Annotated in this window: 53 protein-coding genes and 2 pseudogenes (2 of these 55 cut by a window edge); 15 read left to right on the top strand and 40 right to left on the bottom strand. The window is 69.3% G+C overall.

The features are described from left to right. The 8 genes from OG413_RS14220 to OG413_RS14185 form a co-directional block, all read right to left on the bottom strand. Nucleotides 1-859 carry the 5' portion of an LLM class flavin-dependent oxidoreductase gene (locus OG413_RS14220; RefSeq protein WP_266805651.1) on the bottom strand. 266 nt of this gene lie to the left of the window's left edge, so 859 of the gene's 1,125 nt are visible here — the first part of the coding sequence; the start codon lies at nt 857-859; its stop codon lies beyond the left edge, outside the window. Between the two features lie 98 nt (nt 860-957). Continuing rightward, nucleotides 958-1,743, bottom strand: a complete 786-nt coding sequence (locus tag OG413_RS14215) for an SDR family NAD(P)-dependent oxidoreductase (protein WP_266805649.1) — start codon at nt 1,741-1,743, stop codon at nt 958-960. 11 nt (nt 1,744-1,754) lie between these two features. Further along, nucleotides 1,755-2,699, bottom strand: coding sequence for an LLM class F420-dependent oxidoreductase (locus OG413_RS14210; protein WP_266805647.1), 945 nt, complete (start codon nt 2,697-2,699; stop codon nt 1,755-1,757). A 293-nt stretch (nt 2,700-2,992) separates the two neighbouring features. Continuing rightward, entirely contained in the window at nt 2,993-4,231 is a 1,239-nt protein-coding gene (locus OG413_RS14205) for a GDSL-type esterase/lipase family protein (protein WP_266805645.1), read from the bottom strand. A 129-nt stretch (nt 4,232-4,360) separates the two neighbouring features. Continuing rightward, on the bottom strand, nt 4,361-4,933 hold the full coding sequence (locus tag OG413_RS14200; RefSeq protein WP_266805644.1) for a TetR/AcrR family transcriptional regulator: 573 nt from the start codon (nt 4,931-4,933) through the stop codon (nt 4,361-4,363). A gap of 444 nt (nt 4,934-5,377) precedes the next feature. Continuing rightward, entirely contained in the window at nt 5,378-6,820 is a 1,443-nt protein-coding gene (locus OG413_RS14195) for an FG-GAP and VCBS repeat-containing protein (RefSeq protein WP_266805643.1), read from the bottom strand. 352 nt (nt 6,821-7,172) lie between these two features. Then, nucleotides 7,173-7,592, bottom strand: coding sequence for a hypothetical protein (locus OG413_RS14190; RefSeq protein WP_266805641.1), 420 nt, complete (start codon nt 7,590-7,592; stop codon nt 7,173-7,175). A 126-nt stretch (nt 7,593-7,718) separates the two neighbouring features. Beyond that, complete coding sequence (locus OG413_RS14185) at nt 7,719-8,174, bottom strand: NADAR family protein (RefSeq protein ID WP_266805639.1); 456 nt, start codon at nt 8,172-8,174, stop codon at nt 7,719-7,721. Nucleotides 8,175-8,327: 153 nt separating this feature from the next. On the opposite strand from OG413_RS14185, the gene OG413_RS14180 reads away from it, so the two are divergent. Next, entirely contained in the window at nt 8,328-8,945 is a 618-nt protein-coding gene (locus OG413_RS14180) for an N-acetyltransferase (protein ID WP_266805637.1), read from the top strand. 123 nt (nt 8,946-9,068) lie between these two features. On the opposite strand, the gene OG413_RS14175 is transcribed toward OG413_RS14180, so the two are convergent. After that, a complete protein-coding gene (locus tag OG413_RS14175) occupies nt 9,069-9,914 on the bottom strand; it encodes a hypothetical protein (protein WP_266805635.1) in 846 nt (281 codons plus the stop codon). A gap of 382 nt (nt 9,915-10,296) precedes the next feature. Between OG413_RS14175 and OG413_RS14170 the strand changes: the two are divergent. Continuing rightward, nucleotides 10,297-10,761, top strand: a pseudogene (locus tag OG413_RS14170) (VOC family protein). Nucleotides 10,762-11,634: 873 nt separating this feature from the next. Here OG413_RS14170 and OG413_RS14165 read toward each other — a convergent pair. Then, a complete protein-coding gene (locus OG413_RS14165; protein WP_266805633.1) occupies nt 11,635-12,147 on the bottom strand; it encodes a MarR family winged helix-turn-helix transcriptional regulator in 513 nt (170 codons plus the stop codon). A 63-nt stretch (nt 12,148-12,210) separates the two neighbouring features. Here OG413_RS14165 and OG413_RS14160 point away from each other — a divergent pair, with 63 nt between their 5' ends. Further along, entirely contained in the window at nt 12,211-12,579 is a 369-nt protein-coding gene (locus OG413_RS14160; protein ID WP_266805631.1) for a VOC family protein, read from the top strand. A gap of 220 nt (nt 12,580-12,799) precedes the next feature. Here OG413_RS14160 and OG413_RS14155 read toward each other — a convergent pair whose 3' ends face one another. Then, the gene (locus OG413_RS14155) at nt 12,800-13,834 is read right to left on the bottom strand and encodes a hypothetical protein (protein ID WP_266805629.1); all 1,035 of its coding nucleotides are present in this window, start codon (nt 13,832-13,834) and stop codon (nt 12,800-12,802) included. Between the two features lie 235 nt (nt 13,835-14,069). Between OG413_RS14155 and OG413_RS14150 the strand changes: the two genes are divergently transcribed. Then, nucleotides 14,070-15,515 (top strand): NAD(P)/FAD-dependent oxidoreductase, encoded by a 1,446-nt coding sequence (locus OG413_RS14150; protein ID WP_266805628.1) that lies wholly within the window; start codon nt 14,070-14,072, stop codon nt 15,513-15,515. Between the two features lie 19 nt (nt 15,516-15,534). Here the strand turns inward: OG413_RS14150 and OG413_RS14145 are convergent. Further along, nucleotides 15,535-16,026: pseudogene (locus OG413_RS14145) on the bottom strand (DUF1062 domain-containing protein); the annotation flags it as partial. A 26-nt stretch (nt 16,027-16,052) separates the two neighbouring features. Between OG413_RS14145 and OG413_RS14140 the strand changes: the two are divergent. Next, nucleotides 16,053-17,237: an MFS transporter gene (locus tag OG413_RS14140; RefSeq protein WP_266805626.1), complete on the top strand. Its 1,185-nt coding sequence runs from the start codon at nt 16,053-16,055 to the stop codon at nt 17,235-17,237. 141 nt (nt 17,238-17,378) lie between these two features. On the opposite strand, the gene OG413_RS14135 is transcribed toward OG413_RS14140, so the two are convergent. From OG413_RS14135 to OG413_RS14125, 3 genes are all read right to left on the bottom strand, one after another. Next, the gene (locus tag OG413_RS14135) at nt 17,379-19,151 is read right to left on the bottom strand and encodes an ABC transporter ATP-binding protein (protein ID WP_266805624.1); all 1,773 of its coding nucleotides are present in this window, start codon (nt 19,149-19,151) and stop codon (nt 17,379-17,381) included. Next, nucleotides 19,144-20,754 carry an ABC transporter ATP-binding protein gene (locus OG413_RS14130; protein ID WP_266805622.1) on the bottom strand — a complete coding sequence of 537 codons (1,611 nt, stop codon included), beginning with the start codon at nt 20,752-20,754 and terminating at the stop codon, nt 19,144-19,146. Before OG413_RS14130 ends, OG413_RS14135 begins: the two co-directional genes overlap by 8 nt. A 274-nt stretch (nt 20,755-21,028) precedes the next feature. Continuing rightward, nucleotides 21,029-21,448, bottom strand: a complete 420-nt coding sequence (locus tag OG413_RS14125; protein WP_266805620.1) for a hypothetical protein — start codon at nt 21,446-21,448, stop codon at nt 21,029-21,031. A 319-nt stretch (nt 21,449-21,767) separates the two neighbouring features. Here OG413_RS14125 and OG413_RS14120 point away from each other — a divergent pair, with 319 nt between their 5' ends. After that, complete coding sequence (locus OG413_RS14120) at nt 21,768-22,439, top strand: DUF4232 domain-containing protein (RefSeq protein ID WP_266805618.1); 672 nt, start codon at nt 21,768-21,770, stop codon at nt 22,437-22,439. 29 nt (nt 22,440-22,468) lie between these two features. Here OG413_RS14120 and OG413_RS14115 read toward each other — a convergent pair whose 3' ends face one another. The 3 genes from OG413_RS14115 to OG413_RS14105 form a co-directional block, all read right to left on the bottom strand. Next, nucleotides 22,469-22,906, bottom strand: a complete 438-nt coding sequence (locus OG413_RS14115) for a hypothetical protein (protein WP_266805616.1) — start codon at nt 22,904-22,906, stop codon at nt 22,469-22,471. A gap of 197 nt (nt 22,907-23,103) precedes the next feature. After that, a complete protein-coding gene (locus tag OG413_RS14110; protein WP_266805614.1) occupies nt 23,104-23,415 on the bottom strand; it encodes a hypothetical protein in 312 nt (103 codons plus the stop codon). Continuing rightward, nucleotides 23,412-23,624, bottom strand: a complete 213-nt coding sequence (locus OG413_RS14105) for a DUF397 domain-containing protein (RefSeq protein WP_323137855.1) — start codon at nt 23,622-23,624, stop codon at nt 23,412-23,414. Before OG413_RS14105 ends, OG413_RS14110 begins: the two co-directional genes overlap by 4 nt. Nucleotides 23,625-24,071: 447 nt before the next feature. Here OG413_RS14105 and OG413_RS14100 point away from each other — a divergent pair, with 447 nt between their 5' ends. Both OG413_RS14100 and OG413_RS14095 read left to right on the top strand, forming a co-directional pair. Then, nucleotides 24,072-24,224, top strand: coding sequence for a hypothetical protein (locus OG413_RS14100; RefSeq protein WP_266805613.1), 153 nt, complete (start codon nt 24,072-24,074; stop codon nt 24,222-24,224). Between the two features lie 117 nt (nt 24,225-24,341). After that, nucleotides 24,342-24,617 carry a hypothetical protein gene (locus OG413_RS14095; protein ID WP_266805612.1) on the top strand — a complete coding sequence of 92 codons (276 nt, stop codon included), beginning with the start codon at nt 24,342-24,344 and terminating at the stop codon, nt 24,615-24,617. A 54-nt stretch (nt 24,618-24,671) separates the two neighbouring features. On the opposite strand, the gene OG413_RS14090 is transcribed toward OG413_RS14095, so the two are convergent. The 5 genes from OG413_RS14090 to OG413_RS14070 all read right to left on the bottom strand — a co-directional run bounded on the left by OG413_RS14090 (nt 24,672) and on the right by OG413_RS14070 (nt 31,854). Continuing rightward, the gene (locus OG413_RS14090) at nt 24,672-25,223 is read right to left on the bottom strand and encodes a hypothetical protein (protein WP_266805610.1); all 552 of its coding nucleotides are present in this window, start codon (nt 25,221-25,223) and stop codon (nt 24,672-24,674) included. 336 nt (nt 25,224-25,559) lie between these two features. After that, nucleotides 25,560-26,789, bottom strand: a complete 1,230-nt coding sequence (locus OG413_RS14085; RefSeq protein ID WP_266805609.1) for a cytochrome P450 — start codon at nt 26,787-26,789, stop codon at nt 25,560-25,562. Nucleotides 26,790-26,987: 198 nt separating this feature from the next. Further along, on the bottom strand, nt 26,988-27,821 hold the full coding sequence (locus OG413_RS14080) for a M23 family metallopeptidase (protein ID WP_266805608.1): 834 nt from the start codon (nt 27,819-27,821) through the stop codon (nt 26,988-26,990). A 625-nt stretch (nt 27,822-28,446) separates the two neighbouring features. Next, nucleotides 28,447-30,351 (bottom strand): long-chain fatty acid--CoA ligase, encoded by a 1,905-nt coding sequence (locus OG413_RS14075; protein WP_266805606.1) that lies wholly within the window; start codon nt 30,349-30,351, stop codon nt 28,447-28,449. A 204-nt stretch (nt 30,352-30,555) separates the two neighbouring features. Further along, the gene (locus tag OG413_RS14070) at nt 30,556-31,854 is read right to left on the bottom strand and encodes an acetyl-CoA C-acetyltransferase (protein ID WP_266805604.1); all 1,299 of its coding nucleotides are present in this window, start codon (nt 31,852-31,854) and stop codon (nt 30,556-30,558) included. A 71-nt stretch (nt 31,855-31,925) separates the two neighbouring features. Between OG413_RS14070 and OG413_RS14065 the strand changes: the two genes are divergently transcribed. Together OG413_RS14065 and OG413_RS14060 are read left to right on the top strand one after the other, a co-directional pair. Continuing rightward, nucleotides 31,926-33,245, top strand: a complete 1,320-nt coding sequence (locus OG413_RS14065; protein ID WP_266805603.1) for a 3-oxoacyl-ACP reductase — start codon at nt 31,926-31,928, stop codon at nt 33,243-33,245. A gap of 5 nt (nt 33,246-33,250) precedes the next feature. Continuing rightward, the gene (locus OG413_RS14060) at nt 33,251-34,135 is read left to right on the top strand and encodes a MaoC/PaaZ C-terminal domain-containing protein (RefSeq protein ID WP_266805602.1); all 885 of its coding nucleotides are present in this window, start codon (nt 33,251-33,253) and stop codon (nt 34,133-34,135) included. 107 nt (nt 34,136-34,242) lie between these two features. On the opposite strand, the gene OG413_RS14055 is transcribed toward OG413_RS14060, so the two are convergent. Continuing rightward, entirely contained in the window at nt 34,243-34,860 is a 618-nt protein-coding gene (locus OG413_RS14055) for a TetR/AcrR family transcriptional regulator (protein ID WP_266805600.1), read from the bottom strand. Between the two features lie 273 nt (nt 34,861-35,133). Between OG413_RS14055 and OG413_RS14050 the strand changes: the two genes are divergently transcribed. After that, complete coding sequence (locus OG413_RS14050; RefSeq protein WP_266805599.1) at nt 35,134-36,417, top strand: alpha/beta hydrolase; 1,284 nt, start codon at nt 35,134-35,136, stop codon at nt 36,415-36,417. Between the two features lie 95 nt (nt 36,418-36,512). Here OG413_RS14050 and OG413_RS14045 read toward each other — a convergent pair whose 3' ends face one another. From OG413_RS14045 to OG413_RS14025, 5 genes are all read right to left on the bottom strand, one after another. Further along, complete coding sequence (locus OG413_RS14045; protein ID WP_266805598.1) at nt 36,513-37,877, bottom strand: dicarboxylate/amino acid:cation symporter; 1,365 nt, start codon at nt 37,875-37,877, stop codon at nt 36,513-36,515. Between the two features lie 483 nt (nt 37,878-38,360). Further along, nucleotides 38,361-38,654, bottom strand: coding sequence for a DUF4229 domain-containing protein (locus OG413_RS14040; protein ID WP_266805596.1), 294 nt, complete (start codon nt 38,652-38,654; stop codon nt 38,361-38,363). Nucleotides 38,655-38,820: 166 nt separating this feature from the next. Beyond that, complete coding sequence (locus OG413_RS14035; protein ID WP_266805594.1) at nt 38,821-39,378, bottom strand: GNAT family N-acetyltransferase; 558 nt, start codon at nt 39,376-39,378, stop codon at nt 38,821-38,823. Nucleotides 39,379-39,525: 147 nt separating this feature from the next. Beyond that, complete coding sequence (mqnE, locus tag OG413_RS14030) at nt 39,526-40,689, bottom strand: aminofutalosine synthase MqnE (RefSeq protein ID WP_266810137.1); 1,164 nt, start codon at nt 40,687-40,689, stop codon at nt 39,526-39,528. A 48-nt stretch (nt 40,690-40,737) separates the two neighbouring features. Next, nucleotides 40,738-41,193 (bottom strand): Lrp/AsnC family transcriptional regulator, encoded by a 456-nt coding sequence (locus OG413_RS14025; RefSeq protein WP_266805593.1) that lies wholly within the window; start codon nt 41,191-41,193, stop codon nt 40,738-40,740. Between the two features lie 132 nt (nt 41,194-41,325). Here OG413_RS14025 and OG413_RS14020 point away from each other — a divergent pair, with 132 nt between their 5' ends. Continuing rightward, nucleotides 41,326-41,460 (top strand): hypothetical protein, encoded by a 135-nt coding sequence (locus tag OG413_RS14020; protein ID WP_266805591.1) that lies wholly within the window; start codon nt 41,326-41,328, stop codon nt 41,458-41,460. Between the two features lie 27 nt (nt 41,461-41,487). Here OG413_RS14020 and OG413_RS14015 read toward each other — a convergent pair whose 3' ends face one another. Further along, complete coding sequence (locus tag OG413_RS14015) at nt 41,488-42,171, bottom strand: UbiX family flavin prenyltransferase (RefSeq protein WP_266805589.1); 684 nt, start codon at nt 42,169-42,171, stop codon at nt 41,488-41,490. A 172-nt stretch (nt 42,172-42,343) separates the two neighbouring features. Between OG413_RS14015 and OG413_RS14010 the strand changes: the two genes are divergently transcribed. Then, the gene (locus tag OG413_RS14010; protein WP_266805587.1) at nt 42,344-42,958 is read left to right on the top strand and encodes a rhomboid family intramembrane serine protease; all 615 of its coding nucleotides are present in this window, start codon (nt 42,344-42,346) and stop codon (nt 42,956-42,958) included. A 51-nt stretch (nt 42,959-43,009) separates the two neighbouring features. Here OG413_RS14010 and mqnP read toward each other — a convergent pair whose 3' ends face one another. Then, nucleotides 43,010-43,927, bottom strand: a complete 918-nt coding sequence (gene mqnP, locus OG413_RS14005) for a menaquinone biosynthesis prenyltransferase MqnP (RefSeq protein WP_266805586.1) — start codon at nt 43,925-43,927, stop codon at nt 43,010-43,012. Further along, entirely contained in the window at nt 43,924-45,381 is a 1,458-nt protein-coding gene (locus OG413_RS14000) for a menaquinone biosynthesis decarboxylase (RefSeq protein WP_266805585.1), read from the bottom strand. Before OG413_RS14000 ends, mqnP begins: the two co-directional genes overlap by 4 nt. 142 nt (nt 45,382-45,523) lie before the next feature. Between OG413_RS14000 and OG413_RS13995 the strand changes: the two genes are divergently transcribed. After that, nucleotides 45,524-45,946: a PLD nuclease N-terminal domain-containing protein gene (locus tag OG413_RS13995; RefSeq protein ID WP_266805584.1), complete on the top strand. Its 423-nt coding sequence runs from the start codon at nt 45,524-45,526 to the stop codon at nt 45,944-45,946. A 61-nt stretch (nt 45,947-46,007) separates the two neighbouring features. Here the strand turns inward: OG413_RS13995 and OG413_RS13990 are convergent, their stop codons facing one another. Beyond that, a complete protein-coding gene (locus OG413_RS13990) occupies nt 46,008-46,448 on the bottom strand; it encodes a MarR family winged helix-turn-helix transcriptional regulator (protein ID WP_266805583.1) in 441 nt (146 codons plus the stop codon). Nucleotides 46,449-46,605: 157 nt separating this feature from the next. Between OG413_RS13990 and OG413_RS13985 the strand changes: the two genes are divergently transcribed. After that, the gene (locus tag OG413_RS13985) at nt 46,606-47,952 is read left to right on the top strand and encodes an aldehyde dehydrogenase family protein (protein WP_266805581.1); all 1,347 of its coding nucleotides are present in this window, start codon (nt 46,606-46,608) and stop codon (nt 47,950-47,952) included. 108 nt (nt 47,953-48,060) lie between these two features. Here the strand turns inward: OG413_RS13985 and ccsB are convergent, their stop codons facing one another. The 7 genes from ccsB to hemL all read right to left on the bottom strand — a co-directional run. Then, nucleotides 48,061-49,149, bottom strand: coding sequence for a c-type cytochrome biogenesis protein CcsB (gene ccsB / locus OG413_RS13980; RefSeq protein ID WP_266805580.1), 1,089 nt, complete (start codon nt 49,147-49,149; stop codon nt 48,061-48,063). Further along, nucleotides 49,146-51,002 (bottom strand): cytochrome c biogenesis protein ResB, encoded by a 1,857-nt coding sequence (locus OG413_RS13975; protein ID WP_266805578.1) that lies wholly within the window; start codon nt 51,000-51,002, stop codon nt 49,146-49,148. Before OG413_RS13975 ends, ccsB begins: the two co-directional genes overlap by 4 nt. A 4-nt stretch (nt 51,003-51,006) precedes the next feature. Then, nucleotides 51,007-51,762 carry a cytochrome c biogenesis CcdA family protein gene (locus tag OG413_RS13970; RefSeq protein WP_266805576.1) on the bottom strand — a complete coding sequence of 252 codons (756 nt, stop codon included), beginning with the start codon at nt 51,760-51,762 and terminating at the stop codon, nt 51,007-51,009. A 4-nt stretch (nt 51,763-51,766) separates the two neighbouring features. Then, nucleotides 51,767-52,369, bottom strand: a complete 603-nt coding sequence (locus tag OG413_RS13965; RefSeq protein ID WP_266805574.1) for a TlpA disulfide reductase family protein — start codon at nt 52,367-52,369, stop codon at nt 51,767-51,769. A 67-nt stretch (nt 52,370-52,436) separates the two neighbouring features. Further along, nucleotides 52,437-53,690, bottom strand: coding sequence for a hypothetical protein (locus tag OG413_RS13960; protein ID WP_266805573.1), 1,254 nt, complete (start codon nt 53,688-53,690; stop codon nt 52,437-52,439). Nucleotides 53,691-54,188: 498 nt separating this feature from the next. Beyond that, entirely contained in the window at nt 54,189-54,836 is a 648-nt protein-coding gene (locus tag OG413_RS13955) for a histidine phosphatase family protein (protein ID WP_266810135.1), read from the bottom strand. Nucleotides 54,837-54,925: 89 nt separating this feature from the next. Next, nucleotides 54,926-56,014 carry the 3' portion of a glutamate-1-semialdehyde 2,1-aminomutase gene (gene hemL / locus OG413_RS13950; protein WP_266805571.1) on the bottom strand. 219 nt of this gene lie beyond the right edge of the window, so 1,089 of the gene's 1,308 nt are visible here — the last part of the coding sequence; its start codon lies off the right edge, out of view — the gene reads right to left on this strand; it ends in the stop codon at nt 54,926-54,928.

Below are 56,014 nucleotides of genomic sequence, written 5' to 3'. Positions count from 1 at the left end.
GCCACTCGGGAATCCCCTCCGGCCGCGGGAACGTGTCGTGGTAGCGGAACAGCAGCGACTGGAGGTAGTTCAGCCCGCCGCCCACCGCGATCTCGACCGCCTTGGCGTGCGTCTCGGCGCAGATCGCGGTCGAGGTGACCATCACGTTGTCGTTGACGAAGTCGCCGATCGGCTCCGCCTCCTTGACCGCGTTCTTGTAGGACTCGACGACCCACTCCATGTCGGAGACCTTCTGCACGCTGAAGCCCAGCACCCCGAGCCCCTTCTTGCCCGCCATCGCGTACGAGGACGGCGACCCGGCGGCGTACCACATGGCCGGGTGCGACTTCCCGTACGGCTTGGGCAGGATCTTGCGGGGCGGCAGCGACCAGTGCTTGCCCTGGAAGCCGACGTACTCGTCCTGGAGCCACATCTTGGGGAACTCGGCGATGGTCTCTTCCCAGAGTTCCTTGGTGTGGTTCATGTCGGTGATGCCCGGCATGAACCCGAGGATCTCGTGGCTCCCGGCCCCGCGTCCGGTGCCGAACTCGAAGCGCCCCTCCGAGAGGTGGTCGAGCATGGCGACCTTCTCGGCCACCTTCACCGGGTGGTTGACCGGGGCGAGCGGGTTGAAGATGCCGGACCCCAGGTGGATCCGGTCGGTGGCGTGCGCGAGGTAGCCGAGGTAGACGTCGTTGGCGGAGAGGTGCGAGTACTCCTCCAGGAAGTGGTGCTCGGAGGCCCAGGCGTACTTGAAGCCGGACTTGTCCGCCTGGATGACGTACTCGGTCTCCTCGATCAGTGCCTTGTGCTCTGCCTGGGGGTCCGCCTTGGCGCGCGCTGCGGGCACGTACCCCTGCACGAAGAGCCCGAATTCCACGGAGGTTCACCGTCCTCAAATATTTCTGACGCATCGTCAGATTGTGATGCGACCGACTGTTCCACCGACGTTCCTGCCCGTCAATACCTGACGCTCCGTCAGAAAAGGCTGACGCCGGCCAGCCATCCCCCGTCGATGACGAACGGCTGTCCGGTGATGTACGAGGAGTCCTCCGAGGTCAGGAACAGAGCGAGCGCCGCCACCTCCTCCGGCCGCCCGATCCGCCCGAGCGGCACGAGCTTCTTGTACAGCTCGGCCACGGCCGCCTTCGACTCCTCCGGGTCGGCGGACGGGTCCAGCGCCGCCGGATTGGTCATCGCGGTGTCCACGGCACCCGGACAGACCGCGTTGACCCGTATCCCCTGCGCCGCCAGCTCCATCGCCGCCACCCTGGTCAGCCCGAGCACCGCGTGCTTGGTGGCCGCGTACGCGCCCACGAACGCCATACCGGTGAGCCCGGTGTACGAGGCCGTGTTGACGATGGTCCCGCCGCCCGCCGCTCCGATCTCGGGCGCGACGGTCTTGATCCCCAGGAACGCGCCGACCTGATTGACCTGGACGACCTGCTGGAACTCCTCCAGCGGCGTGGACACCAGCTCGTTGAAGCGCAGGATTCCGGCGTTGTTGACCAGCCCGTCTATCTTCCCGAACGTTTCCTTCGCAACGGCGACGGCGGACTGCCACTCCTCCTCGCGGCTCACGTCCAGATGAACGAACCGGGCGGCCTCCGCGCCCAGCTCCTTCGCCAGGGCCTCCCCCTGCTCATCCAGCACATCGGCGATGACCACCCGCGCGCCCTCGGCGGCGAAGAGCCGCGCCTCGTGCTCGCCCTGCCCGCGCGCCGCACCGCTGATGATGACGACGCGCCCGTCCAGCTTGCCCATGCCCGGTCTCCCTAGGTGTCGAGTAGCGGTGCGACGTCGGCGCCGAACGCCGTCATCTGGTCGATGAGTTCACGTGGTTCCCGGCTCCGGAACCGCACCTGGATCTGGTGCACCCCCATGTCCGCGTACGCCCGCAGCGAATCGGCGAGGACTTCCGGCTTCCCGCTCAGGGTCCGCCGCCCCACCCGCCACCCGGGCTCACCGACGTAGAGCGGTTCGGTGATCGCCCCGATGACGAGCGGCTTCTCGATCCCCGCCGCCGCCCGGAGCTCGCGCAACCGGGTTATCCGGAGCGGCAGTTCGTCCCGCGATCCCCCTTGCGGCAGCCACCCGTCCCCCCGCACGGCGGCCCGGCGCACGGCGGCGGGCGAGGAGCCGCCCACCCAGATCGGTACGCGCTCCTGGGCCGGACGCGGCAGCTGCCCCAGCCCGCCGAAGGAGAACCGCTCCCCCGAGAACTCCGGGAACTCCTCCGGCCCGAGCGCCGCCCGCAGCGCGTCGATGGTCTCGTCGAGCACGCCGCCGCGCCCGGCGAAGTCCGCGCCGAGCGCCTCGAACTCCTCCTGTACGTGCCCGGCGCCGACCCCGAGGATCAGCCGGCCGCCACTGAGGTGGTCGAGGGTGGCGTACTGCTTGGCGGTGAGGAGCGGATGACGCAGTCCGACGACGGCCACATGGCTCATCAGCAGGACGCGATCGGTGACCCCGGCGAGAAAGGCGAGGGTGGCGACGGGGTCGTACCAGATGGTGCTCATGGCCCCGGCGAGCCGCCGGGGAATGCCGACGTGTTCGCAGCTCGCGAGGTAGGCGAAACCACTGCGGTCGGCGGTGTGGGCGATCCGGGCGAGGTCGGCGGGGGTCGCCCCGGCCTCCCAGGGCTCCGCGTAGAGGGTGCTCTGCGACTGGATCGGGAGCTGCATCCCGTACGACAGCGGCCCGGTGGGCAGTATCGGCACCGAACGGCCTCCTTCCCCTGAACTGATCTGATGGACAGTCACTTTGCAGGCGGGGCCATAGTCATACCTGACGCTCCATCAGACAAGGGTGTACGCCAACAGGGCTGCCGGGGGCGACTGCTGGGGGCGACTGCTGGGGGCGACTGCCGGGGCAGGCTCCCGGCGGCCTGACGACGCCGGAGAGGAGAGAGACGACGGCAGCCCCGGAACCACCGACCCGATGGGGGCCTGGATGATTCCGGGGCTGCCGCGGAAGGGCGGGCGCTTCCGGTGCACGAACTGCCCGCGAAAGGTCAGGCGCTGCGGTCCGCGGAGGAGCCGTTGGCCGTGAAGGCGCCGTTTGCCTGGAAGGAGTCGTTTGCCTTGAAGGGGCCGTCGGCCGCGAAGGCGCGTTCGGCGAAGCGCTCGCCGATACGGCGGTGCGCGGCGGCGTCCGGGTGGAGCTGGTCGGGCAGGGGCAGTTCGACGGAGTCGGCCTCGCCGTAGAGGTCACGGCCGTCGAGGTGGTACAGGTTCGGGTCCTCGGCCGCCCGCTGCTTCACGATCCGGTCGAGTTCGGCCCTGATGACGTTCAGGGTGAGCTTCCCGGCGGCCGTCTCCGCAGGGTCGCCCGTCGCGCGGAAGCTCAGCTTTCCGGCGCTCAGCGCGGCGAGGTCCGGGGCGCTGGGGCCGGGGGTGTCCTCGTGGATCGGGCACAGGATGGGCGAGACCACCAGCAGCGGTGCGGTGGGGTGGCCCTCACGGATGGTGTCGAGGAAGCCGTGGACGGCCGGGGTGAAGGCACGCAGGCGCATCAGGTCGGCGTTGACCAGGTTGATGCCGATCTTGACGCTGATCAGATCGGCGGGCGTGTCACGCATGGCGCGCGCGGTGAACGGGTCGAGCATGGCGCTGCCGCCCAGGCCCAGGTTGATCAGCTCCACGCCGCCGAGCGAGGCGGCCAGTGCGGGCCAGGTGGTGGTGGGGCTCGCCGCGTCGGAACCGTGGCTGATCGAACTGCCGTGGTGCAGCCACACCTTGCGCCCCCGGTCCGGCGCGGGCTCGACGGCGGCATCGGTGCGCAGGGCGACGAGTTCGGTGGCCTCGTTGTGCGGCAGCCATATCTCGACGTCCTTGTCGCCGCCGGGCAGCCCGGCGAAGCGGAGGGTGCCGACCGGTCCGGGCCGCTGCTCGGCGGTACCGGTGGTCATGTCGATGGTCAGGGTGTTGCCGCCGGTGACACTGCCCCGGCCGGCCGGGCGTCCGTCGACGAGCAGGTCGTACACACCGTCCGGCCGGGGCGGGGCCCCCACGTAGACCCGCTTGGTGGGCAGCGCGTCCAACTCGATGGCGGTGGCGCGGGTACGGAAGGCCAGCCGGACCCCGGAGGGCTGCGCCTCGGCCATGGCGAGCTGACCGTCGGTGTACTGGGCGCGGGCCCGGGCGGGCAGCCGGTGCGGCAGGACGCCCTGCGCGGTGCGCTCCAGGTCGAGGGCGCCGCGCAGGAGGTCGGCGGTGACGGGCGTGGTGATCCAGCGGTCTTCGGTATTCATGATCTCAGCCTTGATCAGGGGTGTTCGAAACGATCAGATACGCGGATGCGCGGATGCGCGGATGCGCGGAACACGGAGGCACGGAGGCACGTATACGCGGATGCACAGCCGCGCGGATGCGCGCACGCGTCAGGGCGCGGGCCAGGTCCGCAACAGGGCGTCGAGCCGGTCCAGGGCCCATGACCAGGATTCCTGCGAGTCGGGAGCGCTGTGGCTGAAGCCTCCGGCCAGCTCCAGGCTGACGTAGCCGTGGAAGACACTGCCCAGAAGCCGTACGGCGTGTGTCTGGTCCGGCTCCGTCAGGTGGTACCCGCGCAGGATCGCCCGCGTCATCTGCGCGTGCCGCCCTCCGGCGCTGGCCGCCGCGGCCTCCGGGTCGAGCCGGAACTGTGCCGCGGCGTAGCGGCCGGGGTGCTCGCGGGCGTAGTCGCGGTAGACGTTCGCGAAGGCGGCCAGGGCATCCTTGCCCGCCCGCCCGGCCAGGGCGGTGGCGCCCCGGTCCGCGAGCTCCTCCAGCGAGAGCAGCGCGATCCTGGTCTTGAGGTCCTGGGAGCTCTTCAGATGCGAGTACAGACTCGCGACCTTGACATCGAACTGCCTGGCCAGCGCCGAGAGGGTCACCTGCTCGAACCCGGCCTCGTCGGCCATTTCCGCGCCCGCCCGGACGAGGCGTTCCGTGGTCAGTCCCGCACGTGGTGCCATACCGGAAGCCCTCCTTCCATCAACCTGAACTCATTATGCATATACCTAAAGCTTATAGGCAAGCGGGAAGAGGTAAGCGGGGCGGAGGCGCGAGCGGACCCGTACCGAAACAGCGGCGGGTGTCCATGGTGGTGACGGCTTGTTCGGTGGCCCGGGTGGCGGGGTCGCCGAAGACGAACTCGCTGGTTGAGCCCGCCGTGCAGGGCTCCGCGACCACGGCGGCGCTCCGTCGCGAGCGCCAGGTCGACCACGACCACGGCCTTCGGCTGATCCTCTGCCTCCGTGACGGAGCAAAGGATCAGCCGAAGGCCGCTTCCACGCCGGGTGAACTGCGAAAACGCTCACCGAGTTTCGAGCCGCGTTCAACGGCGGACTATGAACAACAAGCTTGACCAACCGCGTCCAGGCGGGTTCGGCCCCTGTGACGGGTGTTCCGCTGGGCGGCTAGCCGGCGAGGACGTCGCCGAAGTACGACAGACCGGAGGGCCCGCCGACCGAGGCGGCGCCGAAGGTCGTCGAACCGGTGGCGGTGATACCGCTCGTACCGGACTTGAAGAGCCAGAGCGAACCCGCGCCCTTGTTCTCGGCGTAGGCGCCGACCACCAGCTCCGCGCGGCCGTCCTTGTTGCTGTCCGTGAGTTCGACGGAGGAGCCGAACTGGTCCTGGGTCTCGCCGGCGCCGGGCACGCCCGCCGTGTCCTGCGTGAAGCTCTTGGAACCGGTGCCGGTCAGCCCCTTGGCGGAGCCGCGCAGCACGGTGACCGTGCCCGTGGCCCGCTTGCTCCCCGTGGCCTCGCCCGGCGCGCCGACCGCGATGTCCGCGTAGCCGTCGCGGTTGGTGTCGCCCGCGGCCAGACTCCAGCCGAAGCGGTCGCCCTTCGTGGCGGTGCCGGGGATTGCGGTGGTGGCCTGGGTGATAAGGACCGGCTTGCGGGTGGACAGCCCGGCGGCGCCGCCGTACGTCACGGTGATGGCGCCTCCGGGACCACCGTTCGGTTCTCTGGCGGACTTCTCCGTGAAGTTGCCGGTGACGATGTCGCCGTAACCGTCCTTGTCGACATCGGAGATGACGGCCTCGTAGCCCCCGGCGACCTTGCTGGACGCCTTGAGGCCGGTCTTGCCCCCCTTGTAGAGGACGCTGCGGGTCCGGTACCCGTTGCCGCTCTCCTCCTGGCCCATGACCAGGAGATCGGTCGCGCCGTCGCCGTTGACGTTCCCCGCGACGAGCACGTCGGCGTTGATGCCGGTCTGGCTGTAGGTGTCGATACCGACGAGACCCGCCGCCCTGCCGGTCCGGGAGACAGGTCCCTTGAATATGTTCAGCTCGGGTGCGGCGAGGTTGACGGTGGCCAGGTCGGTCCGTCCGTCCCCGTCGAAGTCACCGGAAGCCAGGCTCCAGCCCAGCTCGTTGCGGTACTTGGGCAGCGGCGCCAAAATGTCGACGGCGGACTTCAGCCCGCCCGCGCCGCCCCAGACGACGGTGAGGACGCCGGAGGAGTCGGTGTCGCCGATCTGCTCGCCGTGCACGCCGACCACCAGGTCGGTGTACCCGTCACCGTCGAGGTCACCGGTGGTGAGACGGTCACCGAAGTAGTCACCCGTCTCCGGCGTCCCCGGAATACCCGTGGTGGCCTGGCTGATGATGGTGCGCCTGGACTTGTCGAGCCCGTTCTTGGTGCCGTAGACGACGGCCACGTACCCGGCCGCCTTTCCACCGACCTTCCCGAGGGGCGCGGCGATCGCGAGATCGCGGTAACCGTCGCCGTTGAAGTCGCCCTGCATCCCGGACGGCGCTGCGACGGCACTCCCCCCGGCGGCGAGCAGCAGCCCGCCGACGAGGGCGGCCGAGGCGGTGGTCGCGAGGACGGTGCGAAGGTTCTGCTGCATGCGTGTCTTCTTCTCCTACGGCACGCCGGACGCCATGACGGCTGTCCGAGTCGGTATCCCGAGCCGACGACATGCGGGGGCCGGATCCTGCCAAGCCTCCGACCCCGCACACACGCGTCGCTCGGTGCAGGTGTGACCGCTGAAGGGCCCCGGGGGTTGTACGGGTCCCACACCGTTGTCCGATCACCTGGCAAGCGGGATGCCAGCGATCAAGCTCACCGGTGGGCAGCCCCGCGCAGGGCACGTCACGACTCCGATGCTGCTGCTCGGCCTGGTCTTCAACCTCATCGCCGTCGCCGCCGACAGCGTGTGGGGACGCGACGGCCCGTCCATGGTCCGTGGCCGCAGGGCTCTACTCCGGCTGCGTCACCGTCAGCCCCCACCGGATGCTCTCGTCGGAGGCGTCGATTCCCACCGAGAAGGACCCCCACTGAACGACGCCCGGGTCCATGGCCACCGAGCCGACGCCCGTGCTGCCTTCGGGGCAGTCCACCTCGAACGCGGCCACCTGGGTCTGCTGCGACGCCATCGTCACCGACACACTGCCGCCCCCTTCGCAGGCCACCGTGATCACGGTCGCAAGGCGGTCCGAGGCACCCGCCGACACGACTCCGCCGTCTCCCGCGTTCTCCGGCACCCACACCAGACCGTCCGGCCCGGGGTGCGGAAGAAGCGCTCCTGTCGTCGCGGCGGCAGCGGGCACGACCCCCATGCCCACCGCCCCGAGGGCCACCAGCATCGCCACGGCCACGGTCTTCCTCGCACGTATCACGTCTGCTCCTCGCCGACCTGTCATGGAGCCGTCAGTCTCGGGCGGAGGGAGGTCCGTACACATGAGTACGCGTACTCATGGGCCGGTCAGCTTCCCCGACGCCGCGAACGCGCACACGTCGTGGCCCTAGCGGGCGTCGGCGAAATCGACGCGGAGCCTGCTGCGGGTACGCATCAGGATCCGGCCGAGCATGTTCTTGCCCGTACCGGTTCTGCCCCGGCCCCAGTAGTTATCGGTCGTGGTGTCCTCGACGATCCGCTCGTCGTCCGTGGCCAGCAGAACCTCCCGGATGTCCGCGTGCGTACGGAACTTGGCGTCCACCGCCCGGCGCATCACGTCGTCCTTGACCCGCTCCCAGTCCCGCCGCAACGGGACGGACGCGTCCCGGCCCAGCTCGGCGGCCCGCAGTGGGGTGCGGGCACGCCGGATGCGTTCGGCATGGCGGGTGCCGACGTACTTCTGGGCCTGGAAGTAGTGCTCCGACGTCGGCCACCACTGACCGTCGAGGTCCAGGCCGTGGTCGGAGAAGTTCGAGAAGCAGCCGTAGGGCACTTCATCGGAACCGTAGAAGTAGATGGTCATACGACCCTCGGGGGGTGGAGTTACGGAAACCCGCATGGTGCCGGGCCCGCGATCGCTTCCGCAACGGGATTTCGGGCTTCCCCTCTTCCCTCCCCGCGCGTGGACCGCCCACGCGACAGACCGCCGCCCGCCGAAGATCACAGGGTGTGCAGAATGACCCGTATGCCTATACCTAACACTCCCAAGACGGCATCGATCGAGGACGCCCAGCTGGTCGGCCGAACCCTGGCCCTCGCGTTCGACGACGACCCGATGATGCGTTGGTTCTTCCCCGACGACTCCTCTCGCGGGTCGGGGCTGGCCCGGTACTTCACCACCCTCTTCACCCGGCAGTACGCCCACCACGGTGTGTGCGAGCGCACCGACGCGGCGGCGGCCTTCTGGGTGTCGCCGGAGGGGCAGGAGAAGGCCGTTCCCGACGCGGAGACCGTCCGGGAGCTCCAGGACATCCTCGGCGACCAAGCGGCACTGTTCCGCGATGCCGTCGAGGCCGCGGCCGGGCACTCCCCGACGGAACCCCACTGGTACCTGGCGGTGATCGGCGCCGACCCGGCCACCCAGGGCCGGGGCCACGGTTCCGCCCTGCTCCGCTCGGGCCTGGCCAAGGCCGACGCGGCGGGCCTGCCCGTCTATCTGGAGTCGTCCAAGGCGTCCAACCTCCCCGTCTACGAGCACTTCGGCTTCACGGTGCTCGGGGAGGCGCGACTGCCGGGAGGCGGCCCGGAGATCTGGTCCATGCGACGCGATCCCCGCCCGGCGACCGACGCCTGATCCTCGTCCGGCGTCCTCCCCCCGGCCGCCGCCTGACCCCCCGCCGACGCCTGACCCCCAACCGGCAGTTGGACGCCCGCGAGAGCGTCCAACTGCCGGGCATCCACCGAGTCCTGATCCAGCTCAGCGCTTGGGCGGAGGTGTCACTACCCAGTCGGTGTTCCGGAAGTGAGTGGAAATCCCATTCCCTTCCTGGGACTTGTCGGGAGGTCCGGAGCTGGGGAACAGCGAAGGCACGACACCACGCCCCAATCGCTCCTCCCACACGGCCGCCCACTTTTCGAGGTCCGGGAATGCCTCACGAACGGCAGTCCGGTTGACGAAACTGTATTTCGGATGAATGAACCCCTTTCGGAGATCTTCATCGGAGAGCTTTCCCGCGTCCTTCAGCTCATCCCATTTCTGCCGGGCCTCAGCCACCATGACATCGGATGAGATGTGGAAGTCGCCGTCGCTGGGTCCGACCGGTTTCCCCTTCTCATCGAGCGCCCCCAGCTTGTACAAAGTCTCGAACGGCCGACGTGCCGGGCGCTCACTGGGAGGCGTGGTGCCCATCCACTGCCGGAGCCTTTCCAGCGCCACAGGCTGCCCCGCCAGACCCTGTTCGGTGGGGAAGTCCTTGTGGCGGCCCGAGAAGAAGAACGCCCATGAACCGTGGACGCGCACGTCGTAGTCCTCGGGACGCTCACAACCGCCGCACATGGCCCTGAACAGTGACGACGACATGTCCTTGAACTGCCGAGGAGTCGTACCCAGCGGCGCCTGGAAGCGGCGCCACCAGTCGACCTGCTGCCACGACAGCCCGAGGAATTCCAGGTCGCGAGGCTGGACGAGGTATCCCGTGTCATCGCGCGGCCACGCCCGGATGCCCTCGCGCTGACTTCCCTGGACCCTGCCATCGGCGTCGATGAGCCCCATCGCCTGGGCTTCCTGGCGCCTCTTGGCGAAGCCGGGGTCCTCGTCGGCCACCGAGACAGCGCGGACGGTCTGCCCATGGACGCTCTCACCGACCGACCAAGCCGATACCGAAGCGGCCGGAGCGACCGAAGGGCCCAAAAGAGCCATGGCCGCTACGGCGAGAACTCCCAGCCTTTGACGATGACGTGACAACTCTTTACCTCCAACAGGGAAGGACCACAGGCCCCGTGGCCCGCGCTCCTCGCGACCCACGAATCCGAGTTACGCACACCTCCGCACGCCACCGTCACAGCCACGCCGATACGGGAAAGCAAACGGCGAGCCCTCCGCGGCCCAAAATCCATTCCCAGTTCGAACGCAGAAGACCGGAGCGACATCCATGGCAGAGGGCTTCCAACTCGCCACGGAGAAAGCCGTCTTGCACGGTCCCGTCATGGCAACCGGAATCGGCCTGACCCTCGACCGTACGAACGCGAGGCTCCTCGGCGACTTCTGAAAGACGGCGCTGGGCTACCTCGGCGAGCCGCCGCCCCCACCCTTCGCCACCCGCGAGGAGTGGCTCGCGAGTTTCGACCTGCCCGGGGACGACTCGGCGTACGACGGTGCGTGACTCTGTGACCCCGATGGCGTCGACCCCCGGCTCTCCATCCTCAAGGTCCCCGAGCCGAAGACGGCGAAGAACCGGCTGCACATCGACATCCGAGTGCCTGGACACGGCAGTTCCGACGAACGATGGGCCCGAATCCGGTCGAAGTCCGAGTGGTTGGTTGAGGCGGGCGGGAGCGTGCGCGAGGTGGCCGACGGCCACCACATCGTCATGACGGACCCCAGCACTCCTGACTACCAGTTCTCTTGCCGATTACGGCCAGTACAGGGATCAGAAGGCAAAGTCCGGTGACAGCGGAGACGAAGACGGACCAGCCGAAGCGGAAAAGGAATCTCATAACGGCACCCGGTGGGCGGATGCGCCCTGCTGCCTTCCGCGCATCCGGGCTGCGTTGAGTGCGGCCACGGCATCTAGCTGACGGCAGTGGTAGGCAGTGCCGGGCAGCAGCCGCCGGTAGTGGGTCTCCCACAGGACACCCGCAGGGCGTACTACCCGCGCACCATTCCGGCACGCACGTAGATCACGGTGCAGGGCATGTTCTTGTCCTTGTCGAACACGACCTGACCGGCCTGATCTCATGGCCCGCGCCGAACGGCCGCACCGGTCCAGGGAGCTGAGCGGCACGCTGTACGAGTGCCTTCGGCACATTCGCAGCGCCTGCCGTACGGGGCGGCTTCGATCTCGCAGCGGCCTTGTCAGACGCGCCGGGTGCCACTTGGCCACCTCTTCGCGGCCGGAGATGTCCGGTGCTCGGGGGGCCTGCCCAGAAGAATGCGGCAGTCGGTCACTTTCGAGTGGTCGCCCGCCTTGATCACCTTCGCCAACTCGGCATGCAGCGCTGTGCACTTGTCATACTTCATTGAATCCTCCAACGGCTTCGTTCGTTCTCGTACCGGACGCGGGAACGGATGCGCTGTATGGCCTCGCTCTGCGGCCCGTGCTCGGCGCATGCGGACACTGGCTCGACCCTCGTACTGCGTGTGGTGTGTGGTGCAGCCCCCGCGCTCTGCCTCACGACCACTTCGGTCACCCCCGAGAGGGTGCGTGCTGCACGGGCAGAGCTGATGGTGACCTCGGTTCACATTCGCCTGGCCCTTGAGCCGCTCATCACAGAAGAAAGTGCAGTCGGGGGCTGCCGGTTTTCGGGGTCGCCCGCACGGATTCTCACGCTCGGCTGCGCTCCTGTCCGGGCGCGGCGAGACGTGCGCCGGGGACCGAGCTACGCAGGTCGTTGCCGTCGCGCAGGGAATGAATCATGCTCTGCAGGATCCGGAACGCGCCTGACTGCTCGCTCTCGGTCATACCGGCCAGCATTCGGACCTCGACGGACCGGACCGCCACGGTCGCCGCCTCCAGGCTCTGTCGGCCGCGAGGCGTGAGCCGCGCGGGAAGAACCTTCCCGACGGGCGCCTCCGCCGGCCTGGTCACGTAGCCGTCTCGCTCCAGGGCCTGGAGCAGCACGTTCATCGACTGCCGGGTCACGAACGCGCCACGCGCGAGCTCGGAGTTCGACAAGCCCGGCCGTTGGGCCAGCAGCTCAAGGCAGGAGTAGTGCGTCACGCTCATCCCGAGTGGCCGCAGCACCTCCTCCATGGCTGCGCGCAGGGCGCTCGAAGCCTCTTTCAGCAGGTAGCCCAGTGATTTGTCCAGGTCGACGCCGACACCGTTTTGACTCATGTCAGAATTCTGACATACATTGGCTCATGTCAGAAATCTGACACGAAGAGAAGGAGCGCCATCATGCCCGCCACCGGCCCCGACTTCATCTCGCTCCAGGCGCGCGACCTCGCCGCTTCGCAGGCGTTCTACGAGCAGTACCTCGGTCTCGTCCGCTCGCAGGCCGGACCTCCGCACGCCGTCGTCTTCGAGACGAAGCCGATCGCGTTCGCTCTCCGCGACGTCATTCCCGGCACCGATCTCGCATCCGTTGCTCAGCCCGGCATCGGTGCCGCGATCTGGCTCCACGCCACCGACGTCCAGGCCATCCACGATGCTCTCGTCGCCGACGGTCACACCATCGTCTCCGCACCGATTGACGGCCCCTTCGGCCGGACATTCACCTTCGCCGACCCCGACGGCTACCACGTCACTCTCCACGACCGCGCCTGATACCCCCGCCACCACCGGACGATCACCGGTGCCCCGAAGACCCCCGGTTGCGCCCGAGTCGCGAGAATCCGGACGACACTCATTGGCTCTTCGCATTGAGCGGCCCGCACTGCGGAACCTCAGGTTCTGAGTGTGGGGAGACCCTGAGGGCAACGGGTTCTGCGTGGCCGCGGCTCCCGCTTCGGATCCGGCTCCCGCCTCACCCTGGGACGGACACGCCTCAGCCGCCCTGTCCACGGACGATCGCGAAGCGCTCCCGCCAGGTGGCGTCCTCGGGGAACGTGTGTGTATCGGCCTGCCACATCTCCCAGGCGGCGACCTGACGGCACTCGGCGCATGCGGTCTCGTCACTCATCGGCCGGAAGACGTGTTCCTCCCCCGGCCCCTCGCAGGCGATCAGCTCGCGGACCCGTGCGGGTGCCATGGCGGGCGGTGTGGGTGGTGCGAGTGGTGCCTGTGGGGGTTCCGGGCACTTCTGGGCCAGGCGGTAGCGCAGGAAGCCGACCGCGGAACGTACGCCGCCCTCCGGGCGCTCGGCCAGTAACGCCTGACGCAGGTCCGCCTCGCCCAGGCCCCGCTCCAGCCACTTCACCGCTTCCACCGCCAGGGCACGCGCCTCGCGTACCCCCAGGTGCAGTTCCCGGCGCGTATGGCGCAGCGAGAGCAGGATCTGCTCCGCGCGGGCCAGTTGAGCCGGGCTGGAGGAAGGCGGCGCAAAGGACGGTGCGAATGTGGCGGGCTGCGGTTCTGCCACCTCCACTTCCGCTTCCGCCGCTTCCGCTTCGGAGGGTGGGTGGGTAGTGGTCTTCTCTCTGTTGTCTTCTACCGGTTGATAACCACCGGCCGTCCGGGGACTCGGCTCACCGACGATCGGAATCCGCACAGTCGGCGGGGCGGGAGCAGGAGAAGCAGCGGGCGCCGTGGTCAGCCTCGCGCGTACGGCCCTGGCCTCGGCCTCCGTCAGCGGAGTGTTCGTGAACAGCTGTTCCGTGTACCAGCGGCCCCCGGCACCCTGGCCGCTCCACTCGTGCACGAAGCCCAGCGCGACCAGCTGCTTCTTCGCCTTCTGGTGCGCATGGCCCTTCATCCCCAGCTCGTCGGCCAACTCGCCCAACGGGCGGCCCGTGGCCGACTCCGGCAGACCCTGGACGTAGAGCAGGAGGATCTTCGCATCACTGTTCAACCGCCGCGCACGCACGACGTTGTTCGATGCCTTCGTATAGACCGAAGAGGGCGCGATAACATGAAGCAGCATTACCCGGTGGTCCTGTTCCACTGGTCGGTGTAGGCCCTCGGTCGGTGTTGTCGCACCGTCGGGGGCCGCTCCATGCGCCCATTTGCGCACGGAGGGTGATGACATCGTTACCGTACCCCATGGTTTTCCCCCCGCTCCACGCGAACATCCCTTCGGTATGCGCCACCGACAGCCCGCACCAGCAGTCGAGGGGTGGGATACGGTCGCTGGGCAACACAGCGTGGAGGGAAGCACATTGACGCGCGTTGCGATCATCGGCGGCGGGATCAGCGGGCTGGCCGCAGCCCTGTTCCTGGGACGCCGAGGTCACTCGGTGACCGTGTTCGAGCGGGATGCTCACCGGCCCGGTGAGCACCTCGAACAGGACTTCTTCGACTGGCACCGCCCCGGCGTACCGCAGTCGGTCCAACCGCACGGCCTACTCGCTCCGGTGCGCACGGTGCTGCTTACCGAGACTCCGGATGTCTACGAGGCCATGCTGCGCAGAGGAGCCGCCGAGCGCCACGAGATGGCCTGGTTCCCCACAACTGCCCAGTCCCGTAAGGGAGATGAGGACCTGGTGACCGTCCAGACCCGGCGCATCGTGCTGGAGGCCGCCCTGCACGACGCGGTCGAGCGCGAACCGGATGTGGGGATGCGGCGCGGGGACCCCGCCACCGGACTGGCCCTCGACCGGAAGCGTGGCACCCCGTGGGTGACGGGGGTGCGGTCGGCCTCCGGCACGCACCCGGCCGACCTGGTGCTCGACGCGGGCGGGCGGCGCTCTCCGGTGACCGGCTGGCTCGCGGCGGCCGGATGCCGGGACGCGGTGGTGGAGAACCACCGCATCGGCATCGCCTACTTCTGCCGCTGGTACCGGCTGCGCGCCGACGGCCCGCGCAACCCCGGCCGGGTCAGGAACGGTTCGGCCTCGGCCTTCGCCGTGGGCGGGGTGTTTCCCTCGGACAACGGGACCCTCGCGGTGTCGTTGACGGTCTCCACCGCCGATCCGACCCGCGCCCTGCTGCGGGACCCGGCCGTGTTCGAGCGGGTCGCCGGCACGTTCCCCGCCGTCGCCGCATGGCTGGCACTGGAACCGGAGCCCGTCTCGGATGTTCTCGCGATGGGCGGCCTGGACAATCGCTGGACCTCTCTCGTGGACGACAGGGGGCCGGTGGTCGCCGGGCTCGTCGGCGTCGGGGACTCCGTCATGCACACCAACCCGACGATGGGACAAGGGGTGGCACTGGGCCTGCGAGCCGGTCAGTGGATCGGCCGCCACGCCCAGGACGCGTCGAAGGACCCGGTGTCGTTCGCCGAGGACTATCACCGGTGGTCCGTACGCACGCTACGGCCGTGGTTCGACGGCCAGGTCGCTGCCGACCGGGCCAACGCGGCGCAGCTCGGCGACGCGGCCTCCCCTTCCCCGACGCCGCCCACCGGCGCTTCCCGCGAGACGGCCGCCCGCGCCGCCTGTTCGCTGGACGATCCCGTGGTCATGCGGGCACGGGCCCAGGTCCGCCATCTCGTCCTGACGGAAGAACAGGCGTACGGGACCGAGGAAGTACGGGCGCACCTGGCGCGGTGGCTGGAGGAACACCCGCACTTCACGCCCTCGTTCGACGGCCCCGGACGTACGGAGTGGGAGTCGGCAGCGGGCCTGGAGGACACGGCCGCCCACGACGGGAAGCCCCCCGTATGACGCCCGCTCCCCGGCAGTGTCAGCGCTTGAGCATGAAGGTGAAGTCGCCCGAGAGCCTGCCACTCAGGGGGACTGTCGACACGAGGTTCCCCTCGGCGAGCGGCCTCCCGACCTCGGCTCGCGAGAAGCCGAAGCCTTCGGCGATCAGTCGCACCGGCCGCACGGGCATCCGCGCCGCGAAGCGGACCGAGACCTCGATCGTCTCGCCCTCCGCCTGATCCGGCCCACCGCTGTCGAGGCGCCAGGCATTGTCCCAGTCGAGGGCGATGCGATTGCGACGGCGTACGACGGGGTCCTGGAGCAACTCCGCTGCCAGGCCAGGGGCGTTGTCGTGCATCAGGTTCAGGAGCTCGGGTCGTACGGAACGCACGTGCATCCGCTCCAGGACAGTGAGCTTGGTGGTGTCCCCGCACCCGGCGCACAACGCGAGGAGCCAGGCGTCGTGGAGCTTGTGGTTCGCGTTGACACGGAATTTACCGTTCGCCCGGAAGCGCTCGGAGGCACACCTGTGCGCCGCGCGAGGGAAGAGGCGGCCGTATGGTCACGACACAACCGGCTCCGTGGCACAGGTTCGCGGTGCTCGTGGCCCTGATGCTGGCCGCGTTCACGTTCAACACGGCGGAGAACCTGCCGATCGGCCTCCTCGAACTCATCTCCGACGACCTACGGGTGTCCCTGTCGGCGGTCGGCTACCTGGTCACCGGATACGGCGTGACGGTCGCCGTGGCGTCCCTTCCGCTGGCCCACGCCGCGCGGGCCGTGCCCCGACGCCATGTGCTCACGGCACTGCTGGCCGCGCTCATCGTGTCCAGCCTGGCCGCGGCGCTGGCGACCTCCTACTGGACGCTGTTCGCGGCGCGGCTGTTGACCGCGCTCGCCCAGGCGTTGTTCTGGGCCGTGATGGGGCCGGTCGCGGTGGGCCTGTTCGCGCCCGGGATCCGCGGGCGGGTGGTCGGGGCGCTGTCCGTCGCCGGTTCGCTCGCCCTCGTACTCGGTGTTCCCGCCGGGACCTGGCTGGGCCGGCAGAGCGCCTGGCCGGTGCCGCTCGCGGTGCTGGCGGGGCTCGGGCTCGTATCCCTCGTGACGATCGCCGTCCTGCTGCCGACCTCGCGTCCGGAGGAGGGCCACGCCGCCCACGGGACCGCTCCCGACGGCCGCCGGTTCCGGACCGTGCTCGCGGCCACGACCCTGTCCGCGACCGGGGCGTTCGCGGGGTACACCTACATCGTGAAGTTCCTGGGCGATGTCAGCGGGTTCTCCCGGAGCACGGTCAGCGCGCTCTTGATGGGCTTCGGTGTCGCGTGTCTGGCCGGAGTGACCATCACCGGGACCCTGCTGGACCGCTTCCCGCACGCCGCGCTGACCACGGCCGTGGCCACACAGGCGGTGGGCATGCTCGGCCTGTACGCCACCGGAACCGATCGGACGGCGACGGTGGTGTTCCTGGTGCTGATGGGCGGTGCGCTCGGGCCGGTGTTCATGGCCACCCAGAACGAGATGCTGCACTGCGCACCGGGCCGCACGGATATGGCGCTCGCGGCCAACTCCGGTGCCTACAACGCCGGTATCGCGGCAGGCGCCTCCCTCGGGGGCCTCCTCCTGCCGCTCGCCGACGTACGCGGCGCGTTCCTGGCGGGCGGGCTGCTGTCCGCCGGGGCCTGCGCGGTACTGCTCGGCGAGCGGCTGCTGCCTGCGGCGAAGACGGCCGCCCCGGCCGCGTAACCCCGTCCGCATGACCCCGGCCGCGTAACCCCGGCTACGTAACTCCGTCCGCGTAACCCCAGCTACGTGAATCCGTCCGAACGCGCGAGCCGGGGTCGCCCGCCGCGTCCGCATTGGCCTGCCGGGATGCGCCCGGCGCGATCATTGCCCCTTTGAGTCCGAGAGGGACGCCGAGTGCCATGACTTCCACAAGCGTGTGTACGTGCCGTCCGAAGAAAGGAGCTCCATGTGGCTTCCCTCCTCGACGATATTGCCGCCGTCCATGACGACGACTCGGTCGCTGTTCTGGGCAGCCCATAGGTCGTGGGCAATCTGGATGACGGTGGTGTCCCGCAGGACAGTGGGAAGGAGCGTGGCGAACCGCTTCGACTCCTCTTCGGACAGACCGGCGGTGGCCTCGTCCAGGATGAGGACGCTCGGCTTCATAAGGACCAGCCGAGCGAGGGAGAGCTGCCTCGCCTGCGCGGGGGTGAGGGTATGCGCGTCCGCTCCCAGTCGGGTCTGCAAGGCGTCGTCCATGGCGGTGACCCAGCCGCCGGCTCCTACGGCCTCCAACGCGTGCCAGATGTCGGCTTCGGAAGCGTCGGCCCGAACCAGGGTCAGGTTGTCGGCGACCGTGCCCCCGAAGACGTGATCCTCCTGTGCCATCAGGACGATGCCGAGGTGGGTGTCGTCGGAAGTGCCGGTATCCGCCACGCGGATACTGCCGGACGCGGGAGTGAGGATGCCCGCCAGGAGAAGGGCGAGCGTCGTCTTGCCCGCGCCCGATGCTCCCACCACACAGACTCGTTCACCGGTGTGCACGGTGAGGCTGATGTCGTGAAGCACGCTCGCGCCATCGACGTAGCCGAAAGAGAGCTGATGGACGCTCAACGCTTCCTGCCGGTGCAGTGGAGCGTGCCCCTTCGGGGCAGCGCGCTGAGCGGTGACGGGTTCTGTGGCAACGCCAAGGATGCGAGCGAGCGCCGCCCTGGCCGGTTGCGCTTCGCCGAACCAGTAGATGAGGTCGTCCAGCGGGGAAATGATTGCTCGCATGTACAGCGCGATGGCTGCGACATGACCCACTTCGGCGCTGCCGGAACGGACCAGCCATGCGCCCCAGCCCACCACGACGAGCAGCGGCAGGTGGTAACCGATCTGGATGACGGGGAAGGCGCGCTGTTCGAGCCGGATCGGCTCGCTCGCCGTGTCGACCGCGCGTGCGACAGTGCGCGAGGCGGAATTCTTCCGGGCTGCCTCCAGTCGCAGCGTCTCGACGACCTCATGGCCACGCACGGTCTCAGTGACCTGGCTCGATACCGCCGCACGCGCCTCAAGCTCATCCCCATACGCCTTTGCCGCACGGCGGACGTACCACCGGGTCGCAAGAATGATGGGGGGAAATCCGACGAGGCATCCCAGGGCAAGCAGAGGGTTGATGACAAACGCGCAGCCAAGCGTCATGGCTGTCGTCACGGAACCCACAATGGTCTCCGGGAGACCGGTGCGTGTCACTTCCTGCAACGCGTCCATGTCGGAGGTGGACCGGGACAGGATCTCGCCCGCGTCGACCCTTTCCACACGGCGTAGTGGCATGGCGAGCAGGCCGGTCAAGAACTGTATGCGGAGAAGGGAAAAGACGCGCTCACCCAGAATGAATGACCACTTCGCCGCAGTGAATTCGAGTATTGCTCCGGCAAGCAGCGCTACTGCGATCACAGCAGCCGACCGGAGAAGTGAGAGCTGTTGATGGGACGAGACCCTGTCAATGATCTCGCCCAGCACCAGCGGAGGAATGAGCCCGCAGGCCGTTGCCGCCGCATGGACGAGAACGATCGCGGTCAGCCGTCCCCTGAATCGGGTGAGGAGATCGCGGACCCTGCGTACAACGCTATGAGCGTCGGCTACGGGAAGGGTGTGGGTGAGGTCAGACACAGGTTCCCCCCTGAATACGGAGCACCTGGTCGGCCACGGCACGAAACGCGCCGCTGCGAGATACCACCAGGGTGGTGCGCCCATGGCGGTGTTGGGCGATACGCCGGGCGACTTCGACCTCGGTCACCGCATCGAGAGCTGTCGTCGGCTCGACGAGCACGAGTATCGAGGGATCGCCGAGCAGCGAACGTGCCAGAACCAGCCGCTGCCGTTGTCCGCCGGACACGCTGCGCCCGTCTGCGTCGATGTGCGTGTGCAGTCCTTCGGGGAGCCGGTCGATCACATCGGTGGCACCGGCTGCCCACAGCGCCGGCCGGAGGTCTTCGTGACCATGGCGGGCCGTGGGGTCCAGGACCTGGTGAGCGCTGCCGGAAAGGATCGTTGTGCGCGAGCCGTGGTACCGCACGGCATCCCGCAGCGCGGGGAGATCGTAGTCCCGCAGAGGACGTCCGCCGAGGAGAACCGGTTCGTCCGCGCTCGACGTCAGCCCGGCCAGCCGACGGCACAGCGCCTCCGAATCGATGCCGCCGTCGGGTACCAGCACGCTGAACTTGCCGGCGGGCACGCGCAGCCCCGTCACCTGGTCGAAGAGGTCCGCATCCGTCGGAATGGGGCTGAGCCGGCCAGGCCACTCACTTTCCGGAATTTCGAGAATGTCCACGATGTTCTTTGCGGCGACCCGTGCACTGCTGCGCAGACCGCTGTAGCCGGCCGCGGTGGAGACGGGCAGAACCAGATAGGCCGAAGCGGCGTAGAAGGTGACCAGGTCGGTGGCTGCGATGGCCCCGGACGCCGCGAGGTGACCTCCGAGTGTCACCACACCGGTGAGGAGGATGCCCGGCAGCAGGTTGCCCGAGACGAACAGGAGCGCCTCGGTCCGGGCAACCCTCACCCCGGCCTGCTCGGTGTCCAGGGACGCCTTTTCGAACCGTGCCCGCATGACGTTCTGCGCGCCTAGTCCGCGCAGGATGCGCAGCCCCAGGGCAATGTCCGAACTCAACTCGGTCACTTTTCCCAGTAGTTCGCGGTGCCTCTCCTGGCGTTCCTCAAGAGGCTCCGCGATCTTCGTCGTGAGCCACATGAAAGTCGGCACGCCCACGAGGATGAGCAGGGTCACCCACGGTGAGATCCACAGCAAGTAGGCGGAGACGACAGCCATGCCGATGATCGAGGCAACGAGCTTGATACGAGCAATGGGGAAACCGGTCACTCGTTCGACATCGTAGGAAACGACCGTGGCGACCTGTGCCTGATGCGCGGATGCCGCCACTTCGCGTGGTGCTCGCGCCGCTTTCTCACCGATCGAGGTGCGCAACCGTGCCGCGTTGCGTACCTTGATCCGCGAGGCGATGGCATTCCGGGTGACGTTAGTGATGATTCCTACGGCAAGGGCCGCGCCCAATCCCAGCACAGTTGCGGCCAGTTGCCCTGTCCCCGCATCCAGTGCGGCACTCAGCGAAGCTCCGACGAGTAAGGGTACGGTCGCTTCTGCTACCGCGCCTGCGAGCGCGAGCGCGGCGAATAGGGCAATGGGTCTGCGCTCGCTGAGGCTGAGGTCTCGGACAAGATGGCCGAGCGGCTTCCGAGAGACATCGCTACTCATTCTCATTTCACCGCGTCCGCATTGCGCGTTTCACGTAACTCGGCCATTTCCGGATGGGAATTAATTTCGCCGAGAACTTCACAGAATCGCCCCGGAGGGGGACCGCTATGCACATCAGCACCCCCAAGAAATTTTCCTTGCTGACACTTTTCTCGATACAAGAGCACATCGAAGAAAATCATCGCTCGATGTGCACGTCAACAGATTTACAGGAAGTGGGTTTGATGGCATACCGGGCGTTTCGCACCTGCCCGTGTGAGGTCCGCCCTCACCCTCACTCGCAGGGCTCATCAGGCAGTTCATGACGACGGATCACCGCGCCATGATCCGCACTCCAAGACCACTTCGACGGCGCATCGCAGGGCGTAGACCGGTACGTAGGCCCCCAAACCCCGGCCGTGCAGAACACGCACGCCTCCAAGAACGGCAGCGCGTCCAGCACCCGGTGACGTACGCACGAGGCCATCGCGGCCTCCTGCGGCGTGTCCCCCCAGTCGAGCTCCGCCAGGTCGAAGCCGACCACCCCACGGCCCATCACGTTCTGGTCCTGGAGGGTCAGCAGGGCGGCGAAGCGGAAGTCCCACGGCTCGTGGGCCAGCGTGGACACGGCGAGCGCCAGCACGTCCACGAACACCGCCGTGCCGCCGTTGGTCATCTCCGGGTACCGGCCATCGGCGCCGTGAAACACATTCATGTCGTGAGAGTAAAGAGAGGGGGCATCCCACCGGTGGTGGTCAAGGTTGGGCGGGTTACGGGTCTGTCCCAGCGGGCGGTGGCTGGGTGCGGGTGGGGGTTGGGGGTGGGGACCGGTGGCGTGGCTGGGAGGGGAGCGGGTTCCGTCGTGTTGTGCCTGGGTGTGCGTGTAACAGGGGTGTATTAGGGGGTGGTTGGGCGGAACGGGGGGCCGGGCCGGGCGGGTCTAGGTGATCAGAAATGCTCGCTCGTACTGACCCGTACCGAGCGGCAGTCACTGCCGACCGGCACTGCCGACAACCGATGTTGAGGAAGACACGATGCGCGTTCACAAGCTCACCTTCGCCGCTCTGGCCGTTGCCGCGAGTCTGTCGCTCACGGCGTGCCAGGGTGAGGAGGACGGTACGGGCCGGGGTGCCCCGTCGTCCGCGTCCGCCGGGTCGTCCGCGTCGTCGTCGGGTGGTGGTTCGGATCAGGCCGGTGCGGGCAAGGGCGGTGCGGACGGTTCCGAGGGGAAGGGTTCCAGCGGGAACGGTGCGACGGGCGGGGGCGGTTCCGGTGCGGGTGGCGGGGTCGGGAAGTGCCGTACGGACGAGCTGGAGATCACGGCGTCGGACCGGAGCATCAGCGATGAGGGTGAGGGCACGGTCGTGGTGGAGCTGAAGAACGGTGGTGGCGGGGACTGCTCGGTCTCGGGGTATGCGGGTGTCGACCTGAAGACGAGTGAGGGGCCGCTGTCGGCGAAGCGGGCGGGCCGGGATATGGGTCCGGATGTTCTCAAGGACGGGGAGCGGATCTTCTTCGGTATCACCTACCCGCTGAACGAGTCGGGTGGTTCCGGTGTGCGTATCACGGGGCTGGTGGTGACCCCGCCGGACGAGACGAAGTCCGTGACCCTGGACTGGCCGGGTGCCGCCACGCTGCCCGTCACGGACGGCTCGGGCTCCCCGGTGACGGTCGGCCCGATGGGAAGCGCCGGACAGGGCGGCTGACCCACCCACCCCGGCTGAGCGCAGTCCCGTTAGTCCGAGGCCAGCTTGTCCTTGATCCTCGAAACCGTGTCGCGCAGGTTGGGAAGCCCATCGAGCTGGACGGTCATGATGCCGCGCGACGCCTTCGCACCGTCCTCCGAACCGACTCCGGCTTTGCACTCGGTAGCCCCTTTGCGAAGCCCCTTCAGCGCAGCCTTCCAGGTGATCTGCGCGGGCTCGTCCGGTATCGCATCCAGGTCCTCGGCGGCAGGCAGATGCTTCAGGAGATCCTCACAGGCGGGCCCCATCTGATTGAAGGTCCCCATACTCACCTCGTTGACCCGCGAGGCGTCCTCCCGCATCTGCTCGATCTGTTTCTCACCGCCCGAGGTGTACCAGTCCTCCAGATCCTCGCCGGGAGTGGAACTACAGCCCGTGACCAACGCGACGGTGGCAACGGCAGTGATCGCGAGAGCAGCGGCACGCATGGGGACTCCCCGGGTAGGCGAAGCCCGATGCTCCCAGAACACCCTTCCCCGGAACGGGCCTGTGCACAGTTCGTGACCTGTTCGCAGCGGTTGGGGCGGGGCGGGGGGCCGGCTGCGGCGGGCGGACGGATCGTCCATGACGTAGGGGCCGGTGGGGCCATGCCTCGGCGCCTCGCCCGGTCGCTCGACCACGGCGCTCAGAACCCCATCATCGACTTGTCCAGCACTCCGCCCAGCGCACCGTAGACGCAGCACCGCGTGGAGTGCCGGGCCCTCCTTCGGATCACGAAGCCCGTCAGGAACGCGGCCGACAACAATCCCGCGACGGCCGCCGGGATCACCGGCCCCTGGAAGAAACCCGCGCAGACCGCCACTCCCAGCCAGACAGCAAACGGAAGAAGAGACCCGCGCAGCACGGTGCCGAGGCCGACCGCTGTGGGGCGATCCGGCAGAACCCGCTCGTTCCACAACTCAATGTGGTTCCGGGTCACGCAGTACGCCGGGTTCATACGCGATCAGACCACATCGTTCCGCACGGCCGCGACGAACGACTGCCAGGAAGCCGCAGCGAAGGTGTGGCACCGAGGGTGCGGCCCTTGCTGTCGCCCACCCCGAAGAGGCCGTCCACCGTTGGCTGCGTCTCGACGCAAGACCCTCCGTTGTCGCCGCTGTACGAGGACTTCGTCCACGCACCTTCGGGGAGGTCGTGTCGCAGCATCTTCTGTACCCACCTCTAGGTTCTGGCCTCGAACTCCCGCGCCGTCCTCGCAATCAGCTCCATGGACTGCCGCGACGCGAGAGCTGATGATCGAAGCTCGTCAAAGCTAGCTGGTATCGCTCGACGGAGTCATCCTCCGGGTTGGATTCTTCTTCCCGTCACGCTGGAGGAGCCATGACCATCACGGTCTCCGCATTCCCCCTGTTCGCCCACCCTCCGGCACCGGACCAGAACGTACCCATCGAGCACGCCACCAGGAGCCACGGATGAGCCCCCACGCCACCCCCGCCGCCATCCCGCCCCCGCCGCATCCGCATCCGGCGCCGCAGCCGAGCTGTACGCGGCGCTCCGGGAGGCGGTACCGCACGTCCCGGCGGCCGACGGCACGGCCGGCGAGCCCCCGGACCGCGTACACCTGTCCCCCATGTCCCAGCAGCAGCACGCCAGTTGGCCCGGCTGATCCGTACCGGAACCAAGCGCGCGCTCAAGGCCGCACGGGCGTTGCGGGAGATCTGCGAGGAAAGCGCCCCCACCGAAATGGAGTTGGGCGCGATCGATGCCCGGACGGCGCGTCGGCCGATCGGCGCGCTCCGGTTCTGATTCCGCACGCCCGAACGCCTCCGCAAGCGCCCTCCCGATGAAGCGCCCTTCGGTTACTGTCCGAAGGGTTGCCGACACAGCGAGGTACGACGCGCTCGCGAGGGGAGGGGTTCATCCATGACGCTGGCGAGCGAGGGCGAGGCGCCGGGCCCGGTCCGCTTCTACCTGGCCTGCGACTGGCCGCACTGCGACACCCACACCATGTTCGACCTGGTGGTGGCGGACCCTGCCCCTCCCATAGAAGAGGACTTCTGGGGCCACATCATGCACACCGCCGAGGCGTCCGTGGAACGCGTGCGGGAGCTGGGCTGGACGTACCACCAGGGGATCGGCCACTGGTGCTCGCGCTGCTCGGATCCGGTGGACCGGGCGAGGTGGAGAAAGCCGGGCTGACGGTCAAGTGGAGCATGATGTACAGGTGTTGGGAGCGGGAATCGCCCCTACCGCTCACGTCGGGCGCGGGGACGCAGCCCATTGCTCCAGGACCTTGAACCGGAACTCTCCCTCGATCTCCACCTCGGTCGCGGGCGTGCTGCCGTCGTAGAAGTTCACGTCCTCGCAGACCGCCGTCCACCGCAGCCGGAACCGGTCGCCCGCGCGCGAGAGGACCGTGATCCGGCTGTCCCACAGCGGTTCGTTGTCGTAGTAGTAGAACAGCGACATCGCCGAGTCCTCACCGTCCATCGCACCGGGCATCAGGAACGTCCGCCCGACCAGCCGGTCCGCTTCGGCCACCGCCTCGACCCCGGCCGCAGGGAGTTCGACGCCCACCTCCGCGTACGGCGCCATCCCCGAACTCGCCGTGTCCTCGCACCGCTGCACGGCATCGTGGTCGCCCGCGACCTCGAACCAGAGCGTCGGCCCGCACGCCGTACCGCTGTCGGGCTCGTCCACCACGAACATGACGGCGGAGTGGAAGCGGTACACCTCGTCACCGTTGAACCGGTGCAGCACGAAGCGGCCCTCGGGAGGGATCTCGCTCTCGCTCGACCCGCCCATTTGCCACCCCTCCCGGTCCGGTCCGTGAGCCTACGGACGGACGTGCCTATGCGGCCGTCTCGTACCGCCCGTGCTCCAGGAAGTACCGCAGCTCCTCCGGCGTACCGTCGGGAATCCGGTAATCGCGCGTCTTCTTCTACCGATGCGAACATCATCATGTCCGCCCCCTGCCGAAGAGCACTGCCTGATTCCGGCAGTCGTTACGGTCCCTTGTTGCCGCCCGCATACGTCGGATCACCCCGCCGCCAGACCGCCTGCGGCGAGCCATGAGCCGTAAGTCGTACGCGCAAGCCGCATGCCGCAGACCCGACGGGCACATCGTCCGCCGCACAGGGCCTAAACGCTCCGCGGCTTCCCCAGGCGTACGGGCAGCGTGAGGGGGCCGTTCATGATGAACGACGGCAGCGGTACCAACTCGTCGTTCGCCACCGCGATCTCCAGATCGGGGAACCGGCCGAACAGGGCGGGCAGCGCGATCGCGAACTCCATCCGGGCCAGCGGTGCGCCGATGCAGAAGTGCGATCCGTGGCCGAACGACAGATGCGTCTTGTTGGTACGGGTGATGTCGAAGCGGTCCGCGCCCTCGCCGTGCAGCTGCGGATCGCGGCCCGTCGCGGCAAAGCCCATGAGGACCGGGTCGCCCTTGCCGATCGTCACCCCGCCGATCTCGATGTCCTCGGTGGCGAACCGGAACGGCAGCTGGTTGATCGGCGACTGCACGCGCAGGACCTCTTCGGCGACCTGCTCCCAGGGGACCTGGCCGCTCAGCGCCATCTCCAGCTGGTCGGGGTGGGCCAGAAGGTTGGTGACCGCGTGGCACAGCAGGTTCATCACCGTTTCGGAGCCCGCGCCGAGCATCAGGAACAGGGTGCCGACCAGCTCCTCGTGGGTCAGCCGCTGCCCTTCGAACGCCGCGTCGATGAGAACGCTGGTCAGGTCGTCCCCCGGCGCACGGCGCTTCGCGTCGACCAGGCCGCCCAGCGCCTGGTGCCAGTGCGCGACGTTGGCCGCCGCCTCCTCCTCCGTGAGCGACGTACTGGTGGTCACCTCACCGCCGCGCAGCACCTCGGCACGCGACTCGGCGGGAACGCCGAACAGGTCGCAGATCACCGCGGCGGGCAGGGCATAGGCGAAGCGCCCCTTCAGGTCGACAACCTCGCCGGGCGGCACGTCCGCCAGGCCGTCGAGGAGTTCGGCGGTGATCTTCTCGACCATCGGGCGGGTCTCGTCCACCCGGCGCGGGGTGAACGCCTGCGAGATCAGCTTGCGCAGACGGTTGTGGTCGGCACCGTCATGGGTCGTCATGTTGTCCATCACGACCCAGCTGATCAACGGCCAGTCCGCTGGTATCTCACCAGCGGCGAAAGCCGGCCAGCGCTGCGGATTCTTCACGAATCGTGGGTCGGTGAGCACCCGCTTGGCCAGAGCGTGGTCCACCACGCTCCAGCCCGGGATCCCACCCGGGAGCTCCACCGAAGCCACCGGCCCCTGCCCGCGCAGGCGTGCGTTCTCGGCGTGCAGGTCCGTGCCGTTGCGGTCGAGCAGGAAGGGGCAAGCAGTCGCCATCGGAGTGCCTCCTGAGAGTAGAGGCTTCAAACCTAGGTACTGTGCCGCCCACCGCTCATCTTCCCTGTTGCGCTGAACCGCGCATGTCCGAGGCCCCCTTGGGTACGCCGAAGGTGCAGAGGGCGATGTCGCGGCCGGTGCGGGTGTCGGCGGCCCGCCCCTTTCAGAGGGGACCTGGTCTGGCGTCAGGTTGAGGCGTCAGCAGTCGGGGACCACCGCTCCGTTGTTGTCGCGGGCCTCGTCGTTGCCCCAGCGGGAGAGGTAGTACGCGGACACATAGGCATTGCGGCCGTTCTTGCCCGCGTACACCGTGTCCAGGTCCGTGCGCAGCCACCAGTGGTTGTAGCTGCTGCCGGAACCGACCTGGGCACCCCAGACCTTGCAGTAGACGTAGTTCGTACCCGCGTTCAGCACGCCTTGCGCGTCGCCGGTGTTGGCTGCCGCGTAGCCGGTGGCATTGGCGAAGGTGTCGACCCAGTACTTCCCGCCACCGTTTCCGCCACAACCATTGTCGCTGGTCAGGTACTTGCTGTAGTACGAACCGGGGTACGGGGCCAGCGACTGGCCGTTGATCGCAATGTTCTGGCCGACTCCGTTGTAGAGCTGCTCGTAGTGGATATGGTCCCCCGAGCTGTTGCCGGTGGAGCCGGTCACGCCGATCTGCTGACCCTGGGCGACCTGGGCACCGTTGGCGACGGAGTACGAGGCCAGGTGGAAGTAGTACGTCTGCCAGCCGCCCCCGTGATCGATGGCGATGTAGTTGCCCGCACCGCTCGGCTGGGAGTAGCGGTACGCGGTACCGCCCGAGGAGGCCAGGACCGGAGACCCGGCGGTCGGGCCGCCGTCCGTGCGGACGAAGTCGAGAGCCTGTCTGACCTCGGCCGAATGGTGGCTGTAGGTCCATTGCTGACCACAGGGATACGGCGCCTTGAAGTTGGGGGCGGCGGCTGCGGGGCTCGCTGCGGCCGTGACGGTGAGCAGGCCCGCGAGGAGCGACAGCAGAGCGAGCAGGCTGATGCGGATCGAGCGCATGGGTGAAGAGTCCTCCGGTCGACAACCGAGCAGTAGGGTGCGTGGTGCGAAGTGCCGTGGAATCTAAGCGAGTTGATCGCACACCAGACTGCCGCAACTCCAGCGTCGCCGACAGCCCCGGCGCTGTGGGCGAGCCCCGCTCGCGCGGGGAGCAGCTCGGCGAACTCCAGCGAGAAATGATCTTCGCGGGACCAGCCCCGCGCCGGATCGGGGATCAGAGGTTGATGCACTCGAACCCGCAGAAGCGGCTGGGATCAACCCCGCGATGGCGGGGAGCAGCCGTCGTCCCGGGTGAGCGGCGCGAACGTCGGGGGGTCAACCCCGCACGCGCGGGGAGCAGTGGGCGGCGCTGCGGTGGATGAGCCGGCCACCGGGGTCAACCCCGCACGCGGGGAGCAGTTGCACTGCGACTTGTGTGTCTGCGCAGCGTGGGGGTCAACCCCGCACGCGCGGGGAGCAGGTGATCGAGTCCCGGACGGCACCGACCGGCCGGGGGTCAACCCCGCACGCGCGGGGAGCAGAGTTCGTGACCTGCGACGTTATCGCGGGTAGACGCGGTTTCTGGCAACTTTCGCCGGAACCGACAAAACGGCCGACCGCCACTCGATCATCACCACACACGCCCTCACTTCCGGTACAGCTCCTCGATCTGGGCCGAGAAGTCTCGTGCGATCGCGTCCCGCTTCAGTTTCAGGGACGGGGTCAGGTGGCCGCTCGCCTCGGTGAAGTCGCCCGGCAGGACCGTGAACTTGCGGATCGACTCCGGGCGCGAGACCAGGCGGTTGGCCTCGTCGACCGCGCGTTGCAGGGCGGCCCGCAGCTCCTCGTCGTTCACCAGGTCCCTCATCGGGACGTCCTGCTTCTTGCGCATCTGGCGCCAGTGCTGGAGGCCGTCCGGCTCCAGGGTGATCAGGGCGGTGATGAAGGAGCGGTTGTCGCCGACCACCATGCACTGGCTGACCAGCGGGTGGGCGCGCAGCCAGTCCTCCAGTGGGGCCGGGGTGACGTTCTTGCCGCCGGACGTGATGATGATGTCCTTCTTGCGGCCGGTGATCGTCAGGTAGCCCTCCTCGTCCAGCTCCCCCAGGTCGCCCGTCGCGAACCAGCCGTCGTCGAGCACGGGGACCGGCCCGCCGCGCTCGGCGTCCCAGTAGCCCTGGAACACCTGGCCCCCGCGCAGCAGGATCTCGCCGTCGTCCGCGATCCGTACGGAGGCCCCCGGCAGCGGCCAGCCGACGGTGCCGAGGCGGGGTTTGAGGGGCGGGGTCACCGTGTGGGCGGCGGTGGTCTCGGTGAGGCCGTAGCCCTCGAAGATCTCGATGCCCGCGCCCGCGTAGAACGCGGCGAGCCGGTGCCCCAGCGGAGAGCCGCCGCAGATCGCGTACCGGACGTGGCCGCCGAGCGCCGCACGGATACGGCGGTAGACCAGCGGGTCGTAGAGCGCTCGGGCCGCCCGCAGGCCGAGGCCCGGTCCGGGGCCCCTGCCGTGTTGGGCCGCCTCGACCGCCTCGCCGTAGCGCTGGGCGATCCGGGCGGCCCGGTCGAAGGACGAGGCCCGGCCCATCTTCTCGGCGGTCGCCCGGCCCGTGTTGTAGACCTTCTCCAGGACGTACGGAATGGCCAGCAGGAACGACGGCTTGAAGCCCGCGAGGTCGGCCAGCAGATCCTCCGTCCGGATGGACGGGGCGTGGCCCAGGCGGACCCGCGCCCGCATGCAGCCGATCGCGACCATCCGTCCGAAGACATGGGAGAGCGGGAGGAACAGGAGCGTCGACGCCGGGTACGCCGACACGGACTTGAAGACCGGGTGGAGCAGTTCGATGGCGTTGTCGACCTCGGCGAAGAAGTTGCCGTGGGTCAGGACGCAGCCCTTGGGCCGGCCCGTGGTGCCGGAGGTGTAGACGAGGGTGGCGGGGGTGTCCGGTTCCAGGGTGGCCCGGCGGGCGGCGACGGCCGCGTCGGGGATGTCCTTGCCGAGCGTCTTGAGCCGGCCGACCGCCCCGGTGTCGAGCTGCCACAGATGGGCCAGGTGGCCGAGCTGCTTGCGCTCCTGGCTGATCAGCCGGCCCTGCTCCTTCGTCTCCACGGCGCACGCGACCGCGCCGGAGTCCTGGAGGATCCAGCGGGCCTGGAACGCCGACGAGGTCGGGTAGATCGGTACGGTGACCAGCCCGGCGGCCCACGACGCGAAGTCGAGCAGCGTCCACTCGTAGGTCGTACGGGACATGATCGCGATCCGGTCTCCGGCCCGGAGCCCCTCCGCCATCAGGCCCTTGGCGACCGCCAGCACCTCCGCGGCGAACTCGGCGGCCGTCACGTCCCGCCAGCGGCCGTCCTGCTGCTTGCGGCTGAGTACCGCCCCGGACGGGGCCTCGCGGGCGTTGTCGAACGGGATCTCGGCGAGCGAACCACGCAGGTCGCGCGGCGCGAAGGCGGGTACGGAGACCTCCCGTACTGTTCCGTCGGCCGCCCTGGTCTTCGTGGGCTCGACCAGGACCGGGACGGTGGGTGTGGCGGGTGGCGTGGACACGTGCGGCTCCTCAACTGGGGGGGCGGGCGGGTCGGTCGCCGGGCCGTCCATCCGGCGTGGCCGATGCGGCGGTGCGGCGTGCGGCGGTGCGGCGGTGCGGCGTGCGGCGATGCGGCGTGCGGCGGTGCGGCGTGCGGCGGTGCGGAAAAGAAGGGGAAGAGAGGGATGCGAAAGGGCTCGTACTCCGAGGATCTCGCCGAACCCTCAGGCGCGTTCGAGAATCGCCGTGACTCCCTGTCCGCCCGCCGCGCAGATCGAGATCAGTCCCCGCCCCGGCGCGTCGCGCTCCGCCAGGAGCTTGGCCAGCGTGGCGACGATCCTGGCCCCCGTCGCGGCGAACGGGTGCCCGGTGGCGAGCGAGGACCCCGCCACATTGAGCTTGTCCCGGTCGACGGGGGCGAGCCCCTGCTTCTCCCAGGCGGCGAGCGTGGCGAGTACCTGGGAGGCGAACGCCTCGTGGATCTCGAACAGGTCGAAGTCCTCGATGCTCAGCCCGGCCCGCTCCAGCAGCCGCGGCACGGCGTACGCGGGCGCCATCAGCAGCCCGTCCTCGCCGTTCACGTAATCCACGGCCGCCGTCTCGTACAGGGAGAGGTACGCGAGTGGCGTCAGGCCCCGCCGCTCGGCCCACTCCTCGCTCGCCAGCAGGACGGTCGCGGCGCCGTCGGTGAGCGGGGTGGAGTTGCCCGCGGTCATCGTCGCATCGGGGTGACCCGCGCCGAACACCGGTTTCAGCGTGGCGAGTTTCTCCACCGTGGAGCCGGGGCGCAGGTTCTGGTCGCGGGCCAGGCCCCGGTACGGGACGACGAGGTCGTGCAGGAAGCCGCGTTCGTACGCCGCCGCCAGCCGCTGGTGGCTCGTGGCCGCCAGCAGGTCCTGGGCCTCACGGGAGACGTCCCACCGGCGGGCGGTGACCGCCGCGTGTTCGCCCATGGACAGGCCGGTGCGGGGTTCGGCGTTGCGCGGGATGTCCGGGACGAGGTGCCGGGGACGTACGCCCGCGAGTGCCGCGATCCGGCCGCCCGTCGACTTCGCGCGGCGGGCCGCCAGCAGGAGCCTGCGCAGCTGGTCGTTGACGCCGAGCGGAGCGTCGCTCGTGGTGTCGGCGCCGCCCGCGATGGCGGAGTCGACGGCGCCGAGCGCGATCTTGTTGGCGGCGGCGATCACCGCTTGGAGGCCGGTGCCGCATGCCTGTTGGAGGTCGTACGCGGGCGTGCGCGGGTCCAGGGCCGAGCCGAGGACCGTCTCGCGGGCGAGGTTGAAGTCCCGGCTGTGCTTGAGGACGGCCCCCGCGACGAACTCACCGACCCGCTGCCCCGCCAGGCCGTACCGCTCGATCAGCCCGTCGAGCGCGGCGGTGAGCATGTCCTGGTTGGACGCCTCGGCGTACGGGCCGTCGGAGCGCGCGAACGGAATGCGGCTGCCACCGATGACCGCGACCCGGCGCGGCTGCGGGAGTGCGAGGGGAATCCTCCCGATCGCGTTCCTCTCGATCGCGTTCATCTCGACCTACTCCTGACTCTTGAGTAACCTTACTTTGGAGTAAATCTACGACCGAGCAGGGAGTCTGGACAATGGCCGACCGCTATCTGCACTTCACCGGCACAGCACCCGGCCGATTTCTCACCCGCGGCCTCGGCCTGCCGCAGCCCGCCGCCCTGCGCCGCTGGTCGCTGGAGAGGCCGAGCCTCGACGGCCCGTTGCTGCACCTCACGGCGGGGAAACCGGCGATCGGGGACGAGCTCCGGGCGCTGCTCGGTGCTACCGGGCTGAAGGTCACCGACCGTGCCGAACGGCCCGTCGGCATCCTCCTGGACGCGACGGACGTCACGTCCGCCGCCGGGCTCGCCGACGTGCACTCCGCCCTGCACCCCGTCGTACGCTCCCTCGCCCCCGGCGGCCGCATCGTCGTACTCGGTACGCCGCCGTCCCCCGACGACCACCACCAGGCGGCGGCTCAGCAGGCCCTCGAAGGGTTCGTACGTTCCCTGGGCAAGGAGACCGGCAAGGGCTCCACCGCGCAGCTCCTGCGCATCGCTCCGGGGGCGGTGGCCTCCGCCGAGTCCACGTTCCGCTTCCTGTTTTCCCCCAAGTCCGCCTACATCAGCGGCCAGGTCATCGAGCTGACCGCCGCCGCCCCCGACCCGGTCGCCGACTGGGCGGCGCCGCTGTCCGGCCGCACCGCCCTGGTCACCGGCGCCGCCCGGGGCATCGGCGCCTCGGTCGCCTCCGTCCTGGCCCGTGACGGCGCCCGGGTCATCTGCCTGGACGTCCCGCAGGCCGAGGACGACCTGGTCCGCACCGCCGACCGGCTCGGCGCCACCGCCCTGCCGCTCGACATCACCGCGCCCGACGCCGCCGAACGCATCGCCGCCGCGGCCCCCGGCGGGCTCGACGTCCTCGTCCACAACGCGGGCATCACCCGCGACCGCCGCCTCGCCAACATGCCGGCCGACCGCTGGGCCTCCGTCATCGAGGTCAACCTCGACAGCGTGCTGCGCACCACGGACGCGCTCCTGAGGGCGGGCACGGTCAACCGCGGCGGCCGGATCGTCGCCACCGCCTCCATCGCGGGCATCGCGGGCAACAACGGCCAGACCAACTACGCGGCCAGCAAGGCGGGCATCATCGGCCTGGTCCGCTCACTGGCCCCCCGCGCCGCCGCCGAACACGGCGTCACGGTCAACGCGGTCGCCCCCGGTTTCATCGAGACGAAGATGACCGCCGCCGTACCGCTCCTCATCCGCGAGGCGGGGCGCCGGATGAACTCCCTCTCGCAGGGCGGCCTCCCGGTCGACGTCGCCGAGACGACCGCCTGGTTCGCCCAGCCCGCCTCCAGCGCCGTCAACGGCCAGGTCCTGCGGGTCTGCGGCCAGAGCCTGCTGGGAGCGTGACCGCGATGCCGAGCCTGAGCGCCTCCCTGGTACGCGGAGCCGTCACATCCCCGTTCAAGCGGGCCGGACGCGACGGCGCCACACTGCCCACCGGCCGCCTCACCCTCCCCGCCGCCCCCATCACCCCCGGCCCCCTCGCCACGTACCGCAGGATCTGCGGCTTCGACGGGCCGGAACCGGGGCCTCTGCCGCTCACGTACCCGCACGTCCTGGGCTTTCCGCTCGCCATGCGGCTGATGACCGGCCGGGCGTTCCCGCTGCCCGTCGTCGGACTCGTCCACACCTGGATCGAGATCACCCGGCACCGGCCGACGCACCCCACCGATTCGCTCGAACTCTCTGTGTACGCATCCGAGTTGACGCCCCACCACAGGGGCACGGAGGTCACGATGGCGACGGAGGCGCGGGTCGCCGGTGAGCTGGTGTGGGAGTCGCGGAGCGGCTATCTCTCACGGCACGCGGCACCGGGGAACGGCGGCGGGCCCGGAGGCGGCGCCAGCCGTACGGAGACCGGAAACGGCGGCGGCTCGGGCAACCCGCCTCCGGCCGGGCTTCGCACGGTGGCCGAGTGGCGGCTGCCCGGGGATCTGGGTCGGCGGTACGGCGCCGCCTCGGGCGACCGCAACCCCATCCACCTGTACCCGCTCACGGCCCGGCTGTTCGGCTTCCCCCGGGCCATCGCGCACGGCATGTGGACGGTGGCCCGCGCTCTCGCCGAGTCCGACGAACCCGGCCGGATCCGGTCCGTACGGGCCGACTTCAAGGCACCCGTCCTGCTGCCCTCCACCGTGACGTACGCGGCCGATGACACGGGCTCCACGTTCGAGCTGCGGGGCGGCAGCAGCGGCGACCGCGTCCATCTGACGGGGACGGTCACCCGGGACACATAGTGGCAGGTCGGGACGGCGGGGGGCTGGACCGCGGCCACCAGCACCCGGCCACCCGCACCCGAGCGCCGCACCCGCACCCGCAGGCCCCGGCTCCGGCCCTGCTCCGACTACGTCGGGGGCTGCCAGGGGCTGCCGTTCATCAGGTTCTCCAGGCCCGCCCAGGAGAAGTTCATCAGGGTGGCCGCGGCCTCCTTCGCCGAGACGCCCGGGGTGTCGTTCGCCCAGCCGGCGAGCGCCTCCGCGGCGCCCACCAGGGCCTGCGCGAGCCCCGCCACATCCCGGTCGGGGAGCGCCGGATCGTGGTGCGCCTCGCGGGCCGCCGCCCCGATCAGACCCGTCACGAACGCAACGATCTCGCCCCGCATCACGGCGACCTCGGTGGCGAACGGCTCCCCGTGCGTCCGCGCCTGGCGGTTCAACACCGCCCAGCCGTCCGGGTTCTCCGCGGTGTGGGTGAAGAACGCCCGCAGCCCGGACCACAGTTGCCGATCGGCCGGAAGTCCCGGCTCCGCCCCGGCCCGTACCGCGTCCACCAGCGCGTTCGCCTCACGTCTGATGCAGGCGGTGAAGAGCTCCTCCTTGGAGTTCAGATACAGGTAGACCAACGGCTTGGACACGCCGGCCAGCTCCGCGATCTCGTCCATCGAGGCAGCCCGGTACCCGCGCTGCCCGAAGGTCTGCACCGCGGCGTCCATCATCTGCTGCTCACGCACGGCGCGTGGCATCCGTTTGCTCTTCACAGCACCCACGTCCGACATCCTCCCGCCCCGCTGCCCCTGCTCCTCCGTAAGAGTACGGCGCGGCCCCGCCCCGCCCCGTCGCGCGGATTGGAATCCGCCGGGGCACGCCGGGGCCCGGCGGGCCGACGGGGCCCGGCGGCCCTAGTCCCTCCGCAGCAGCGGCCGGGGACATTCCGGGAACCCGTACACCCGAGGTCTGACACGGGCTCCCACCGGCGCATGATGTGGACAGCCGCCCTTCCCCCTACCGTTCCCCGCATGAAGACCAGCCTTCGCAGCCGTACCGCAGTCATGGTCGTGGCCTTAGCGACCGCCGCGACCCTCGCCGCACCCGCCACCGCGGCAACAGCCCGGTCAGCAACGGCGACCGCCACCACGACCACCACCGTGACCTCCCCCGGCGACACCGACACGAACAGCATCGGCGGCACGCAGAGCACCGCCGTCACGCCCCCGACGCTTCCCCGCCCGACCGGCACCTACGCGACCGGCCGTGACACGTTCCTCCTGGCCGACCACTCCCGCCGGGACCCCTGGGTGCCCGAAGCGGACTCCCGCGAGCTGATGGTGTCGGTGAACTACCCGGCCCGGCGGCACGGCGGCGGCACCCCGGCCCCGTACATGACGACGGAGGAGGCCAGGCTCTTCCTGGTCCAGCAGGACCTGGACAAGGTCATCCCGCCCGCCGTGCTCGGCGCCACCCGCACCCACGCCCGCGACAACGCCCGTCCGGCCCGCGGCAGGTTCCCGCTGGTGATGCTCTCCCCCGGCTTCGGCACGCCCCGCGCGACGCTGACCGGCCTGGCCGAGGAACTGGCGAGCCGCGGCTATGTCGTGGCGACCGTCGACCACGCCTACGAGTCGACCGGCATCTCCCTCCCCGACGGACGGGTGCTCACCTGCGTCGCGTGCGAACGGGTGAAGGAGGCTCCGGACCTGGAGGCCATGAAGAAGATCCTGGCCGCCGTCTCGGCCGGACGGGGCACCGACCTCTCCTTCGTACTGGACCGGCTGACCGGAGAGCGGCGCGACGGTTCGCACACGCGGGCCTGGCGGTACGCGGACATGATCGACCCGCACCGGGTCGGCACGGCGGGCCACTCCATCGGGGGCAGCGCGGCGGTCTCCACGATGGCCGGTGACCGCCGGGTGGACGCCGGGATCAACATGGACGGGGCGTTCTACGGGCGAGTTCCCGATTCGGGTCTCGGCGGCCGGCCCTTCATGATGCTCGGCACCGCCGACAGCCACTCCCCGGACAGCGCCGACACGAGCTGGAAGGAGGACTGGGCCCGGCTGGACGGCTGGAAGCGCTGGCTGACCGTGGCGGGCTCCGGGCACTTCACGTTCACCGACACCCCCGAGCTCACCGAACAGCTCGGCCTGGAGGACCCGACGGTGACGATCTCCGCGACCCGTTCGACGCAGATAACCCGGGGCTACGTGACCGCCTTCTTCGACCGCCACCTGCGCGACCGGAACCGTCCCCTGCTGAACGGCCCGACCCCGGCCAACCCCGAGGTCGTCTTCCACAACCCCTGACAACAGCGGAGCGCCCCCGGGACCGTTGAGGACCGGGGGCGCTCCGTCGTACGGGCGTCGTCGCCGCGCGCTCAAGGGGCTGCGCGGCGAAGGCGCTAAGCGGTGACCGGGACCTTCGCCTTCGGCGCCGCGTCCTGGACGTCGAGCGTGTCGATCTCGTCGACCGGGGACGAGGAGGCCGAGTTGTACGCGTCGTGATCGAGGATCTTCTCGCGGGCCGACACGATCACCGGGACCAGCGCCTGGCCGGCCACGTTCGTGGCGGTGCGCATCATGTCCAGGATCGGGTCGATGGCCATCAGCAGGCCGACACCCTCCAGCGGGAGGCCGAGCGTCGACAGGGTGAGGGTCAGCATGACCGTCGCACCGGTGAGACCGGCGGTGGCCGCCGAACCGATCACCGAGACGAAGGCGATCAGCAGGTAGTCACCGATGCCCAGCTGCACGTCGAAGATCTGCGCGATGAAGATCGCCGCCAGCGCCGGGTAGATCGCGGCGCAGCCGTCCATCTTCGTGGTCGCGCCGAACGGCACGGCGAACGACGCGTACTCCTTCGGCACACCGAGGCGCTCGGTGACCTTCTGGGTGACCGGCATCGTGCCGACCGAGGAGCGGGAGACGAAGGCGAGCTGGATCGCGGGCCAGGCGCCCTTGAAGAACTGGAGCGGGCTGACCTTGGCGACGGTGGCGAGCAGCAGCGGGTAGACGCCGAACATCACCAGGGCGCAGCCGATGTAGACGTCGGCGGTGAACGTCGCGTACTTGCCGATCAGGTCCCAGCCGTAGTCGGCGATCGCGTAGCCGATGAGGCCGATGGTGCCGATCGGGGCGAGGCGGATGACCCACCACAGGGCCTTCTGGAGCAGCTCCAGGATCGACTCGCTGAGGACGAGGATCGGCTTGGCCTTCTCGCCGAGCTGGAGCGCGGCGATACCGGCGACGGCGGCCATGAAGACGATCTGAAGGACGTTCAGCTCGGTGAACGGCGTGATCACGTTGTCCGGGATGATGCCGGTCAGGAAGTCGAGCCAGGAGCCCTTGCCCTCGGGGAGCTTGCCGTCCTTCGGGGTGAGGCCGGTGCCGGAGCCCGGGTTGGTGATCAGGCCGATCGCGAGGCCGATGGCGACCGCGATCAGCGAGGTGATCATGAACCAGAGCAGGGTGCGGGTGGCCAGCCTGGCGGCGTTGTTGACCTTGCGCAGGTTGGTGATCGACACCAGGATCGCGAAGAAGACGAGGGGCGCGACGGCCAGCTTCAGCAGCTGGACGAAGATGTGGCCGACCTTGTCGAGCGTGGTGTAGAGCCAGCTGATGTCCTGGCTGCGGGCGAGCCAGCCGAGCAGGACACCCAGCACCAGACCGGCGACGATCTGGGCCCAGAACGGGACCTTCGGTATGCGGAAACCGGAGCCGGAGGGCTTACCGGTCTCGGGGGCGGCGGACGCGGGATTCGCGGACACGGACACACTCCTGATGGACGCAGCGGGGACGTACGAGGACAGACGTACGGTCGTGCGGTCGAACGGGGACGGGGTGCGGCGCCCGCGTCGAGGGGCGGCGCCGCTGCATGATGCCGGTTCAGACGTTGCGGCAACAGACCGCGGACATACAGCGGCAGAGATCGACATGCAGGCGCGCCACGAGCGGGATGCTCGCGGCATGACGGGGGCGCACTGCTGTCTTCATGTCGAGTACGTTAACACTTGAACTTTGAGAACCTCAAAGCCCTTCTTTGGTCAGAGAATGCGGCCCGGCCAGGCCCGGAGTGCCCGGAGAGCCGAAAAACCCCAGTACTGGAGCGGTCTGCTCCGGTCTGGGGTTCGGTGTGCGCGGGCGCACGTGTGAGGAAGCTTACGCAGCGCTTACATGGGCATGAGCGCCGCCGCCCCGGTCGGTCGACTGCTGAACAGCTCGTCGGCGCGGGGCCGTCGGCTCGGCAGCGACTACTGGACGGCGTCCTCACGGGTCCGGTTCGCTTCGAGGCGGGCCTTGGTCCGGTCGACCGTGGTGATGAGCTGCGCGGACATCTCGTCACGCTGCTTGCGCAGCAGCACATAGCTGAGCGGCGCGGAGAGAAGCAGGCCGAGCAGGATGACCCACACGAAGTTGGACCCCGCGAGCCCTGCGGGCAGCAGACCGAAGTGGACGGCCACGCCGGCGACGAAGAAACAGCCGACGAAGATCAACACGCGCAACGCCGTGTACCGGATCGTTGCGCTCGGCTTGGCAGCGGACACGGCTGACCCTCTCTCTACGTACGCTCGACGTATCTCACGATGCATTTCCTGCCCGACCAGTGAAGCATGCCCCGAATTCACGTGGTTCACAGGGTTGCCGGGCAATAGGGCGCCAGGACAGCGGGGCGGGCGGGGCACGCAGGACAGCAGAGCGGCGGGGCAGCGGTCAGCAGGGCAGCGGGATCGGCGCGGAAGGCTGTCCGTGGAGCGGGAGCAGCATGATGACGTCGTCGCGGTCGTCCCCGTCGGTCACCCGGATCGCGCCCGGCACCCGGCCCACCTCCTTGTAGCCGCAGGAGGCGTAGAAGCGGTCGGCCCCGGTGCCGCCCCGGCAGGTGAGGCGGATGGCCTCGACTCCGGCGAGCCCGCGGGCCGCGTCGGCCGCCGCGGCCATCAGCTCGCGGCCGTGCCCCCGGCCCTGGTGACGGGGGTGGACCATGACCGTGTAGAGCCAGATCCAGTGGGTCATCAAACGGTGGGAGTTGAGGGCGAGGAAGGCGGTGGCGGCGACGGTGCCGTCCTCGTCGTAGCCGACGAGCAGCCGGGTGCGGCCCTCGACGATCGAGACCAGGTGCTTGAGCAGCTCCGGCCGGATCTCCTCGGCGTCGGCGGGCGGTACGAAGCCGACGGCGCCGCCCGCGTCGGTGACATCGGCCCACAGCTCGGTGATGCCGTCGCGCAGGGACCGGTCGAACGCGGGGTCCAGCTTGAATGTAAGCGCCATAGGGTGAGAGTAACCATTACACCTCTTCACCCTCAACCCCCGTCCGAAACGCGAGAAAGCCCCGGCCGGAACGGCGGCCAGGGCTTTCGTACAACGAGTCGCGACACACTGCGAGACGCGACGTGCGACGTGCGGCGCGGCGCGGCGTCAGACGCGCATCGGCTGCGGCTCCTCGCGCCGTCCGGCGTCCGGGCCCGGGTACTCGCGGAGGATCTCGTACCGGGTGTTCCGCTCGACGGGCCGGAAGCCCGCGTCACGGATCAGGTCCAGCAGGTCCTCGCGGCCGAGCTTGTTCGGTGTGCCGTAGTTGTCCGCGTCGTGCGTGATCTTGTACTCGACGACCGACCCGTCCATGTCGTCCGCGCCGTGCTGGAGCGCGAGCTGGGCGGTCTGCACGCCGTGCATCACCCAGAACACCTTGACGTGGGGGACGTTGTCGAACAGCAGTCGGGAGACCGCGAAGGTCTTCAGCGCCTCGGCACCGGTCGCCATCGTCGTACGCGCCTGGAGCCTGTTGCGGACCTTGCCGTCCTTCATGTCCACGAAGTCGTGCTGGTAGCGCAGCGGGATGAAGACCTGGAAGCCGCCGGTCTCGTCCTGCATCTCCCGCAGCCGCAGCACGTGGTCGACGCGGTGACGGGGCTCCTCGATGTGCCCGTACAGCATCGTCGCCGGGGTCTTGAGACCCTTCTCGTGCGCGAGACGGTGGATGCGCGACCAGTCTTCCCAGTGGGTGTTGTGGTCGACGATGTGCTGGCGGACCTCCCAGTCGAAGATCTCCGCGCCGCCGCCGGTCAGCGATTCCAGACCGGCTTCGATGAGCTCGTCGAGGATCTCGGAGGCGGTGAGGCCGGAGATCGTCTCGAAGTGGTGGATCTCCGTCGCCGTGAACGCCTTGAGCCCCACGTTCGGCAGGGCTTCCTTCAGCGCGCTGAGCGAGCGCGGGTAGTAGCGCCACGGGAGGGTGGGGTGCAGCCCGTTGACGATGTGCAGCTCGGTGAGGTTCTCGTTCTCCATCGCCTTGGCGAGGCGGACGGCCTCCTCGATGCGCATCGTGTACGCGTCCTTCTCGCCCGGCTTGCGCTGGAACGAGCAGTACGCGCACGACGCGGTGCACACGTTCGTCATGTTGAGGTGACGGTTGACGTTGAAGTGCACAACGTCGCCGTTCTTGCGCGTGCGCACCTCATGAGCCAGCCCGCCGAGCCACGCCAGGTCGTCGGACTCGTAGAGGGCGATCCCGTCCTCGCGGGTCAGCCGCTCGCCGGCCCGGACCTTCTCCTCCAGCTCGCGCTTGAGTCCCGCGTCCACTAGGGCGCCTCCCATATCTCTCCGTAACAGACTTCGTCCACCGTACGCCTACGACTCCTCCGGGAGTTCCCCGACCCGGTTCTCCCACTTGGTGGAGAGCACGATCGTGGTACGGGTCCGGGAGACGCCCTTCGTACCGCTCAGCCTGCGGATCGTCTTCTCCAGGCCGTCCACGTCGCCGACCCGCACCTTGAGCATGTACGAGTCGTCGCCCGCGATGAACCAGCAGTCCTCGATCTCCGCGAGGTCCTTCAGCCGACGCGCGACGTCCTCGTGGTCGGCCGCGTCCGAGAGGGAGATGCCGATCAGCGCGGTGACGCCGAGGCCCAGCGAGGCGGAGTCGACGGTGGCGCGGTACCCGATGATGACCCCGGCGGTTTCCAGCCGGTTGATGCGGTCGGTGACGCTGGGCCCGGAGAGCCCGACGAGCCGTCCCAGCTCGGCATACGAGGCCCTGCCGTTCTCCCTGAGGGCCTGGATGAGCTGCCTGTCCACCGCGTCCATATGACTGAAACCTTCCATTGTTCAGCAGTACCGCGAGTTTACGTGTAGAATCTAAGGCATGCAGGGTTCGAACCCTGCAAATCTTTCAGAACATCCCAGAAATACTTTCGAATCTTCAGGAGTGAAGTCACCGTGTACACGATCGAGATGGCCTACGCCCGGATGCGCGAGCTGCAGGACCTGGCCAACCGCTCGCGTGCCCACCAGCCCGCCGCCGCGCACCGCGTCGACAAGACGCGCAACCCGCGTGGCCCGAAGAAGCGCTGATCCCACCGGGCCGACCCGGCCCCGCGCTCAGCCCTCCGAGCCGCGAGAGCCACCACCGAGCTCTCCCTCCCAGCGGCGGTACAGCTGATGCGGCACCCCTGCCGCGTCCAGCACCCGCCCGGCGACGAAGTCCACCAGATCCTGGATGTGCGTCGCCCCCGCGTAGAACGCCGGAGAGGCGGGCAGCACCACGGCGCCCGCCTCGTCCAGGGCCACCATCTGTTTCAGCGTCCGACCGCTCAGCGGCGTCTCGCGCACCGCGACGACGAGCGGGCGCCGCTCCTTGAGCGTCACGCTCGCGGCCCGCTGCAACAGGTCCTTCGACAGCCCGAGCGCCACCCCGGCCACACAGGCGGTCGAGGCCGGAACGATCAGCATCCCCCGCGCCGGGTACGACCCCGAGGACGGCCCGGCCGCCAGATCACCGGCGGCCCAGTGCCGCACCCGGTCCAGCTCGGCCCCGCCCACCGCGAAGGTGTCCGGCTTCCCGTCCGCCCCCCGCGCCAGCCACGTCCGCAGGTCCTGTCGCCAGTGCGCGTCGCGGAAGGCGATCCCGGTCTCGTCCAGCAGCGTCAGCCGCGAGGCACGGCTCACCACCAGATCCACGCTCTCGCCGGCCGCCAGCAGCCCGCGCAGGACGGCAGCCGCGAACGGAGTCCCTGAGGCCCCGGACACCCCGACAATCCAAGGCCGCCGCTGCCGCTGAGTCACTGAAGTCCCGGATTCCACACCCGCGAGCCTATCCGGCACGTCTGCGTACACCGCACTCGGAACACGTCCGTATACAGCGCACTCGGAACACGTCCGTGTACACGGCCCGGAACCGGGCGGAGGCCACGGACGTTCCACAGGATGACGGGCACGCCGGGGGCAGGGGCCAGCCATGAACGATTTCCGTACGACCGCCACCACCACGACCAGCACCGGCGCACGGGCCAGGACGGCCGGTGTGCTCATGGTGGGCTGGGTCGCCCTGCTGTGGATCCTCGAAGGCATCGACACGGCGACCGGACACGCCCTCGACACCTACGGCGTCACCCCGCGCGAACCGGCCGAGCTGCGGGACATCGTGCCGTCCGCGTTCCTGCACGGCGGCTGGGACCATGTCGCCTCCAACAGCGTCCCGCTGCTGGTCCTCGGCTTCATCGCGGCACTGGCGGGCATCCGAAGATTCGCCGCCGTGGTCCTCACGGTCATCCTGGTCAGCGGCCTCGGCGTCTGGCTGACCGCGCCACCGGACACCGTGACCCTCGGTGCGTCCGGCGTCGTCTTCGGCCTCTTCGGCTATCTGCTGGTCCGCGGCTTCGTGGACCGCAGACCGCTCGACATCGTGGTCGGCGTCGTCATCGCCGCGGTCTACGGCTCCCTGCTCTGGGGCGTGCTCCCCACCGACTCCGGCATCAGCTGGCAGGGCCACCTCTTCGGCCTGATCGGCGGGGTCGGCGCGGCCTTCGCCTTCCGCCGCCCCCGCCGCACGCCCGGTGCCGTCACGGCGTGAGGCGACCCACGCTCACGCCCCGCCGCACGCCCGGTCGCACATCCGCCGCTGTCACGGCGTGAGGCCGCGCATCAGCAGGTCGAGCAGCGCGCACGCGAAGAGGGCGATCCCGATGAAGCCGTTGACGGAGAAGAAGGCACGGTTCAGCCGGGACAGATCGTGCGGCCGCACCACCCGGTGCTCGTACACGAACGCCACGGCGACGACCGCCATCCCGATCCAGTAGAAGTACTCCGCGCCCGTGGCCAGCCCGAACCAGACCAGCATCCCGGTCGTGATCACATGGCAGACCCGCGCGCCCCACAGCGCGGCCGGAATCCCGAAGCAGGCGGGCACCGACAGCACCCCGTGGGCCCGGTCCGCCCGCACGTCCTGGCAGGCGAAGATCAGATCGAACCCGCCGATCCAGATACCGACGGCGAGCCCCAGGATCACCGCGTCCCACGACCAGCTGCCGGTCACGGCGAGCCAGGCACCGACCGGTCCGATGGCCTGCGCGAGGCCCAGGATCGCGTGCGGGTAGTTCGTGAACCGCTTGCCGTACGGGTAGACCACCATCGGCACGACCGCGAGCGGCGCGAGCACCAGACACAGCGGGTTCAGCAGGGCCGCCGCACCGAGGAAGACCACCAGGGCGGCCAGCGCCCCCGTCCACGCCGACTTCACCGACACCGCGCCGGTTACCAGCTCCCGGCCCGCCGTACGCGGATTGCGGGCGTCGATCTCCCGGTCGATGATCCGGTTGGCGGCCATCGCGAACGTGCGCAGCCCGACCATCGCGAGGGTGACGAGCAGCAGCGTGCCCCAGTGGATGTTCTCGTCCAGCTGGAACATCGCGGTCAGCGCGGCGATGTACGCGAAGGGCAGCGCGAAGACCGAGTGCTCGATCATCACGAGCCGCAGGAACGCCTTGACCTTGCTGCTCGGCTCCGCCGAGCCGGATCCCAGCGATGCTTCGGCGGCACTCACAGTCCGTATTCCTTCCAGCGGCGGTCGACCTTCGCCGCCGTCTCCGGGTCGGACTCGACCATCTCCGGCCAGCCCCCGTCCCGCGTGTACCCCTCCTCGGGCCACTTCCGCGTCGCGTCGATGCCCGCCTTGCCGCCCCAGAACTGCTGATAGGAGGCGTGGTCGAGGTGGTCGACCGGCCCTTCTACGACGGTCAGGTCACGGGCGTAGTCGGTGTTGCCCAGCGCCCGCCACGCGACCTCGTGCAGATCGTGGACGTCGCAGTCGGCGTCCACGACGACGACCAGCTTGGTCAGCGACATCATGTGCGCGCCCCAGACGGCACTCATCACCTTCTGGGCGTGCTTGGGGTACTTCTTGTCGATCGAGACGATCGCGCAGTTGTGGAAGCCGCCCGACTCCGGCAGGTGGTAGTCCACGATGTCCGGCACGATGATCTTGAGCAGCGGCAGGAAGAACCGCTCGGTGGCCCGCCCCAGCGGACCGTCCTCGGTCGGCGGCCGTCCCACCACGATCGACTGGAGCAGCGGACGCTTGCGCATGGTCACGCAGTCGATGGTCAGCGCGGGGAACGGTTCCTGCGGGGTGTAGAAGCCGGTGTGGTCGCCGAAGGGCCCCTCCGGCAGCATCTCGCCCGGCTCCAGCCACCCTTCGATGACGACCTCCGCCTGGGCGGGGACCTGGAGCGGCACGGTCTTGCAGTCGACCATCTCGATCCGCTTGCCCTGGATGAACCCGGCGAAGAGGTACTCGTCGATGTCCCCGGGCAGCGGTGCGGTCGAGGCGTACGTCACCGCGGGCGGTGCGCCGAAGGCGATGGCGACCGGCAGCCGCTCGCCGCGCTTGGCGGCCACCTGGTAGTGGTTGCGGCTGTCCTTGTGGATCTGCCAGTGCATGCCGATGGTGCGCTTGTCGTGGCGCTGGAGCCGGTACAGCCCCAGATTCCGTACGCCGGTCTCCGGGTGCTTGGTGTGCGTGAGGCCCAGGTTGAAGAAGGAGCCGCCGTCCTCGGGCCAGGTGAAGAGCGCGGGCAGCTGGTCCAGGTCCACGTCGTCCCCGGTGAGGACGACCTCCTGGACCGGGGCGCTGTCGCCCTTCACCTTCTTCGGCGGCACGTGCACCATCGAGCCGAGCTTCCCGAAGGCTTCCCGCACCCCGACGAAGCCCTGCGGCAGTTCCGGCTTGAGCAGCCCGCCGATCTTGTCGCTGATGTCGGAGTACGCCGTCAGTCCGAGCGCCTTGAGCAGCCGCCGGTCCGTCCCGAAGACGTTCATGGCCAGGGGCATGGAAGCGCCCTTGACGTTCTCGAAGAGCAGGGCGGGCCCGCCCGCCTTGTTCACCCGGTCGACGATCTCGCCGACCTCCAGGTGCGGGTCGACCTCGGCCTTGATGCGCTTGAGATCGCCCTCACGCTCAAGAGCCCGGAGCAGGGAGCGAAGATCGTCGTAAGCCATGCCGTCCAGTTTGTCATCCCCGCCCCGGCCGCCCGCCGGGGCTCCCCCGACTCCGGACCCGGGAAGTCCACCCGCAGCCGGTAGCCTGGCCGCGTCACCGGGGTCATACATCCCGCCGCCGCCTCCAGGGGGACGCCTCACCATGCTCAGGGCCTTGATCTACCTGCTGCCGCTGGCGCTGACGATCTACGCGTTCATCGACTGTCTGAACACGCCGGAGGACGAGGCCAAGCACCTGCCGAAGGTGGCCTGGGTCTTCATCATCCTGCTGTTCTGGGTCGTCGGCCCGATCGTCTGGTTCGCCGCGGGCAAGATCCGCCAGGTGCCCGCCGGAGGCCGTACACCCTCCGAGTGGCACCGCAAGCACCGCACCCAGTGGGTGGCACCGGACGACAATCCGGAGTTCCTGAAGGCGCTGAAGGACGACACCAAGAAGCACGACGACAAGAAGGACGAGTCGCTCCTCAAGGACTGGGAGGCGGATCTGCGCCGCCGCGAGGAGGAGATCAAGCGCCGCGAGGGCAGCGCGGGCCCGGAGGACCCCACTCCGCCGGCTTCCTCCTGACCTTCGGCCCGTCACCGGTACGCCTTCGGGTGTCCGTCACCGGTACGCCTTCAGGTGTCCGTCACCGGTACAGCAGGTGCCCCAGCCGGTTGAGCAGGGGCAGCAGCGCGGTGCGCTCCTCGGGGGTGAGCGCCTCCAGGGCGCCGTGCACGACGCGCATCTCGGCGCGGATGCGGTGGGCCAGCTCGGTGCCCTCCGGGGTGCGGGCGGCGACCTTCGAGCGGCGGTCCTCGGGGGACGGGGTGCGGGTCACCAGGCCGCGGGTCTCCATGCGGCCGATCAGACCGGTGGCGTTGGACGCGTCGCAGACCAGGTGCGCGGCGAGCGCGCTCATCGGCAGGGGCTCGTTCAGCGCGATGAGGGCGCGCGCCTGTGAGGTGCTGAGGCCGTGGCGGGCGGCGACGGCGGTGAGATCGTCGTGGTGGCCGCGGACGACGACGGCCAGGGGTTCCAGCAGTTCGTCCGGGGTGGGGACGGCACGGTGGGCCGGTTCCTGGGGCATGGCTCGGTCATCCTTCGATCGGTAACCCGCACTCATTTATTTGACATGCTCAATTTTTGGCAGTTACATGGAATGTATTGCTTGAGCATATCAAGTTTTGCGCTCGCCCCGTTCTTCGCTTCGCGCTCACCCCGTGTTCCGTAAGGAGTACACCCCCATGCAGACCTCCCCCACCGACCGGCCGGCCGCGCCCGAGACCCCCGCCGACATCGTCGCCCGCCTCCGCGCCACCTTCCGCACGGGCCGCACCAGGGACCTCCACCGGCGCACCGACCGGCTGCTGCGCCTGCGCTCGCTGCTCACCGAGCACGGCGACGAACTCGCCGACGCGCTCCGCGCCGACCTGGGCAAGAGCCGCAAGGAGGCGTACCGCACCGAGATCGACTTCACGATCCGGGAGATCGACCACACCCTGGAGCACCTGGCCGACTGGCTGCGGCCCGAGCCCGCCCCCGTACCCGCGCATCTCGCCCCCACCGGGGCCACCGCCCACACCGTGCTGGACCCGCTCGGCGTCGTCCTCGTCATCGCGCCGTGGAACTACCCGGTGCAGCTGCTGCTCGCGCCGGTCGTCGGCGCGCTGGCGGCGGGGAACTGCGTGGTGGCCAAGCCCAGCGAACTGGCGCCCGCGACCTCCGCCGCCGTCGCCCGGCTGCTGCCGCGCTACCTGGACCCGGACGAGGTCGCCGTCGTCGAGGGCGCGGTGCCGGAGACCACCGCACTGCTGGAGCAGCGCTTCGACCACATCTTCTACACCGGCAACGGCACGGTCGGCCGCATCGTGATGGCCGCCGCCGCCGAGCACCTCACCCCGGTCACCCTGGAACTGGGCGGCAAGTCACCGGTGTACGTGGACGGGGACACGGACCTGGGCACGGTCGCCGCCCGCCTCGCCGCGGGCAAGTTCCTCAACGCGGGCCAGACCTGCGTCGCCCCCGACTACGTCCTGACCGGCCCGGAGACCGCCCCCGCCCTCGCGGACGCGCTCGCCGCCGCCGTCGGGGAGCTGTACGGGCCGGACGCCTCGGCGCACCCGGAGTACGGACGGATCGTGAACGAACGCCACTTCGACCGGCTGGCCGCGCTCCTGGGGTCCGGGCGGACGGTGACGGGCGGGGCCCACGACCGGGACACCAAGTACATCGCCCCGACCGTCCTCGCGGACGTCGCGCCGGACGCTCCCGTCATGCGCGAGGAGATCTTCGGGCCCATCCTGCCCATCGTGACGGTCGACGGCCTCGACGAGGCGATCGCGTTCATCAACGACCGGGACAAGCCGCTCGCCCTGTACGCCTTCACCGGATCACCCGCCGTACGGGACCGGCTGCTGGCCGAGACCTCCTCGGGCGGCGTCGGCCTCGGGCTGCCGCTGGCCCATCTGACCGTCTCCGACCTGCCGTTCGGCGGAGTCGGCGAGAGCGGCATGGGCCGGTACCACGGCCGGTACTCCCTGGAGACGTTCAGCCACCGCAAGGCGGTCCTGGACACCCCGCTGTCGGCGTGAACAGCCCCTACGGGAAACGGCTGCCCGCGCCGCTCCCCTCGTGAAAGACGGCTGCCCGCCCCCTGCTGTGCACGGGGGGCGGGCAGCCGTTTCGCGTACCGCTGTGTCTCAGACTCCGGCGTAGGAGTGCTTGCCGGTGACGAAGATGTTCACGCCGTAGTAGTTGAACAGCCAGCAGCCGAACGCGACGAGCGCCAGGTAGGCGGCCTTGCGGCCCTTCCACCCGGCGGTGGCGCGGGCGTGCAGATAGCAGGCGTACGCGACCCAGGTGATGAAGGACCAGACCTCCTTGGGGTCCCAGCCCCAGTAGCGGCCCCACGCGTCGCCCGCCCAGATCGCGCCCGCGATGATCGTGAACGTCCACAGCGGGAAGACGGCGGCGTTGATCCGGTACGCGAACTTGTCCAGGGACGACGCGGAGGGCAGCCGCTCCATGACCGAGGTGGCGAACTTCCCCGGCGTACCGCCGCTCGCGATCCGGTTCTCGTAGCCGTCACGGAACAGGTAGAGCACCGTGCCGACCGCGCCCAGGTAGAAGACGGCGCCGCAGATGATGGCGGTGGAGACGTGGATCCACAGCCAGTACGAGTGCAGCGCGGGCACCAGCTGGTCACTGTCGGTGTAGAGCGTGGTGGTCGCGATGCCGAGGTCCAGCAGAACCGTGGTGACCAGCGGCAGACCGATCCAGCGGACGTTCTTCTTCAGCAGGAGGAACACCAGGTACGCGCCGACCGCCACCGTGGAGAAGGTGATGGAGAACTCGTACATGTTGGCCCAGGGGGCCCGCTCCACCGACATCGCGCGGGCGATGACACCGCCCGCCTCGACCAGGAAGCCGAGGACGGTGAGGGAGATCGCGATCCGCCCCCACATGTCGCCCTTGAACGTGCCGCCGGCCGCGCCGGGGCCGTCGGGGACGTCCCGGGTCCCGGCCGCGGAACGGGTGACGATCGCGGGGCGTTCCAGCACGGCGGTCGCGCCGTTCTTCCCGGCGACCTGCACCTTCACCGTGGAGTCGGCCGTCTTGGCACCGGTCCCGGCCAGCGCGGCGGCGGTACGGCCGACCTTGCTGCGGCTGCCGAAGACCCACTCCGCGATGTGCGCGAAGAAGGCCAGGGTGTAGACGGCCATCGACGAATAGATCAGCACATTGCTGGTGTGCGCCAGATTCTCGTTGGTTGCGGCGGCGAGATTCACTTCTCAGCCCCTTCGGCAGGCTTTTCGGCAGGTTGTACGGGATCGGCCCCGGGGCCACTCGCGACAGCGGGGTCATGCGGCGCGGCGGGATCGCCGGTCGCGACAGCGGAATCGTCAGTCGCGTCGGGGGCGTTGGACGCGTCAGGGTCGCCGGTCGCCGGAGTGTCGGGCGCCGGAGCGTCGGTCGCGGCGGGCGCGACGGGCGCCACCGCGCTGAGGTCGGCCACGAGATCGGCCAGCTCCTCGGGAAGCTTCGCGGACTCGCTGCGGCCCAGGCCCGCCATCTCCACGACCGTGACACCGTCCGCTCCGCGTACCGCCCGCACCCACACCCGGCGGCGCTGGATGAACAGCGACCCGGCGAGTCCGGCGATGGCCGCGATGGCCCCGGTGAGTGCCCAGCCGGTGCCCGGCTGCTGCGAGATCTGGAAGCTCGCCCACTCCTCGACGCTCTCGAAGGTGATCGAACCGCCGCCGTCGGGCAGCTTCATCGACTCGCCGGGGCGCAGCCGCTCCTTGAGCTGCTTGCCCTCGGCGTTCTTGAACTCCTTCATGTCCTTCTTGTCGAGCTGGTACACGTTCTGCGGCAGCCCGGAGTCGACGCCGAGGGACCCGTGGTAACCGTTCAGGGCCAGCACCGGGTAGTCGGCGGCGGGGAACTGGGAGAACATCGTGCCCATGCCGTCGCCCGCGAACGTCGGGACGAAGAATGCCTGGAAACCCAGCTGGGTCTTCTTGCCGTTCTTGTCGCGGTAGCCGTCCATCACCTTGATCGCGCCGGTCGAGGTGACGTTGTTGTCGATCGGCAGCAGCGGCACGGCACCCCGCGAGACGACCTTGCCCCTGCCGTCCCTGACGGTGATGACCGGGGCGTAGCCGTGCGCGTTGAGATAGACCTTGGTGTGGCCGACGACCAGCGGCTCGTTGACCCTGATGACGGACTTCTTCGGCTTGCCGTCCGCACCCTCGGAGTACGTCACACGGGCCTCGTACGTCCGGGGCGTACCGCGCTGCGGGCCGCTCTTCGCGTACGTACCGACGAAGTTGTCGAGCGTGAAGCTGAACGGGACGAGCGAGTCGGTGTCGTACAGCGAGCCCGACTTGAAGTCGTCGTACTGGGTGAGCGTGTTGGAGAAACCGTCACCCTCGACGACCAGCTTGCCGCCCTCGGACTTGAAGAGCTGACCCGCGCCGAAGGCCACCAGCATCACGATGAGCGACACATGGAACATCAGGTTCCCGGCCTCGCGCAGATAGCCCTTCTCGGCGGCGACCGCGTCACCCACCGCGTGCGAGCGGAAGCGCCGCCGACGCAGCGTGGCGAGGGCCGCCTCGCGGACCTGCTCGGGGTCGGCCTCGGTGCGCCACGTCGTGTACGCGGGCAGCCGGGTCAGCCGCTTCGGCGCGCCCGGCGGACGGCTGCGCAGCTGGCCGACGAACTGGCCGGTGCGCGGCACGATGCAGCCGATCAGCGAGATGAACAGCAGTATGTAGATCGCGGAGAACCACACGGAGCTGTAGACGTCGAAGAACTGGAGCTTCTCGTAGATCGGCGTGACGGTGGTGTGGGCTTCCTTGAAGGTCTGCACCTTCAGTTCGTCCACGCTGTTCTGCGGGATCAGCGAGCCGGGGATGGCGCCGAGCGACAGCAGGAACAGCAGGATCAGCGCGACCCGCATCGAGGTGAGCTGGCGCCAGAACCAGCGCGCCCAGCCGATGACACCCATGGCGGGCACGGTCCCGCCGGACTCGCGCTCGGGGCGCTCCTCGCGCGGCGCGGTGGAGAGCTGTTCCCCGGCGGCGCCGAGCTCACGCTCCTGCTCGCGCTCGTCCGTGGTGTTCGTCTTGCTCATGAACTCAGATCCCCACAGTGAAGCCGTTGGACCAGACCTGCATCTCCTGGATGAGCGTCGCCCAGACGCCCGTCAGCAGAAGGATTCCGGTCACGATCATCATGCCGCCACCGATCCGCATGACCCATGCGTAGTGGCGCTTTATCCAGCCGAACGCGCCGAGTGCCTTACGGAAGGCGACGGCCGCCAGGACAAACGGGACGCCAAGTCCGAGACAGTACGCGACGGTCAGTAGCGCCCCGCGCCCGGCGGTGCCCTGGTTGACCGAGAGGGTCAGCACGGAGGCGAGCGTCGGGCCGATGCAGGGCGCCCAGCCGATCCCGAACAGGGCACCCAGCAGCGGTGCGCCGGCCAGCCCGGCGGCCGGCCGCTTGTGAATGCGGAACTCGCGCTGCGTCACCCCGGGCAACAGCCCCATGAAGAAGATCCCCATGAGGATCATCAGGGCGCCGAGGACCTTGTTGAGTACGTCGGAGTGTTCCTGGAGCTCCTGGCCGAAGTAGCCGAAGAGCGCCCCGCTGGACACGAACACGGCGGTGAACCCGAGCACGAACAGGGAAGCGCCCGCGACGACCCGGCCGCGCCGGGCCTCGGCCAGGTCGGTGCCGCTGATCCCGGTGACGTAACTGAGGTAGCCGGGGACCAGGGGCAGGACACAGGGCGAGAAGAAGGAGATCAGACCCGCGAGGAGGGCGAGCGGCAGCGCCACCAGCAGGGCCCCGCTGAGGACGGTCTCGTTGTACGCGGCGAGCGTGATCACCGGATCACTTCTCCGCGATCAGCGGGTCGAGCATCTTGCGCAGCTTCTCCGCGTTCAGGGCCTGGAGCGTGCGGGCGGCGATCTTGCCGTCGCGGTCGATGACGACCGTCGAGGGGATGGCCTGGAGGTTCAGGGTGCCCTTGGGGAAGCGGAGGATGAGCTTTCCGGTCGGGTCGTGGAAGCTCGGATACGTGACGCCGAAGTCCTTCTCGAAGTTCACCGCCAGGTCCTTCTGGGGGTCCCGGACGTTGATCCCGATGAACTGGACACCCTGGTCCGCGGTCTCCTGCTGCACCTTCACGAAGTGCTTGGCCTCAAGGCGGCAGGGGCCGCACCAGGAGCCCCAGGCGTTCAGGACGATGACCTTGCCCTTGTAGTCGGCGAGGTCGAGCGGCTTGCCGTCCAGGCTCGTTCCGTCGAGCTTCGGCGCGGCGGTCCGGTCGCCCTTGGCGACGGTGGAGATGCCCCCGCTGCCGGTGACGAAGTTCGTGCTTCCGCCGCCACCGGCCTTGTTGCCGTCCCCACACGCGGACAGGGTCAGGGCACCGGCCACAGCCGTGGCGGCGAGCAGGGTGAAGCGGCGTCGGGATGCGCGGCCAGAGCTCATGTGAAAAGTTTCGCATGGCAGTTTCCGCGATCTCCCGCACCCCCCTCGGTGCCCGTAAAGCCCCTTGTCAGGCCTGTTTAAAGAAGGTGTTCCAGCCGCCTGCGGGCGACTGACCGACCTCCAGCGAACGGAGCTTCGCGAGCACCGCCGGATCTTGCGCGTCGAGCCAGTCGACGAACTGCCGGAAGGAGACGAGGCGCACATCCGGCTTACCGGCGATCTTCTTGATCACTTCTTCCACGGCGTCCATATAGATGCCGCCGTTCCACTCCTCGAAGTGGTTGCCGATGAAGAAGGGTGCGCGATTGCTCTCGTACGCGCGCTGGAAACCGGCGAGATACGCACCGGCGGCCTGGGTGCGCCAGCCCGGATAGCGCGAGGGCATTCCCTTGGTCGAGTTCTTCGACTGATTGGCGAGGATGTTGTAGTCCATCGAGAGAACCTCGAAGGAGTGCCCGGGAAACGGCATTCCCTGGAGCGGGAGATCCCACACACCCAGGCGCTTCTCGGGCCACATCTGACGGCCGCCGGGCGAACTCGCGTCATAGCGCCACCCCAGCTTCTTCGCCGTCGGCAGCAGATTGTCCTGGCCGAGCAGACAGGGGGTACGGCCGCCGATGAGTTCCTTGCGGTAGTCGAAAGGCAGCGGATCGAGGTCGTCCCAGCCGGTGTTGGTCCGCCATTCGGTGACGAACGAGACCGCCTGATTGATCTCGCTGTGCCATTGCGCGGGGGTCCAGTTGCCGACGGAACCGGAACCGCCGCAGAAATGCCCGTTGAAGTGGGTGCCGATCTCATGACCGTCGGTCCACGCCTGACGGACGTACTTCAGCGTCTCCTTGACGTGACCGTCGGTGAGATAGCCGATGTCGGAGGCGCCGCGGGGGTTGTTCGGCGGCCGGTACAGCGACTTCTTCGACTCGGGCAGGAGGTACAGCCCGGAGAGGAAGAAGGTCATCGCCGCGTCGTGTTCCTTGGCCAGTTCGAGAAAGCGCGGGAAGAGCCCGTTGCCTACCTCGCCCGCACCGTCCCAGGAAAAGATCACGAACTGCGGAGGCGTCTGACCGGGTTCGAGCCGAACCGGGGCGGAGGGCTGATTCGGCTGCTTTCCGGTATCGGCGGTGGAACCGTCACCGATCAGCCGGACGTCCTTCTTCCCGGCACCGCTGCCGCGGCCGTTCCCGTCGGTCCCCTTGTCGCCCTTGTCGAGCCCGGAGCGACTGCTGTCCGAGGAGTCGAAGGAGCCGCAGCCGGCGATTCCGATCGCAGCCGCGGCTCCGAGTCCAGCTCCGAGCAGTCCCCTTCGATTGATCTCGCGCATGCCGTCCCCATCTGCGGTCGTTTTACCTCAAGTCCATACAAACTGGCAGAGGCTTAGATGGGTGAAGCAACACGGGGGTTCCCCCGATTAACACATTTTTCGTTACGCGACCAGACCCTTACGGATCCTGCACATGAAGAGACCGCAGCAAATCAACCCGCCCGGCACACCAGACCCGCCGGCTCATCAGGCCCGTCCGGCGCTTGAGGACAGGCCCGCACGCGGGCACACCCGCACAGGCGCACCCCGGCACCCCATCAAGCCGTCCGGCGATTGAGGACAGCCCGCCACGGGGGTGCACCCGCACAAGCACATCAGACCCACCCGGCGCATCAAGCCCGTCCGCCACACCAAGCCCGTCCGGCGCTTGAGGACACACCCGCACGCGGGGGTGCACCCGCACAGGCAAAATCAAGCCCGTCCGGCGCTTGAGGACACACCCGCCCGCGGGCACACCCCGCACAGGCGCCCCCGGCAGACCCCCCTACCCCCGCCGCCCTACGCCCCGAACGCCTTCGACTTCCCCTTCACCGGCTTGGCCCCCGCCAGGAGATGCGTCGGCACCAGATCCCGCGCCGGCTCCGAATACCCCACCGACACGATCTTGTCGCCCCGGTACGTGAAGCTGGTCAGCGAGGCCAGCGTGCACTGCCGCTTGCGCGGGTCGTGCCACAGCCTCCGCCGCTCGACGAAGGACCGCACGATCCAGATCGGCAGCTGATGGCTGACACAGACCGCCTCGTGCCCCCGCGCGGCGTCGCGCGCCGCGTCCAGCGCGCCCATCATCCGTACGACCTGCTCGATGTACGGCTCACCCCACGACGGCCGGAACGGATTCGTCAAGTGCTTCCAGTTGTCCGGCTTGCGCAGCGCCCCGTCGCCGACCCCGAAGGTCTTGCCCTCGAAGACGTTGGCGGCCTCGATGAGGCGTTCGTCGGTGGCCAGTTCCAGGCCGTGCGACGTGGCGACCGGGGTCGCCGTCTCCTGGGCCCGCTCCAGCGGGGAGGCGACGACATGGGTGATATCGCGCTTCTCCAGGTGCTCGGCGACCCGGTCGGCCATCTTCCGGCCGAGCTCGGAGAGGTGGTAGCCGGGGCGCCGCCCGTAGAGGACGCCGTCCGGGTTGTGCACCTCGCCGTGGCGCATGAGGTGGACGACGGTGATGTCCTGCGCCCGCTCTGCGTCCACGCGGTCGGCGTCCACGCGGTCGGCGCCCTCGCGGTTTCCGTTCTCGCTCATGCGGTGGCCTCCGATGCGGCACGGGCAGCTGCGGGCAGGGCGGCGGCGATCCGCTCGACGGCCTGCGTGTCGTGGGCGGTGGAGACGAACCAGGACTCGAAGGCGGACGGCGGCAGATAGACGCCCTGGGCCAGCATCGAGTGGAAGAAGGCGGTGAAGCGGAAGGCTTCCTGCTTCTTCGCGTCCTCGTAATTGAGGACGGGCTCATCGGTGAAGAACACGGAGAACATGTTGCTGGCCGCCGACACCGTGTGCGCGACGCCCTCCTTGGTGAACGCCTCGCTCACCAGCCCCCGCAGCTCCGCGGAGACCGCGTCGATCTTCGCGTACGCCGCGTCGTCCAGCAGGCGCAGCTGAGCGAGCCCGGCGGCGGTGGCGACGGGGTTCCCGGAGAGGGTGCCCGCCTGGTAGACGGGCCCGGCCGGGGCGAGGTGCGCCATCACGTCGGCGCGCCCGCCGAAGGCCGCCGCGGGGAAGCCGCCGCCCATGACCTTGCCGAACGTCATCAGGTCGGGCCGGACACCGTCGATGCCGTACCAGCCGGCCTTCGAGGTACGGAATCCGGTCATGACCTCGTCGGAGATGTAGAGCGCCCCGTTGGCCGCGCAGATCTCCTTGAGCCCGGCGTTGAAACCGTCCAGCGGCGGGACGACGCCCATGTTGCCGGGCGACGCCTCGGTGATCACACAGGCGATCTCGCCGGGCGCCGCGGCGAACGCGGCCCGCACGGCGTCCAGGTCGTTGTACGGCAGCACGATCGTGTCGCCGGCCTGGGCTCCCGTGACACCGGGGGTGTCGGGCAGCCCGAAGGTGGCGACGCCGGACCCGGCGGCGGCCAGCAGCGCGTCGACGTGCCCGTGGTAGCACCCGGCGAACTTCACGACCTTGGCCCGGCCGGTGAAGCCGCGGGCCAGCCGGATCGCGGACATGGTCGCCTCGGTGCCGGACGAGACCAGGCGCACCTGCTCGACGGGCTCGATACGGGAGACGATCTCCTCGGCCAGCGCGACCTCGCCCTCGCCGGGCGTACCGAACGAGGTGCCCCGCCCGACCGCGTCCTGGACGGCGGCGATGACCTCGGGGTG

This window comes from Streptomyces sp. NBC_01433 (assembly GCF_026340105.1).
In the GTDB taxonomy this organism is placed as follows: domain Bacteria; phylum Actinomycetota; class Actinomycetes; order Streptomycetales; family Streptomycetaceae; genus Streptomyces.
The sequence above is the reverse complement of the archived record's forward strand: the minus strand, read 5'-3'. Positions and strand labels throughout refer to the sequence as shown.

What these genes read in the sequence shown, in the direction of transcription:
- OG413_RS13975 (WP_266805578.1), bottom strand. Translation starts at nt 51,002, where the DNA reads ATGAGCAAGACGAACACCACGGACGAGCGCGAGCAGGAGCGTGAGCTC.
- OG413_RS13985 (WP_266805581.1), top strand. Translation starts at nt 46,606, where the DNA reads ATGCAGACCTCCCCCACCGACCGGCCGGCCGCGCCCGAGACCCCCGCC.
- OG413_RS14200 (WP_266805644.1), bottom strand. Translation starts at nt 4,933, where the DNA reads ATGGCACCACGTGCGGGACTGACCACGGAACGCCTCGTCCGGGCGGGC.
- OG413_RS14110 (WP_266805614.1), bottom strand. Translation starts at nt 23,415, where the DNA reads ATGAACCCGGCGTACTGCGTGACCCGGAACCACATTGAGTTGTGGAAC.
- OG413_RS14085 (WP_266805609.1), bottom strand. Translation starts at nt 26,789, where the DNA reads ATGGCGACTGCTTGCCCCTTCCTGCTCGACCGCAACGGCACGGACCTG.
- OG413_RS14195 (WP_266805643.1), bottom strand. Translation starts at nt 6,820, where the DNA reads ATGCAGCAGAACCTTCGCACCGTCCTCGCGACCACCGCCTCGGCCGCC.
- OG413_RS14070 (WP_266805604.1), bottom strand. Translation starts at nt 31,854, where the DNA reads ATGAACGCGATCGAGAGGAACGCGATCGGGAGGATTCCCCTCGCACTC.
- OG413_RS14185 (WP_266805639.1), bottom strand. Translation starts at nt 8,174, where the DNA reads ATGACCATCTACTTCTACGGTTCCGATGAAGTGCCCTACGGCTGCTTC.
- OG413_RS14155 (WP_266805629.1), bottom strand. Translation starts at nt 13,834, where the DNA reads ATGCTGCTTCATGTTATCGCGCCCTCTTCGGTCTATACGAAGGCATCG.
- OG413_RS14010 (WP_266805587.1), top strand. Translation starts at nt 42,344, where the DNA reads ATGAACGATTTCCGTACGACCGCCACCACCACGACCAGCACCGGCGCA.
- OG413_RS14165 (WP_266805633.1), bottom strand. Translation starts at nt 12,147, where the DNA reads ATGAGTCAAAACGGTGTCGGCGTCGACCTGGACAAATCACTGGGCTAC.
- OG413_RS14035 (WP_266805594.1), bottom strand. Translation starts at nt 39,378, where the DNA reads ATGGCGCTTACATTCAAGCTGGACCCCGCGTTCGACCGGTCCCTGCGC.
- OG413_RS13960 (WP_266805573.1), bottom strand. Translation starts at nt 53,690, where the DNA reads ATGCGCGAGATCAATCGAAGGGGACTGCTCGGAGCTGGACTCGGAGCC.
- OG413_RS14180 (WP_266805637.1), top strand. Translation starts at nt 8,328, where the DNA reads ATGACCCGTATGCCTATACCTAACACTCCCAAGACGGCATCGATCGAG.
- OG413_RS14000 (WP_266805585.1), bottom strand. Translation starts at nt 45,381, where the DNA reads ATGGCTTACGACGATCTTCGCTCCCTGCTCCGGGCTCTTGAGCGTGAG.
- OG413_RS14125 (WP_266805620.1), bottom strand. Translation starts at nt 21,448, where the DNA reads ATGAATGTGTTTCACGGCGCCGATGGCCGGTACCCGGAGATGACCAAC.
- OG413_RS13990 (WP_266805583.1), bottom strand. Translation starts at nt 46,448, where the DNA reads ATGCCCCAGGAACCGGCCCACCGTGCCGTCCCCACCCCGGACGAACTG.
- OG413_RS14160 (WP_266805631.1), top strand. Translation starts at nt 12,211, where the DNA reads ATGCCCGCCACCGGCCCCGACTTCATCTCGCTCCAGGCGCGCGACCTC.
- OG413_RS14105 (WP_323137855.1), bottom strand. Translation starts at nt 23,624, where the DNA reads ATGCTGCGACACGACCTCCCCGAAGGTGCGTGGACGAAGTCCTCGTAC.
- OG413_RS13965 (WP_266805574.1), bottom strand. Translation starts at nt 52,369, where the DNA reads ATGAGCTCTGGCCGCGCATCCCGACGCCGCTTCACCCTGCTCGCCGCC.
- OG413_RS14205 (WP_266805645.1), bottom strand. Translation starts at nt 4,231, where the DNA reads ATGAATACCGAAGACCGCTGGATCACCACGCCCGTCACCGCCGACCTC.
- OG413_RS14130 (WP_266805622.1), bottom strand. Translation starts at nt 20,754, where the DNA reads ATGAGTAGCGATGTCTCTCGGAAGCCGCTCGGCCATCTTGTCCGAGAC.
- OG413_RS14140 (WP_266805626.1), top strand. Translation starts at nt 16,053, where the DNA reads ATGGTCACGACACAACCGGCTCCGTGGCACAGGTTCGCGGTGCTCGTG.
- OG413_RS13955 (WP_266810135.1), bottom strand. Translation starts at nt 54,836, where the DNA reads ATGCGCCACGGCGAGGTGCACAACCCGGACGGCGTCCTCTACGGGCGG.
- OG413_RS14060 (WP_266805602.1), top strand. Translation starts at nt 33,251, where the DNA reads ATGCCGAGCCTGAGCGCCTCCCTGGTACGCGGAGCCGTCACATCCCCG.
- OG413_RS14050 (WP_266805599.1), top strand. Translation starts at nt 35,134, where the DNA reads ATGAAGACCAGCCTTCGCAGCCGTACCGCAGTCATGGTCGTGGCCTTA.
- OG413_RS14055 (WP_266805600.1), bottom strand. Translation starts at nt 34,860, where the DNA reads ATGCCACGCGCCGTGCGTGAGCAGCAGATGATGGACGCCGCGGTGCAG.
- OG413_RS14120 (WP_266805618.1), top strand. Translation starts at nt 21,768, where the DNA reads ATGCGCGTTCACAAGCTCACCTTCGCCGCTCTGGCCGTTGCCGCGAGT.
- OG413_RS14090 (WP_266805610.1), bottom strand. Translation starts at nt 25,223, where the DNA reads ATGGGCGGGTCGAGCGAGAGCGAGATCCCTCCCGAGGGCCGCTTCGTG.
- OG413_RS14115 (WP_266805616.1), bottom strand. Translation starts at nt 22,906, where the DNA reads ATGCGTGCCGCTGCTCTCGCGATCACTGCCGTTGCCACCGTCGCGTTG.
- OG413_RS14080 (WP_266805608.1), bottom strand. Translation starts at nt 27,821, where the DNA reads ATGCGCTCGATCCGCATCAGCCTGCTCGCTCTGCTGTCGCTCCTCGCG.
- OG413_RS14065 (WP_266805603.1), top strand. Translation starts at nt 31,926, where the DNA reads ATGGCCGACCGCTATCTGCACTTCACCGGCACAGCACCCGGCCGATTT.
- OG413_RS14215 (WP_266805649.1), bottom strand. Translation starts at nt 1,743, where the DNA reads ATGGGCAAGCTGGACGGGCGCGTCGTCATCATCAGCGGTGCGGCGCGC.
- OG413_RS13995 (WP_266805584.1), top strand. Translation starts at nt 45,524, where the DNA reads ATGCTCAGGGCCTTGATCTACCTGCTGCCGCTGGCGCTGACGATCTAC.
- OG413_RS14025 (WP_266805593.1), bottom strand. Translation starts at nt 41,193, where the DNA reads ATGGACGCGGTGGACAGGCAGCTCATCCAGGCCCTCAGGGAGAACGGC.
- OG413_RS14095 (WP_266805612.1), top strand. Translation starts at nt 24,342, where the DNA reads ATGACGCTGGCGAGCGAGGGCGAGGCGCCGGGCCCGGTCCGCTTCTAC.